This is a genomic window from Rhodococcus sp. USK10, assembly GCF_019378875.1.
Taxonomy (GTDB): Bacteria; Actinomycetota; Actinomycetes; order Mycobacteriales; family Mycobacteriaceae; genus Rhodococcus_F; species Rhodococcus_F pseudokoreensis.
Genome location: NZ_CP076048.1, coordinates 4,609,137 through 4,666,807, shown reverse-complemented (window position 1 = coordinate 4,666,807; position 57,671 = coordinate 4,609,137). Strand labels below are relative to the sequence as shown.

General features: G+C 67.3%; 52 protein-coding genes. 27 read left to right on the top strand and 25 right to left on the bottom strand.

Features of this window, described 5'->3' with window-relative positions:
• Positions 1–33: 33 nt before the first annotated feature.
• From I1A62_RS28455 to I1A62_RS28440, 4 genes are read left to right on the top strand one after another with little or no spacing between them, the layout of a single operon-like run.
• Complete coding sequence (locus tag I1A62_RS28455) at positions 34–1,476, top strand: sugar porter family MFS transporter (protein WP_219455602.1); 1,443 nt, start codon at positions 34–36, stop codon at positions 1,474–1,476.
• A gap of 36 nt (positions 1,477–1,512) precedes the next feature.
• Entirely contained in the window at positions 1,513–1,872 is a 360-nt protein-coding gene (locus I1A62_RS28450) for a universal stress protein (RefSeq protein ID WP_124391936.1), read from the top strand.
• Between the two features lie 8 nt (positions 1,873–1,880).
• Positions 1,881–3,065 carry a Gfo/Idh/MocA family protein gene (locus I1A62_RS28445; protein ID WP_219455600.1) on the top strand — a complete coding sequence of 395 codons (1,185 nt, stop codon included), beginning with the start codon at positions 1,881–1,883 and terminating at the stop codon, positions 3,063–3,065.
• Position 3,066: 1 nt separating this feature from the next.
• Positions 3,067–4,068, top strand: a complete 1,002-nt coding sequence (locus I1A62_RS28440) for a Gfo/Idh/MocA family oxidoreductase (protein ID WP_219455598.1) — start codon at positions 3,067–3,069, stop codon at positions 4,066–4,068.
• 26 nt (positions 4,069–4,094) lie between these two features.
• Here I1A62_RS28440 and I1A62_RS28435 read toward each other — a convergent pair whose 3' ends face one another.
• From I1A62_RS28435 to I1A62_RS28420, 4 genes are all read right to left on the bottom strand, one after another.
• Positions 4,095–4,718, bottom strand: coding sequence for a nucleoside/nucleotide kinase family protein (locus I1A62_RS28435; protein ID WP_219455597.1), 624 nt, complete (start codon positions 4,716–4,718; stop codon positions 4,095–4,097).
• A gap of 5 nt (positions 4,719–4,723) precedes the next feature.
• Positions 4,724–5,131: a hypothetical protein gene (locus I1A62_RS28430; protein ID WP_225858094.1), complete on the bottom strand. Its 408-nt coding sequence runs from the start codon at positions 5,129–5,131 to the stop codon at positions 4,724–4,726.
• Between the two features lie 77 nt (positions 5,132–5,208).
• Positions 5,209–6,795, bottom strand: coding sequence for a GMC oxidoreductase (locus tag I1A62_RS28425; RefSeq protein WP_219455595.1), 1,587 nt, complete (start codon positions 6,793–6,795; stop codon positions 5,209–5,211).
• Between the two features lie 128 nt (positions 6,796–6,923).
• Entirely contained in the window at positions 6,924–7,469 is a 546-nt protein-coding gene (locus tag I1A62_RS28420) for a TetR/AcrR family transcriptional regulator (protein ID WP_124391931.1), read from the bottom strand.
• A 341-nt stretch (positions 7,470–7,810) separates the two neighbouring features.
• Between I1A62_RS28420 and I1A62_RS28415 the strand changes: the two genes are divergently transcribed.
• A complete protein-coding gene (locus I1A62_RS28415; RefSeq protein ID WP_219455593.1) occupies positions 7,811–8,299 on the top strand; it encodes a hypothetical protein in 489 nt (162 codons plus the stop codon).
• Between the two features lie 164 nt (positions 8,300–8,463).
• Here I1A62_RS28415 and I1A62_RS28410 read toward each other — a convergent pair whose 3' ends face one another.
• The 3 genes from I1A62_RS28410 to I1A62_RS28400 all read right to left on the bottom strand — a co-directional run bounded on the left by I1A62_RS28410 (position 8,464) and on the right by I1A62_RS28400 (position 11,426).
• Positions 8,464–9,279: an IS5 family transposase gene (locus I1A62_RS28410; protein WP_219461493.1), complete on the bottom strand. Its 816-nt coding sequence runs from the start codon at positions 9,277–9,279 to the stop codon at positions 8,464–8,466.
• 189 nt (positions 9,280–9,468) lie between these two features.
• Positions 9,469–10,284 (bottom strand): IS5 family transposase, encoded by an 816-nt coding sequence (locus I1A62_RS28405; RefSeq protein WP_219461493.1) that lies wholly within the window; start codon positions 10,282–10,284, stop codon positions 9,469–9,471.
• A gap of 512 nt (positions 10,285–10,796) precedes the next feature.
• Positions 10,797–11,426: a hypothetical protein gene (locus tag I1A62_RS28400; RefSeq protein WP_124391928.1), complete on the bottom strand. Its 630-nt coding sequence runs from the start codon at positions 11,424–11,426 to the stop codon at positions 10,797–10,799.
• A 391-nt stretch (positions 11,427–11,817) separates the two neighbouring features.
• Here I1A62_RS28400 and I1A62_RS28395 point away from each other — a divergent pair, with 391 nt between their 5' ends.
• Complete coding sequence (locus I1A62_RS28395) at positions 11,818–12,531, top strand: GntR family transcriptional regulator (RefSeq protein WP_124391927.1); 714 nt, start codon at positions 11,818–11,820, stop codon at positions 12,529–12,531.
• A 10-nt stretch (positions 12,532–12,541) separates the two neighbouring features.
• Positions 12,542–13,993 carry a rifampin monooxygenase gene (rox, locus tag I1A62_RS28390; protein ID WP_219455592.1) on the top strand — a complete coding sequence of 484 codons (1,452 nt, stop codon included), beginning with the start codon at positions 12,542–12,544 and terminating at the stop codon, positions 13,991–13,993.
• Between the two features lie 87 nt (positions 13,994–14,080).
• Here the strand turns inward: rox and I1A62_RS28385 are convergent, their stop codons facing one another.
• From I1A62_RS28385 to I1A62_RS28365, 5 genes are all read right to left on the bottom strand, one after another.
• The gene (locus tag I1A62_RS28385) at positions 14,081–15,229 is read right to left on the bottom strand and encodes an ABC transporter ATP-binding protein (protein ID WP_225858093.1); all 1,149 of its coding nucleotides are present in this window, start codon (positions 15,227–15,229) and stop codon (positions 14,081–14,083) included.
• A gap of 12 nt (positions 15,230–15,241) precedes the next feature.
• Positions 15,242–17,014: an iron ABC transporter permease gene (locus tag I1A62_RS28380; RefSeq protein WP_124391924.1), complete on the bottom strand. Its 1,773-nt coding sequence runs from the start codon at positions 17,012–17,014 to the stop codon at positions 15,242–15,244.
• 72 nt (positions 17,015–17,086) lie between these two features.
• Complete coding sequence (locus I1A62_RS28375; protein WP_257890567.1) at positions 17,087–17,878, bottom strand: ABC transporter substrate-binding protein; 792 nt, start codon at positions 17,876–17,878, stop codon at positions 17,087–17,089.
• A 273-nt stretch (positions 17,879–18,151) separates the two neighbouring features.
• Complete coding sequence (locus tag I1A62_RS28370) at positions 18,152–19,036, bottom strand: amidohydrolase (RefSeq protein WP_124391922.1); 885 nt, start codon at positions 19,034–19,036, stop codon at positions 18,152–18,154.
• Positions 19,037–19,090: 54 nt separating this feature from the next.
• A complete protein-coding gene (locus I1A62_RS28365; RefSeq protein WP_124391921.1) occupies positions 19,091–19,996 on the bottom strand; it encodes a hypothetical protein in 906 nt (301 codons plus the stop codon).
• Between the two features lie 217 nt (positions 19,997–20,213).
• Between I1A62_RS28365 and I1A62_RS46590 the strand changes: the two genes are divergently transcribed.
• From I1A62_RS46590 to I1A62_RS28325, 8 genes are all read left to right on the top strand, one after another.
• The gene (locus tag I1A62_RS46590) at positions 20,214–21,155 is read left to right on the top strand and encodes an SRPBCC family protein (RefSeq protein WP_257890566.1); all 942 of its coding nucleotides are present in this window, start codon (positions 20,214–20,216) and stop codon (positions 21,153–21,155) included.
• Positions 21,139–21,993, top strand: coding sequence for an HpcH/HpaI aldolase/citrate lyase family protein (locus I1A62_RS28355; protein WP_219455590.1), 855 nt, complete (start codon positions 21,139–21,141; stop codon positions 21,991–21,993). Before I1A62_RS46590 ends, I1A62_RS28355 begins: the two co-directional genes overlap by 17 nt.
• 30 nt (positions 21,994–22,023) lie before the next feature.
• On the top strand, positions 22,024–23,082 hold the full coding sequence (locus I1A62_RS28350; RefSeq protein WP_124391918.1) for an amidohydrolase family protein: 1,059 nt from the start codon (positions 22,024–22,026) through the stop codon (positions 23,080–23,082).
• Entirely contained in the window at positions 23,079–24,731 is a 1,653-nt protein-coding gene (locus I1A62_RS28345; RefSeq protein WP_219455588.1) for a thiamine pyrophosphate-binding protein, read from the top strand. The genes I1A62_RS28350 and I1A62_RS28345 overlap by 4 nt, the downstream gene beginning before the upstream one ends.
• 43 nt (positions 24,732–24,774) lie before the next feature.
• Positions 24,775–25,656: a hypothetical protein gene (locus I1A62_RS28340; protein WP_219455586.1), complete on the top strand. Its 882-nt coding sequence runs from the start codon at positions 24,775–24,777 to the stop codon at positions 25,654–25,656.
• A 35-nt stretch (positions 25,657–25,691) separates the two neighbouring features.
• Positions 25,692–26,672: a 4,5-dihydroxyphthalate decarboxylase gene (locus tag I1A62_RS28335; protein WP_219455584.1), complete on the top strand. Its 981-nt coding sequence runs from the start codon at positions 25,692–25,694 to the stop codon at positions 26,670–26,672.
• A gap of 31 nt (positions 26,673–26,703) precedes the next feature.
• Positions 26,704–27,555, top strand: coding sequence for an amidohydrolase (locus tag I1A62_RS28330; RefSeq protein ID WP_219455582.1), 852 nt, complete (start codon positions 26,704–26,706; stop codon positions 27,553–27,555).
• A gap of 103 nt (positions 27,556–27,658) precedes the next feature.
• On the top strand, positions 27,659–28,885 hold the full coding sequence (locus I1A62_RS28325) for an MFS transporter (protein WP_219455581.1): 1,227 nt from the start codon (positions 27,659–27,661) through the stop codon (positions 28,883–28,885).
• Here the strand turns inward: I1A62_RS28325 and I1A62_RS28320 are convergent.
• Both I1A62_RS28320 and I1A62_RS28315 read right to left on the bottom strand, forming a co-directional pair.
• A complete protein-coding gene (locus I1A62_RS28320; RefSeq protein WP_219455579.1) occupies positions 28,882–32,136 on the bottom strand; it encodes a protein kinase in 3,255 nt (1,084 codons plus the stop codon). The genes I1A62_RS28325 and I1A62_RS28320 overlap by 4 nt on opposite strands.
• A gap of 131 nt (positions 32,137–32,267) precedes the next feature.
• On the bottom strand, positions 32,268–33,293 hold the full coding sequence (locus I1A62_RS28315; protein ID WP_219455577.1) for a LacI family DNA-binding transcriptional regulator: 1,026 nt from the start codon (positions 33,291–33,293) through the stop codon (positions 32,268–32,270).
• A gap of 163 nt (positions 33,294–33,456) precedes the next feature.
• Here I1A62_RS28315 and I1A62_RS28310 point away from each other — a divergent pair, with 163 nt between their 5' ends.
• The 4 genes from I1A62_RS28310 to I1A62_RS28295 all read left to right on the top strand — a co-directional run bounded on the left by I1A62_RS28310 (position 33,457) and on the right by I1A62_RS28295 (position 37,925).
• Positions 33,457–34,884 (top strand): cytosine permease, encoded by a 1,428-nt coding sequence (locus tag I1A62_RS28310; RefSeq protein ID WP_219455575.1) that lies wholly within the window; start codon positions 33,457–33,459, stop codon positions 34,882–34,884.
• 59 nt (positions 34,885–34,943) lie between these two features.
• Positions 34,944–36,053 carry a C45 family peptidase gene (locus tag I1A62_RS28305; RefSeq protein ID WP_124391909.1) on the top strand — a complete coding sequence of 370 codons (1,110 nt, stop codon included), beginning with the start codon at positions 34,944–34,946 and terminating at the stop codon, positions 36,051–36,053.
• Positions 36,054–36,201: 148 nt separating this feature from the next.
• Positions 36,202–36,624: a YciI family protein gene (locus tag I1A62_RS28300; protein WP_072943599.1), complete on the top strand. Its 423-nt coding sequence runs from the start codon at positions 36,202–36,204 to the stop codon at positions 36,622–36,624.
• Positions 36,597–37,925, top strand: a complete 1,329-nt coding sequence (locus I1A62_RS28295) for an RNA polymerase sigma factor (protein WP_219455574.1) — start codon at positions 36,597–36,599, stop codon at positions 37,923–37,925. Before I1A62_RS28300 ends, I1A62_RS28295 begins: the two co-directional genes overlap by 28 nt.
• On the opposite strand, the gene I1A62_RS28290 is transcribed toward I1A62_RS28295, so the two are convergent.
• From I1A62_RS28290 to I1A62_RS28270, 5 genes are all read right to left on the bottom strand, one after another.
• Entirely contained in the window at positions 37,905–39,107 is a 1,203-nt protein-coding gene (locus tag I1A62_RS28290; protein WP_219455571.1) for a serine hydrolase, read from the bottom strand. The two genes, I1A62_RS28295 and I1A62_RS28290, sit on opposite strands and share 21 nt — an antisense overlap.
• Before the next feature lie 192 nt (positions 39,108–39,299).
• Positions 39,300–41,717, bottom strand: a complete 2,418-nt coding sequence (locus I1A62_RS28285; protein WP_219455570.1) for an excinuclease ABC subunit UvrA — start codon at positions 41,715–41,717, stop codon at positions 39,300–39,302.
• A 63-nt stretch (positions 41,718–41,780) separates the two neighbouring features.
• The gene (locus I1A62_RS28280; protein WP_087562220.1) at positions 41,781–42,191 is read right to left on the bottom strand and encodes a VOC family protein; all 411 of its coding nucleotides are present in this window, start codon (positions 42,189–42,191) and stop codon (positions 41,781–41,783) included.
• A 5-nt stretch (positions 42,192–42,196) separates the two neighbouring features.
• Positions 42,197–42,646 (bottom strand): helix-turn-helix transcriptional regulator, encoded by a 450-nt coding sequence (locus I1A62_RS28275; RefSeq protein WP_072943606.1) that lies wholly within the window; start codon positions 42,644–42,646, stop codon positions 42,197–42,199.
• Between the two features lie 33 nt (positions 42,647–42,679).
• On the bottom strand, positions 42,680–42,841 hold the full coding sequence (locus I1A62_RS28270) for a hypothetical protein (RefSeq protein ID WP_192581847.1): 162 nt from the start codon (positions 42,839–42,841) through the stop codon (positions 42,680–42,682).
• Positions 42,842–43,045: 204 nt separating this feature from the next.
• Here I1A62_RS28270 and I1A62_RS28265 point away from each other — a divergent pair, with 204 nt between their 5' ends.
• The 3 genes from I1A62_RS28265 to I1A62_RS28255 all read left to right on the top strand — a co-directional run bounded on the left by I1A62_RS28265 (position 43,046) and on the right by I1A62_RS28255 (position 44,389).
• Positions 43,046–43,747: an RNA polymerase sigma factor gene (locus tag I1A62_RS28265; RefSeq protein ID WP_124391905.1), complete on the top strand. Its 702-nt coding sequence runs from the start codon at positions 43,046–43,048 to the stop codon at positions 43,745–43,747.
• Positions 43,748–43,750: 3 nt separating this feature from the next.
• Complete coding sequence (locus tag I1A62_RS28260; protein ID WP_072943609.1) at positions 43,751–43,975, top strand: anti-sigma factor; 225 nt, start codon at positions 43,751–43,753, stop codon at positions 43,973–43,975.
• 120 nt (positions 43,976–44,095) lie between these two features.
• The gene (locus tag I1A62_RS28255) at positions 44,096–44,389 is read left to right on the top strand and encodes a hypothetical protein (protein ID WP_219455568.1); all 294 of its coding nucleotides are present in this window, start codon (positions 44,096–44,098) and stop codon (positions 44,387–44,389) included.
• 82 nt (positions 44,390–44,471) lie between these two features.
• Here the strand turns inward: I1A62_RS28255 and I1A62_RS28250 are convergent, their stop codons facing one another.
• Positions 44,472–45,488 carry an Lrp/AsnC family transcriptional regulator gene (locus tag I1A62_RS28250; RefSeq protein WP_124391902.1) on the bottom strand — a complete coding sequence of 339 codons (1,017 nt, stop codon included), beginning with the start codon at positions 45,486–45,488 and terminating at the stop codon, positions 44,472–44,474.
• Positions 45,489–45,573: 85 nt separating this feature from the next.
• Between I1A62_RS28250 and I1A62_RS28245 the strand changes: the two genes are divergently transcribed.
• The 4 genes from I1A62_RS28245 (at position 45,574) to I1A62_RS28230 (ending at position 50,516) form a co-directional block, all read left to right on the top strand.
• The gene (locus tag I1A62_RS28245; RefSeq protein ID WP_219455566.1) at positions 45,574–47,052 is read left to right on the top strand and encodes an MFS transporter; all 1,479 of its coding nucleotides are present in this window, start codon (positions 45,574–45,576) and stop codon (positions 47,050–47,052) included.
• Positions 47,053–47,086: 34 nt separating this feature from the next.
• Positions 47,087–48,481 carry an amidase gene (locus I1A62_RS28240; protein ID WP_219455564.1) on the top strand — a complete coding sequence of 465 codons (1,395 nt, stop codon included), beginning with the start codon at positions 47,087–47,089 and terminating at the stop codon, positions 48,479–48,481.
• 38 nt (positions 48,482–48,519) lie between these two features.
• Positions 48,520–49,926 carry a M20 family metallopeptidase gene (locus I1A62_RS28235; protein ID WP_124391899.1) on the top strand — a complete coding sequence of 469 codons (1,407 nt, stop codon included), beginning with the start codon at positions 48,520–48,522 and terminating at the stop codon, positions 49,924–49,926.
• 125 nt (positions 49,927–50,051) lie between these two features.
• On the top strand, positions 50,052–50,516 hold the full coding sequence (locus tag I1A62_RS28230; protein ID WP_124391898.1) for a nitroreductase family deazaflavin-dependent oxidoreductase: 465 nt from the start codon (positions 50,052–50,054) through the stop codon (positions 50,514–50,516).
• A 52-nt stretch (positions 50,517–50,568) separates the two neighbouring features.
• On the opposite strand, the gene I1A62_RS28225 is transcribed toward I1A62_RS28230, so the two are convergent.
• Both I1A62_RS28225 and I1A62_RS28220 read right to left on the bottom strand, forming a co-directional pair.
• On the bottom strand, positions 50,569–51,348 hold the full coding sequence (locus I1A62_RS28225; RefSeq protein WP_219455562.1) for an NAD(P)-binding domain-containing protein: 780 nt from the start codon (positions 51,346–51,348) through the stop codon (positions 50,569–50,571).
• A gap of 51 nt (positions 51,349–51,399) precedes the next feature.
• Complete coding sequence (locus I1A62_RS28220) at positions 51,400–51,801, bottom strand: carboxymuconolactone decarboxylase family protein (RefSeq protein ID WP_219455560.1); 402 nt, start codon at positions 51,799–51,801, stop codon at positions 51,400–51,402.
• A gap of 76 nt (positions 51,802–51,877) precedes the next feature.
• On the opposite strand from I1A62_RS28220, the gene I1A62_RS28215 reads away from it, so the two are divergent.
• Positions 51,878–52,543, top strand: a complete 666-nt coding sequence (locus tag I1A62_RS28215; RefSeq protein ID WP_257890565.1) for a TetR/AcrR family transcriptional regulator — start codon at positions 51,878–51,880, stop codon at positions 52,541–52,543.
• A gap of 27 nt (positions 52,544–52,570) precedes the next feature.
• Here I1A62_RS28215 and I1A62_RS28210 read toward each other — a convergent pair whose 3' ends face one another.
• From I1A62_RS28210 to I1A62_RS28200, 3 genes are all read right to left on the bottom strand, one after another.
• Positions 52,571–53,947, bottom strand: a complete 1,377-nt coding sequence (locus tag I1A62_RS28210) for an NAD-dependent succinate-semialdehyde dehydrogenase (RefSeq protein WP_219455559.1) — start codon at positions 53,945–53,947, stop codon at positions 52,571–52,573.
• Between the two features lie 28 nt (positions 53,948–53,975).
• Positions 53,976–55,601 carry an NAD(P)/FAD-dependent oxidoreductase gene (locus I1A62_RS28205; protein ID WP_219455557.1) on the bottom strand — a complete coding sequence of 542 codons (1,626 nt, stop codon included), beginning with the start codon at positions 55,599–55,601 and terminating at the stop codon, positions 53,976–53,978.
• A gap of 387 nt (positions 55,602–55,988) precedes the next feature.
• Positions 55,989–57,371: an MFS transporter gene (locus I1A62_RS28200; protein WP_257890564.1), complete on the bottom strand. Its 1,383-nt coding sequence runs from the start codon at positions 57,369–57,371 to the stop codon at positions 55,989–55,991.
• Positions 57,372–57,671 lie beyond the last annotated feature (300 nt).

The following is a 57,671-nucleotide window of genomic DNA, read 5'->3' as shown; positions in this document are numbered from 1 at the left end:
TGTCCGGACATAAACACATTACGTGTTCTGCACATGGAATACGTCGAGGAGATGTTCATGGCCAGCGATCTCACCCGAACTACCGCCCAGCACCTGCCCGCCGACGCGCCTGGACGGCACTCGCACAGGCTCGGCGTCATCGCCGTCGTCGCCACCTTCGGCGGCCTGCTCTTCGGATACGACACCGGAGTCATCAACGGCGCACTCGCACCGCTCAAGGAAGACCTCCAGCTCACCTCGTTCACCGAGGGCCTGGTGGTGAGCATCCTGATCTTCGGCGCCGCGATCGGCGCCCTCATCGGCGGCCGGATGTCCGACCGGTACGGACGCCGGCACAACATCCTGGTGCTCGCCATCATCTTCATGATCGGCACCATCGGCTGCGTGCTGTCCCCGACGTGGGAGATACTCGCACTGTTCCGCTTCGTCCTCGGCCTCGCCGTCGGCGGCGCATCCGCGACGGTGCCCGTCTACCTCGCCGAGATCTCCCCCGCCGAACGGCGCGGCAGCGTGGTCTCCCGCAACGAAGTCATGATCGTGTGCGGGCAGTTCGCCGCATTCGTGATCAACGCCGTCATCTTCAACATCTGGGGTGAGCACGAGAGCGTCTGGCGCTTCATGCTCCTGATCGCCGTCGCTCCGGCCATCGTCCTGTTCGCCGGAATGCTGAGGATGCCGGAGAGTCCGCGCTGGCTGATGTCGCAGGATCGGCACGACGAAGCACTTGCCGTGCTTCTCCAGGTCCGGTCCCCGGAGCGGGCACGCGCCGAACTGGAGGAAGTCCAGGCGCTCGCGGAGGAAGAGAAACTCGCGCAGACCGGCGGGCCCGCGGACCTGTCGGTGAAATGGATCCGCCGCCTCATCTTCATCGGCGTCGGACTCGGCGTGTTCCAGCAGGCCACCGGCATCAACTCGGTGATGTACTACGGCACCCAGCTGCTCGGCGACGCCGGATTCTCCTCCAACGCAGCCATTGTCGCGAACACCCTCAACGGACTGTTCAGCGTGCTCGGCGTCCTCACCGGCATCGCCCTGATCAACCGGATCGACCGTCGCAAGATGCTCATCGGCGGGTTCGTGCTCACCACCACGTTCCACCTCCTCGTCGGCCTGTCGGCTTTCCTGCTGCCCGACGGCACCGCGAAGGCCTACTTCATCCTCGTGTTCGTGGTTCTGTTCGTCTTCTCGATGCAGGGCACGATCGGCCCCCTGGTGTGGCTGATGCTGTCGGAGATCTTCCCGCTGAAGATCCGCAGCTTCGCCATCGGCGTCTGCATCTTCATGCTGTGGATCGCGAATGCGATTGTCGCGCTCGTCTTCCCGCCGCTCGTGGCGGCACTGGGAATCGCGGCCACCTTCTTCATCTTCGCGGGCCTCGGCGTGCTGGCTCTCGTCTTCATCACCACCCAGGTCCCGGAAACCCGCGGCCGCTCCCTCGAGGAACTCGAAGAGCAGTTCCGGCGCGAGTATTCGTGACCGGCGACGCACCGAGTCTCCTGAAAGGTTGATCCCATGACAGTGCTCGTAGCAGTGACCGATACCTCCGAAGGATCACACGCCCTCCTCGCCGGCAAGAAGGAAGCCGCGATGCTGGACACCGATCTGCTGGTGGTGAACCTCTCCCTCACCGAACCCGAAGAGGTGCACACCCTCGCGGACGACGGAGTGACCGTCCTCGACCGGATCGGCCGCGGCGACCGCGATCCCGCGACCGCCGTGCTCGATCTGATCGACGACCGGCCCGACATCGAACGCCTCGTGATCGGCGTCAAGCGCCGCAGCGCGGTCGGCAAGGCGCTCCTCGGCAGCGTGAGCCAGCGCCTCATCCTGCAATCCCCGATCCCGGTTCTCGCCGTCAAAACCCCTCAGTAGGAGCCGAGTTGAGCAAGCACGGAAGCCTGCGGTTGTCCGCGGGTATGGTCGGCGGCGGGCAGGGTGCCGACATCGGCAAGACCCACCGCTACGCCATGCGCCTGGACGACCGATACGACCTGCAGGCTGGGGTCTTCGGGCGGGACGCCGCGTCGTCGGCGCAGATCGCAGAGAGCCTCGGTGTACCGGCCGAGCGCACCTACCGCGACTACCGGGAGATGGCCGAACGGGAATCCGCCCGCGAGGACGGCGTCGACGTGGTGGCCGTGACAACCCCGAACGACAGCCACTTCGACGTCGCGCGCGCGTTCCTGGAGGCCGGCATCTCGGTGGTGTGCGAGAAGCCCCTCACCCGCGACTCGGAGTCGGCCGCGGAACTCGTCGCGATCGCCGAGTCGTCCGGCGCCATCCTGGCCGTTCCGCACTGCTATTCGGCGTACGCCATGGTGCGGCACGCGGCCCGGATGGTGCGCGACGGAGACCTCGGACGCATCCGGTTCGTGGCAGTGGAACACGCGTCCGGGTGGGCGGCGACACCCCTGGAACTCGGCGAACACCGGCAGGCGCGGTGGCGCACCGACCCCGACGTCGCGGGATTCCCGAGCGTCGTCGGCGATCTCGGCACCCACGCCTTCCAGCTGTTGCGTTTCGTCACCGGTCTCGAGGCGACCCGGGTGTCGGCTGAACTGGACACCCTCGTCCCCGGACGGCGGGTGTTCGACAACGCCACCGTGCGCCTCACCCTGTCCAACGGGGCACCCGCGACGCTGTGGGCGAGCATGGCCGCCACCGGCAACGAGCACGGCCTGCGCATCCGGGTCTTCGGCGACACCGCGAGCATCGAATGGCGGCACGAGGATCCGCACCACCTGACGGTCCGCGACCTCGACGGCGCCACCACGATCCTCGCGCAGGGAATGCGCACACTGTCCGAGGACGCCGCCCGGCTCACCCGCCCCGGTCTGGGACACCCCGAGGGATTCCTCGAGGCGTTCGCGAACTTCTACCGCGACCTCGCGGACGAACTCCGCGCCCGCCGCGACGGCGAGCCCACCACCGTCCGCGATCTCTCCTTCCCCACCGGACGCGACGGGCTGATCGGCGTCCAGTTCGTCGAGGCGACGGCCACGTCCGACGCCGCCGACTCGGCCTGGGTCGTCCCCGCTTTCGCACACGAAAAGGTCGGTATCTGACATGCAGCGTTTCGCCCTCATCGGAGCCGGGTTCATCGGCGGAGTCCACGGCGCCAACCTCGCCGCGCACCCCGACGTCGACCTGGCCCTGGTCTTCGACATCGATCTCGCGCGCGCGACGGACCTCGCCAAGCGGCACGGCAGCCGCGCGACCACCGATCTCGCGGAAGTCTTCGATCCCACGACGATCGACGCCGTCTTCATCGCGTCGTCCACCGACACCCACGCCGAGCACCTCCGCACCGCGGCGACGGCGGGAATCCCGGCCCTGTGTGAGAAGCCCATCGATCTCGACCTCGCGCACGCCGTCGACGTCGTGCGCTTCGCCGACTCCCGGGAACTGCGGGCGATGGTCGATTTCAACCGCCGCTTCGACCGCGACTACGCCGAACTGCAGCGGGTGGTCGCGTCCGGCGAGATCGGCTCGGTCGAGCTGATCCAGATGACCAGCCGCGGCCCGGCGATGCCGCCCCTCGACTACATCGCCGTCTCGGGCGGGCAGATGCGCGACCAGACCGTCCACTTCTTCGACTTGGCGCGGTGGATCTCCGGGCTCGACCCCGAGTCGGTGTTCGCGACCGGTTCCACGCTGGCCGAACCGCGACTCGCCGAGTACGGCGACGTCGACACGTCGGCGGTGACGCTGCGTCTGCCCGGCGGCGCACTCGTCCAGATCGACTGCACCCGGCGGATCGGCTACGGCTACGACGAACGCATCGAGGTGCTCGGTTCCACGGGCATGGTCGAGGCGCGGCGTCAGCGCGCCGGATCCGTCTCCCGGTACAGCGCGGGCCGCGTCGTCGACGACGGGATGCACGCGGGATGGTTCGAGAGGATCCGGGCCAGCTACCGCACCGCGCTCGACCATTTCGTCGACGCGCTGGAGAACGGCGCCCCCATCGGACCCACGCTGTCGGAGGCGTTGAAGGCGCAGGCGATCGCCGAGGCCGCGACCCGCTCGCTCACCAGCGGTCGCATGGAGTCGATCGAGTACCCGGCCTGAACCGGGTCACACCGGGTCACACCGGGTCACACCGGGTCTCCGAGGACGACGACGTCGGCCCGGGCGCGGCCGGGCGCGACCAGCGCGGTGTTGCGTTCGTCGCTGCGCCGCACCCACTCTCGCGCCTCATCGGGTGACTTGCCGAACCGGACGTGCCGCTCGACGAGTCGGGCGACGCGTTCGTCCCCGTCCGGGGCGAGGAACCACGCCTCGTCGAGCAGGCCACGCACCGCCGACCACGGTCCCTCGTCGAGGAGGAGGTAATTGCCCTCGGTGATCACCAGCGGAACGTCCGGCGGGACGGCGATCGACCCGGCGTACGACTCCTCGACCTCACGGTGGAACTGCGGGGCGTACACCGTCTCGCCGCCGGGGTCCCGCAGCCTGCGCAGCAGCGCCACGTACCCGGCGGCGTCGAAGGTGTCCGGTGCGCCCTTGCGTCCGGACCGGCCGAGGCGGGCCAGTTCCGCACCCGCCAGGTGGAATCCGTCCATCGGCACGACCACCGCAGACGACCCCAACCCCGCCAGCACCGCCGCGGCCACCGTGCTCTTCCCCGAGCCCGGCGGTCCCGCGATGCCGAGAACGCGGCGCGTGCCCGGCGCCGCGAGCGCGCGGGCGCGCGCGACGAGTTCCTCGAGTCGGCCCACGCCTTCTACGGTGTCACGTAGAACGTGCCGACGCTCGGTGTGCCGTACACGTCGTAGAGGCCCGGGAGATGAGCGGTCACGGTGACGAGGATCTGGCCGGGTCCGGTGGTGACAGCGTCCCGGCCGGGGGCCAGGTCGGTAATGACCCCGGAGGCCCCGGTCGACAGGTTGATCCACTGGAATTCGTATCCGTAGCCGTCCGGGGTCGGATAGATCTGCCCGTGCCCGTGGTGGACGACGATGTTGTAGAACGCGCCGCCGCGGGTCAACGGCCAGCCGACCACCGTTCCGGGAACTTGGAGGGTGGTCACGCCGTCGAACTGTGGCGGCTCGGCGAACGCCGGCCCCGCGCCCCCGATCCATGCGCTCACCGCGAGCACCCCGATCATCAACCGTCGCACTACTCGACCCACGTCGATCCCTCCCCTGGTTCGGATTCCGCTGATATGTCCGATTCCGGGGACGATTCGTTACGGATCGAAATCGTCGATCAGAAAACCGTTCCGACGTCCCGGGCGACCAGATGGTCCATCGCGCGTTCGGCCACCGCGGCGATGGTCATCGACGGGTTGCACGCGGCGGTGTTGCCGGGCATCAGGGCGCCGTCGAGCACGTACAGCCCGCGCTGGCCGAGCACCCGGCCTTCCAGATCGCAGACCGAGCCCATCGACGCCCCGCCGAGCGGGTGCCAGGTGGAAGGGAAGAGCGCGTTGGTGTCCGTGAGGATGCCTGCCGGACCGGCGATCTGCCGCACCATCGGATCGATGGTGCCGTTCTGGATGACGGCGTCGCCCTCCTTGGGCCAGCGCAGCACCGCGTCGTCGGTGGCCGGGTCGTACGCGAAACTCCCGCGCCCGTCGCTGACGCCGTAGCCGACCAGCATGGTGCTGCGTGCGTCGAAGGACAGCGGGGGTATCGACGCCTGGATGACCGTGGCCGCGGAGGCGGGGTCGTCCCAGTTCAGACTGCCGTAGACCACCGGACCGCCCTGCGGAGCACCGAATTGTTGTTCAAGGCTCGTCCAGACGTAGATCCGGTCGGCGTTGGTGCCCCAGCCGGACCCGAGTCCGTCGGGCAGGTCCGGAATCCGGCCCGTCGCCGCCGCGCGCACCAGCAGTTTGGTGGTGTTCAGGCTGCCTGCGGCCATCACCAAGGCATTCGTGGTGAGGATCTTGTTCTCGAGCACGGTGCCGGACGTGTCGATCCGGTCGACGTACACCGTCCAGCGGCCGTCCGCGGCCCGCTCGACGTCGGTGACCTGGTGCAGGGTTTCCACCGTCACGCGGCCGGTTGCCTCCGCGGCGGCGATGTACGTGACGTCGACCGAGTGCTTGCCGCCGTTGTTGACCCCGAGCGCACCGTCGCCGTTGGTGTACGAGGGCTTCATCCGGCCGCGGAGTTCGTCGAGCGCGAAGTTCCAGTCGATCGGCACCGGGATCTTCGACACCGGAAGCCCCGCGCGCTGCGCGTTCTGCGCAAACACCCTCGCCGCCTGATAATTCGGGCTGTCGATCAACTCGTCGGGGGCGACGCTGAGCTGCAACATGCGCGCGACCCGCGGGTAGTGCACCCGGTCCATCGTGGCCCAGTCGAGCGCCTCGGGCAGATGCGTGTCAAAGACGGCCTCGGCCGGTTGCAACGTCATCCCCTGGTAGACAAGGGAACCGCCGCCGACGCCCGCGGCGCACAGTGCGGTCATGTTGTCGCCGGGCACCGCCTCGAGAAGGCCGGTGTACGGCTCCAGCGCCACCGGCCTGCCGAACAGTTGCGGACTGGACCGGTACCAGAGGATCCGCTTGTCCGGGGCGGTCGCACGGGGGAAGGTCTCCGCGTCCGGCCCTGTCGGCCAGCGCATTCCGCGTTCGAGTACCAGAACGGGCACGCCCGCCTCCGCGAGCCGAAGCGCGGCGACGCCGCCACCGAATCCCGACCCGACGACGATGACCCGGTGGTCTTCGCGCGTGAGCGGAACGGTCGTGCGGCGGCCGGCCCCGGCCCCCGCGACAGTCGGACTAGCCAGCGCGAGGCCCGCGGCGGCAGCCCCGGCGAGAAAGGAACGGCGGTTGAGTGCAGGCACAGATTTCCCCCAGATCACAGACGGACTCACTCGGCGAGATGTCGATCGATCAGCGTGGAGCACTTCACTTGGGCGTGCTCAAACTAGACACCTCAAGCCAGATGTGTCAAGAAATACTGGGTCTGCGGTTACGCCGGCATCGCGGGCAGCAGCCAGCGGGTGAGAAACCGGCGCAGGTCGTCGTCGGCGTGGACGGCGTCGTCGTCGAAGAGGACCACCGACAACGCCAGCCGCAGCGCGATCTCCACGATGTCGTCCAGACTCGACTCCACACCGGGGTCGCGCTCGGCGAGCGGCGCGAGCAGTTCGCGCGCCACGGGTTTCGCGCGAGACATCATGCCCGTGTCGAACACCGGGTTGCCCCGTTCCGCCTGGAGCAGGGCGGCCAGCACCGGATGCGTGCGCACCGCTTCCCGGCCCGCGACGATGAGTTCGACGACGTACTCGCAGGTGGTGTCGGTGGCGTCCAGCCGGGAGCGGATCCCGCCCAGCACCTCGACGGCGAGACCGGAGATCGCCTGCGAGACCAGTTCCTCGCGTGAGCCGAAGTTGGAGTACACGGTCTGGCGCGTGACGCCGGCACCGCCGGCCGCCGCCGCGATGGTGACCCCGTCGAAGCCGTCGCTCGCGATCAATCCGAGCGTGGCGTCCAATATCTTCCTCCGCGACCGCATGCGCCCATTATCGAGCACGATTCCGATCGGCCCGGTCGCGACTGCTCGGCGCCTCGGCCGGGACCGCGGGTTCGGCGTCCACGTCGGCGGTGTGTTCCGACGGTGTTCTGCAACCAGCCAATCACGATGGTCGAGACCGGCGGTATCACCGTCACCCGCCGCGACAATCTGACCGCCCACCCTGACGGCGACTTCACCCGAGGCGAGACCTCCCGCGCCCGCTACGACCTCACTGAACTCGAGGCCGACGTCAACGCCCGAGAGGACAGTGAGACTCGTCGCGGGCTCGCCAAGGCCGGGTTCAATGGCCATGGCGGCGCGAAAGAGGTCGACACCTGGATTTGGGACGCACGTCTGACATCACTACCCGCATCATCGTCGAGGCGTTGGCGGACTCCACCGCGTCCATGGTCGCGATCTACCCGCAGTTCACGTCGGGCAGTCATCGGGTCGACACGTTCAAACTGCAGGCTTGGGACGTTACGTCACGTGCGTGGGTGATCAAGTCGTTCGAACTTCCGGTCGCCGACGGTAGCCCGCTGCTCCTTGTCCCGAGCGGCTGGGCGGGGTCGACGCTGCTGATGTCGGCGGGTAGGTACTACGAGACCAAGGTGCTTGGCTACGCCCAGCTCGAACGGGCAGTGCGGTCAAGCACTGGAAAGCTGGTCAAGACCCCGAAGGATCAGCTGATGAACGAACCGGGTCTCGGTCGTGGTCGTGTCACCAACCTCAACGTCACTCGGCGCGCGCACGAGAACGATGAGGATCTCATCGCCAAGTTCAAGCAGTTCGTCGACATGAAGTGGGTGCGCCCTACCGACGTGGCGTAGGTACCTGAGCTGAGGTTGGTAGGCGGATGGCAATCGCTTCCACCCCTCGACCTGCACATACCCGGGGCCGGCCGCGCAGCGGGCACGCTAAAAGGGCTCTCCACCTGCGTTGGCGAGCCCTTAGTGCAGCATTCTTAGAGCGCGTCTGAGAACTCTGGTTCGTGTCACGCAGTGCGGGCGAGTCGGCGTGACATGGTCGCGATCATGGCGATGTAGACGATGGCTTCGTGGTGGTCGAGTCTGGTCTCGTAGTCGCGGACGCATCGGCGATGTTTGCAGATCCAGGCGAAGGTCCGCTCGACCACCCACCGCCGGGGCAGAACCTTGAATCCTTTGACATCGTCGGTGCGTTTGACAACCTGAACCGTGAGGGACAGAACATGTTTCGCCCAATCGATTAGCCTGCCCGCATAGCCGCCGTCGGCCCAGACCAAAGAAATCGTCGAGCACTGGGCGCGCATCGCAGCCAGCAGCCGGACCGCGCCGTCCCGGTCCTGGATCCCGGCCATCGTCACCACGACCGCCAACAACAGCCCGCTCGAATCCACAGCGATGTGCCGTTTGCGCCCATTCGTTTTCTTGCCCGCATCGTATCCACGACTCGACCCGGGCACGGTGTCGGAACCCTGCACCGATTGGGAGTCGACGATCGCCGCGGACGGCAGCGGGTGGCGGCCGCCCTGGACCCGCACCCGATCGCGTAGCGCGTCGTGAATCCGCTGCCACACTCCTGCCCGGACCCAGCGGACGAAGATCGCGTACACCGTGGTCGCGGGCGGGAACTCCGTCGGCAACTGCCGCCAGGCGATCCCACCTCGAACGACATAGAAGATCGCATCAAGTACCAGACGGCGGCAGTGCTTTTCGGGACGACCACCACTGCCCGTGGTGTTGCCGGGTGGAGGCAGCAGTGGTTCAAGAATCGCCCATTGAGCGTCGGTCACCGACGATGACGAGTACACCGCGCACCGATGCCCGATCCCAGAATCCGGGGTAGGGCATGACGGACACAGTGCGATGAGCGATGATGGCAAGTGAACTCCTGGTCGGGTCGTGGCGTAAGCACCTACTGACCTACCAGGAGTTCACCCATTCCTCACCAGTCACACGCCGATCACCCCGAGTTTTCAGATGCGCTCTTAGAGCGCGTCTGAGAACTCTGGTTCGTGTCACGCAGTGCGGGCGAGTCGGCGTGACATGGTCGCGATCATGGCGATGTAGACGATGGCTTCGTGGTGGTCGAGTCTGGTCTCGTAGTCGCGGACGCATCGGCGATGTTTGCAGATCCAGGCGAAGGTCCGCTCGACCACCCACCGCCGGGGCAGAACCTTGAATCCTTTGACATCGTCGGTGCGTTTGACAACCTGAACCGTGAGGGACAGAACATGTTTCGCCCAATCGATTAGCCTGCCCGCATAGCCGCCGTCGGCCCAGACCAAAGAAATCGTCGAGCACTGGGCGCGCATCGCAGCCAGCAGCCGGACCGCGCCGTCCCGGTCCTGGATCCCGGCCATCGTCACCACGACCGCCAACAACAGCCCGCTCGAATCCACAGCGATGTGCCGTTTGCGCCCATTCGTTTTCTTGCCCGCATCGTATCCACGACTCGACCCGGGCACGGTGTCGGAACCCTGCACCGATTGGGAGTCGACGATCGCCGCGGACGGCAGCGGGTGGCGGCCGCCCTGGACCCGCACCCGATCGCGTAGCGCGTCGTGAATCCGCTGCCACACTCCTGCCCGGACCCAGCGGACGAAGATCGCGTACACCGTGGTCGCGGGCGGGAACTCCGTCGGCAACTGCCGCCAGGCGATCCCACCTCGAACGACATAGAAGATCGCATCAAGTACCAGACGGCGGCAGTGCTTTTCGGGACGACCACCACTGCCCGTGGTGTTGCCGGGTGGAGGCAGCAGTGGTTCAAGAATCGCCCATTGAGCGTCGGTCACCGACGATGACGAGTACACCGCGCACCGATGCCCGATCCCAGAATCCGGGGTAGGGCATGACGGACACAGTGCGATGAGCGATGATGGCAAGTGAACTCCTGGTCGGGTCGTGGCGTAAGCACCTACTGACCTACCAGGAGTTCACCCATTCCTCACCAGTCACACGCCGATCACCCCGAGTTTTCAGATGCGCTCTTAGAGGTCGCGAGCCTCGGTCGCCTTGTCGACCTTGTTTTGCATGGTTTCTTGCTTCAGGCGAGGATCCGACGATGCTTTCACCCGGGGTGCCCTGGCCTTCGGCTGCGGATCAGTGGCGGTGGGCTGGGCTGGCTCTGCCCCTCCCGGTGACGCTTCACTTTGATTCTTCGCCACGGCGCTCAGTCTCCTTCTGCTCGATGTACCGCTTAGCCCGCGCGACCGAGCCTTGGTCACCGTCGAGATTGCCGACCAGATTTGGGTCCGACCTCAGCCGCACCCTCGGTGCAGCCTTAGGCGCGCGTTCAACGTGGGTTGATTCACTCATTGCGCCTCCTCGGCTACGCGTCGATCTAGTAATTCAGAATAGCCCCGATGAAGAGGACCAATACCGCAAGAGGAAGCAAGAGGGTAGCGCCCTGCAACAGCTGGCCCTTCCGTCGAACTCGACCTTCCTCCTCTTTGAACAGATCCGCCAAAGTGGACAGTGTGTTGAATCTGGTCACCGCCGGGTCCTCCAACGCATACCCCTCGAGCAGTTCGACCGGGGAGAGCGTGTTGGCTGTGCCAGGAAAAATAACAGCCCCGGCCAATGCGCCGGCCAGGACAGCGAGAACGCCCCCGACAATCCCCCAGCCATGCAGATGGTCGATGTCCCGGAATACAAGCCCGACAATGACACCGGCAAAACCGAGTAGCACCCCTCCTCGTTGGTCCATGCTCGTGACACGTCGTTCCTGTGAATCGACCGTTCTTTCAATGTATCCCTCGATAAGCTCGAGCGAGGGGTAGCTTCCAGGGTCAATGTAATCCTCGGTGGGAGGCACCTCGGTGTATACCGCGAGAGCGCTAGCTCGTGGGAATAAGCGTGTCCAGACCATCCAGATGGCCGCTACAACTCCACCGGTGACTACGACGACCGCCATGATGTCTATCAAGGCTGCTTGCTCGAGTAGATGCGCGAGGAGTCGCAGCGGATCCATCTAGCGATCATCACCTACGGAAGTCCATTGGTGGCCATTGTCGGCGCGTGTCGTGCCCGCACTTGGGCCCGAGCGCTTCCGTCAGCTGCTTGCGCAGCACAGTTTTGCGCCTCATCGAGCACCGCCACCTGAGGCGTCTGCAGGCGATCACCGGAAGTCCCTTGTGGTCGGTTGATGCAACCATGCAGACATCGGACGGGGGTTGAAATTGTGCAACAATAGTGCACGTCAGTACGGACCTGATCACCTCAGGAAGGGAAGATTTTCATGCCCCCGAACCGCGTTCGCAACGAGCGCTCGACACGATACATTCGATGTTGTTGTACAACATGACGGGTGAGGCTCCGATGATGACGATGCTCACTCCTCCCGGCGAGTCAGGTGACACACGATGGTGCTAGCTGCGGGCGCAGACCCGGACAACGAGGGCGGCCCCGATGCGGGCGCCAACCGGACGTTGCAGGCGTATCACGATCTGCGCGCCCTGATCCTCTCCGGTCACTACGAACCGGACTCCCGCCTCACCGAGTCGGGACTCACCACCCAACTCCAGGTCTCGCGCGGGACGATTCGCTCGGTGCTGGCGCGCCTCGCACAGGAAGGCTATGTCACCACCGAGGCGAACCGGAGCGCGCGCACCCGGTCGTTCTCGGTGGACGAGGCGATCGAAATTCTCGAGACCCGCGCTGTCCTGGAGTCGGCGCTGGCGGCGAAGGCGGCCGAACGCGCCACCGAGGCGGACATCGCCGCGATGACCGAGACCTGTAAGCGCATGTGGGACTTGCAGGTACCCGGTGGGCGCGAGGAATACTGGAATCTCAACCGCAAGTTTCACGAACAGGTCAAGCAGGCGGCACGGCAGGCCACGCTCACCAGGTTCGTCGACAGCCTGCTCTATCCGCTCGTCGTGCAGCAGTACCGCGACGCGGACCGCCGCGCGAACCCGCGCACCGACTCCGTCAGGGAGCACGAGGCCATCCTCGCGGCGATCGTCACGCACAACCCGGAGTCCGCCGCCGCGGCGATGCGGCATCACCTGTCGTCGGCCCGGCGAGCACTTCAGCTGAACTTCCCGACGTCGGACGACCAGCTGCGGAAAGGATGAACGGGGTTTCATGACTGATGTGATCATCGCCGGCGGCGGACCGACCGGCATGATGCTGGCCGCCGAATTGCGGTTGCACGGTGTGGACGTGCTGGTGCTGGAGAAGGAGACCCAGCCGAACGAACAGGTCCGTTCGCTCGGTCTGCACGTGCGGAGCATCGAGATCCTCGACCAGCGCGGGCTGCTCGAACGGTTCCTCGAGTACGGCAAGCAGTACCCGGGTGGCGGTCGCTTCGCCGGCATCGACACACCGTGGCCCGAACATCTGGACACCGCGCACGCCTACATTCTCGGCATCCCCCAGCCGGTCACCGACCGGCTGCTGGCCGAGCACGCCGCCGAACTCGGAGCCGACATCCGGCGCGGCAGCGAACTGGTCGGCCTGAGCCAGGACGCCGACGGGGTGACCGTCGACCTGGCCGAAGCCGGGTCGAAGACAGGGTCGCTCGGCAAGCAGGTGCGTGCGCGCTATCTCGTCGGCTGCGACGGCGGCCGCAGCACGGTCCGCAAGCTGCTCGGCGACGGATTCCCCGGCGAACCCGCAAAGGTCGAGTGGCTACGGGGTGAGATGGAGGTGACCACTCCGCCGGAGGAACTGGCCGCCATCGTGGCCGAGGTCCGCAAGACCCACAAGGGGTTCGGCGTCGGTCCCGCCGGGAACGGCCTGTACGGGGTCGTCGTCCCCGCCGAGAAGGTCACCGAGGACAGTACGGTCCCCCCGACGCTCGACGAGGTGAAGCGGCAGCTGCGCGCGTTCGCCGGCACCGACTTCGGTGTCCACTCACCACGCTGGCTCTCCCGCTTCGGCGACGCCACCCGTCAGGCCGAGCGCTACCGGGTCGGACGAGTGTTCCTGGCAGGCGACGCCGCGCACGTGCACCCGCCGCTGGGAGGTCAGGGCCTCAACCTCGGGATCCAGGACGCCTTCAACCTCGGGTGGAAACTGGCTGCCGAGATCAACGGCTGGGCACCGGTCGATCTGCTGGACAGCTACCACTCCGAACGGCACCCGGTGGGCGCCGACGTACTGAACAACACGCGCGCGCAGAGCGAGCTCATGTCCACCGAGCCGGGCTCCCAGGCCGTGCGCCGTCTGGTGACGGAGCTGATGGACTTCGAGGTCGTGAGCCGGTACCTGATGGAAAAGGTCACCGCCATCGGGATCCGCTACGACTTCGGCGACGGTCACGAACTGCTCGGCAAACGGCTCCGGGACGTCGGTCTCGGGAGCGGGCGCCTGTACGAGCAGATGCACCGCGGCCGCGGACTTCTGCTCGACCGGACCGGTGGGCTCTCGGTCGGCGGCTGGGCGGATCGGGTCGACTCCGTCGACGATGCCGACGCCGAGTTGGGCGCGCCGGCCGTGTTACTCCGACCGGACGGCCACGTGGCCTGGGCCGGCGACGACCAGGCGGGACTCGACACGCAACTGTCGCGGTGGTTCGGCGCTCCCGTCGGCTGAACACTGGCGGTGAGGACCTCCTCGATTCGTGAGGAGGTCCTCGGCCGACTCAGGACAACACGCCGGCCGCACGTTCCCACGCGCCGGTTACGACCACAGCGCGACCGTCCATGCCGGGTCCAGGACGACGGTCACGTCGTCGCCCGGGTGAGCACGGAGATGCGCGTCGGCGTGAGCACGGAGCGACACATCCCCGACGGTGACGACCATCTCCTGGCGGTCGCCGAGATACTCCGTGGTCACGATGCGTCCCGGGAACCGATTGGGGCCGTGGGTTTCCCCACCCTCGGGGATGATGCGGATGTTTTCGGGCCGGATGCACACGAAGATTTCCTGGCCGGGTGTCGGCGGGGTGGGTGGCGTGGTGAAACGCTCACACCGCACCACCCCGACGGTCGTCTTGGCGTCGACGACGCGGTCGCCGGAGCCCGCCGGCCGGTCGAGCACGCCGGGGATGAGGTTGGCGCTGCCGACGAAGTCGGCCACGAACCGCGTCGCCGGCGAGTCGTAGATCTCGCTCGGTGACCCGATCTGTTCGACCCGGCCACGGTTCATGACCACGATCGTGTCGGACATGGCCAGGGCCTCACCCTGGTCGTGCGTGACATAGATGGTGGTGACGCCGAACTTCTGCTGGAACGAGCGCAACTCGGCGCGCAACTGTGAGCGCAGCTTGGCGTCCAGGTTGGACAGCGGCTCGTCCAGCAGCAGCACCTCCGGCTCGCACAGCAGCGCACGGGCCAGTGCCAACCGCTGCTGCTGACCGCCGCTGAGCTGGGTGGACCATCGGTCGGCGTACTCCGACAGGCCCACCTGTTCGAGCATGGTTCGGACGCGACGCTCCCGCTCGGCGCGAGGGTACGTCTTCCGGCCGTATTGCAGGGGAAACGCGGCGTTGTCGAACACCTTCATGTGCGGCCAGATTCCGTAGGACTGCGGCACCATCGCGATCGGCCGGACGTCGGGAGAAACGTCGCGCCCCGCCGCTGCGGAGAAGACGGCCTGACCGTTCATCCAGATCTCGCCGCTGTCGGCGGTCTCCAGCCCGGCGAGGCAGCGGAGGGTGGTCGTCTTGCCGCACCCACTGGGCCCCAGCAGGGTGAAGAAGCTGTTCTGCGGCACGGAGAAGCTGACATCGTCGATGACGCGGGTCACCTCGCCGCTGTGTGGGCGGGTGAAATGCTTCTGCAGGCCGGAGATCTGCACGGAATGGTCGGAACCAACGAGGGTTTTCATGTTCACGGCACCTCAGATGTGTTGTTGGAAGCCACGGCGGTTGACCCACCAGACGGAGACGGCGGACAGGGCGAGCAGGAGGACCGCGAGGGCACTGGCCTCGGGATAGTTCGCGCTTTCACCGATCATGTCCCACAGCAGCACCACGACGGTGCGGTTGTCGGAACTGGACAGCAGCAGCGCGATCGGAAGTTCGCCCAGCGAGTTGGCGAACACCCACAGCCACGTGCTCGACACCGCGGGAGCGACGAGCGGGAAGACCACCCGGCGCAGCACGACGGTGTTGGACGCACCGCTCACGCGGCCCACCTCTTCGAGTCCCTTGTCGAGCTGCAACAGTGCCGTCTGAATCATGCGTGATCCGCGCGGGATGTAGCGGGTGGTGAACGCGATGATGATGATCCAGATCGTGCCGTAGATCGGGATGGGCAGGTACAGGTAGAGGAACAGCACCGCCATGCCGAGCACGACGCTGGGGATGGCGAAGACCAGGAAGGACAGATCGAACAGGCCCCTGCCGAGGCGCCCGGCGCGGGTCGAGGCCAGCGCCAGCCACAGGGCGAACCCGGCCGTCAGCGTCGCCGTGATCAGGCTGATCACCAGGGTGTTGACGACCGCGTGCGTCAGATTCGGGTTGGTGAAGATCGCGCCGTAGTTGGCGAGGCTGAGCGCACCAAGGTTGTCGAAGTTGATCGGCTGCAGGTACGGGGTCAGGCTCGTCCACACCAGGGTCAGGATGGGCACGATGATCGCGACGAGAACGTAGAACGAGACGATGCCGGCGACCGGGATGCGCCACGGCCCCAACCGCACCGGTGTGGACCGGTACCCCTTGCCGCCCACCACCTGGAATCGGTGGGACTCGCGGGTCTGACGCCGGTAGACGGCGATCATCACGAGGGACAGCAGGACGAGCATGATGCCGTAGGCACTGGCCTGGCCGTAGTTGGCCAGACCCGACGGCGGCTGCAGGGACGCCTGGATGAGACTGCTGAACACGAAGATCTGGTCCGGCATTCCGAGGATGGCCGGGATCGCGAACTCCTCGAGCGCGATGACGACGAGCAGCATGCTGGCCGCGGAAATCCCCGGCATCGTCAGCGGCAGAACCACTTTGCGGGTTCGCGTCCACCAGCCGGCACCCGACGTGGCCGCGGCCTCCTCGAATTCGAGGTTGAGCCGGGCGAACGTCGGCGCGAGCATGATGTACATGCCCGGGACACCGAAGATGCCGGCCACCAGGATCATGCCCGGCAGCGAGTAGATGTCGATCGAGAGCCCGAAAACTCGCTCGATGACGATGGCGATCGGGCCGTTGGTGGGGTTGGCGGCCAAGACCCAGGCCACCGCCATGACCGTGGCAGGCACGGCCATGGGGGCCAGCGTGCTCGGTGCGAGGAAACGGCGACCGGGGATGTCGGTCCGCTCGAACAGGTAGGCCAGGCTGACGCTGACGACCAGTGCCAGTGACACGGTGCCGACCACGAAGACGAACGAATTGAGCGCAACGTCGACCAGGCGCTTCGAGGAGAAGACCGCGGCGAAGTTGGCGAGCGTGAACCCGGAAACCTGGAAGGGCAGCTTGGTCTCGCTGTCCTTGAGGCTGCTGAACAACAGCATGCCCAGGGGGAAGAGCATGAGATAGGCGACGATCGCGCCGATGGCGATGTTGACGCCGACCAGGACGCGGTCCCGGCGCTTGGGGTGGTGTACGTCGTCGGGCTGAGGGCGTACGTCGTCGGGTCGAGGGCGTACGCCGGTGGAGAGCTGGGTGCCGGACTGCATCGCTGAAGTCTCCAAGGGTGAGGGGATAGAGTTTGCCGCCCGTCACGGGCAGCGGTGCGGCGGTGGGAGCCGTCAGTTGACGTTGGTGCCCAAGGCCTCTTCGACCTCGGGGAAGAAATCTGAGAACTGTTCGTACTGCGCGATGTCGGTTTCGCTGAACCATTCGACGCCGGCGTCACACAGGGCGCCGATGACACGGTTCGTGGCGGCGTCGGTGCAGTCCGTGTTGGTGGGAATGACCGAGTTGTACGTGTCGACCAGTGCGGACTGGCCCTCTTCGGAGGCGAGGAAGGCGGTGAGCAGGCGACCCGCCGCCGGGTGCGGTGCGCCGTCGGCCACGAACAGGTAGGACTTGTTGGCGTTCGTGGGGCCCACCGGTGCGACGGCGACCGGCGCGCCCTTCGACTCGTCCTCGAGCACGAGGTTGATGAGGTCGGTGCCGACCGGTGTCTGACCGGACACGACGAGTGTGTGGGCCTGCGTCGTGTTTTCGGTGTAATGGGGATTCAGCTCAGCCAGCCGGGACGCGTAGTCGAGACCGGCGTCGGCACCGAGGGCCGGGTCCTGGGCCCACACGGTCATGAAGGACCCGCGCGACTCGACGCTGAGTTTTCCGCCGTTCCATCGCGGGTCGAGCAGGTCGTCCCAGCTCGCGGGCACATCGTTCGGGGCCAGGGCGTCGGTGTTGTAGGCCCAGACCTTCGGTACCGCCCACACGTAGACGAAGTCGTCGGCGAAGATCTGGTCGCTGGGCACCTCGTAGGATGCCCAGTCGACCTTCGCCGCCATGGACTGCGACGGCAGGACCGTGAGTCCACCTGCGTTGGACACGTCGAACGTCACCCGGTCGGCGGCCTGCTCCACGTTGAGCTGGGTGACCAGATCCGGTGCCTTCTTGTGTGTACCGGACCTCGATCCCCGGGTATTTCTTCTCGAACGCGTCGATCGCCGGCTTCATCTGAGCCTCCGGCTTCGGCGCGAACCAGACGACCTCCCCTTCGGCCTTGGCCGCCTGGTACAGCTCGTCGAGGTTCTTGGTGTCCGGAACGGGCGGCGGACCGCCGCAGGCGGTCAGGACGACGGCGACTGCCATGACCGAGGCCATGCAGAGCCTGCGCCGAAAGCGCTTCATAGCGATCAACATTCCTTCGCGGCGGTGGTGACGGAGCTGCCCTGGGAGAGCCCGTACAGCCGGCCGGCGGTGCCGCCCGCGATCAACTCCAGGTCGGATGTGTCGAGTGACGGCAGCTGCTCCCTGATGAGGTCGGCCAGCTCCGCCAGCGATCCGGCCGAGGCGGGGAAGTTCGAACCCCACATGACGTGGGCCGCGCCGAACTCCTCGATCAGCGTGCGGACCAGCGGTGCCGCGGATCCGCTCTCGCGCTGCGCGCGGAGTACGGCCGGCGGCGTGATCTTGATGAACACGCGGCCCGTCTCGCTGAGCTGGGGAACTCCGTCCGCGCTCGGGTACGGCGCGGAGTCCAGTTGCGGTCGGCCCGCGTGGTCGAGGATCGCGATGAGTCCCGGGTACTGCTGGAGGAGCCCGGCGAGGATCGGAGCGTGCTGGGCGTGCATCTGGATGCAGACCGGCACCCGGCGGTCGGACAGGAACTGCCAGACCGGCGCCATGCGCTCGTCGTCGAGTCCGCGGCCGGGTGTCGGGACGGCGGTCGTCCCATCCGCGGCCCGGATGCGGACCCCCGAGAAGCCGCGCTCGTCGATCCAGTGGTGGAGGTCGTCGACCACCTTCGGGGAGAGGAAATCCACCGAGCACACCCCGCTGAGGCGGTCGGGGTGCCGTGTGAGCTGGTCGGCTACGTAACTGTTGTCGAATCCATACACCGTGGAGGCCTGGACGACGACCAGGTGGTCGACGTCGGCGGCGTCGGCGGCGCGAAGCAGACCGTCGATGTCGGTGGGCCGTTCCTGCGACCAGGTGGACCGGTGGCCGCCGAGCGGGTCTGCGGGGTAGGCATCGGTGTCGGGCGAAATGATGTGGGTGTGTGTGTCGACTGTGAACATCAGTACCTCACGACTGGTTGGTGGTAGCGGGCGGAAAGTGGCGAGCGAGCGCGCTCAGACGAGGTCGCCGAGGTGCCGGGTGAAGTCGTCGAGGAGTTCGGCCACCGTCACGGGTGTGCGGATGACGTTCTGCTGCAACGCGTAGTCGATCGCGATCTGCAGACCTGCGACGAGCTCGTCGGTCACTCCGAAGCGGAGGGCGCGCACGCGGGGACCGGGCTCGGTTTCGGCGGCCTTGCGCGCCTCGATCCGGTCTCCGAAAGCCTGGTAGAGCGCCGCTACCGTACGAGGTTCGGCCTCGAGGAGGTCCCGCCGGACGGTGAGCACGTGGTTGATCGGCACCGTCTTGTGCCGGGCGCCCCATGCCTCCTCTGCCTCCCGCCAGTTCGGGATGATCGGCACCAGCGGCCCCTGCGCCCCGTCGAGCGCCGGCGGACCGAGGACCGCGGCCACGACGTCGCCGCGCCCCAGCACGTCGAGCACCTTGCCCGTCGTGCGCTCGACGTTCGGCGGCTCGACGTAGCTGGCGACGTGCGGCTCCTCGGTGGTCACCCAGGTGACCTCCTTGGCGTCGACGCCGAACTCCTCGTGCAGGATGCCGCGCACCCACAGGCCGGTCGTCTGGCTGTAGGCCCGGACCGCGACCCGCCGGCCTGCCAGATCCGCCGGGCTGATCTCGGCCGAACCGGGCCAGCGGGTCAGGGAGTGGTGGTGGAAGTCGCCGCTGAGTACCACCGGCAGAAGCGCGATCGGGGCGCCGGCCTCGCGGGCCTGCAGATAGGTGGCGATGGCCAATTCGCTGAAGTCGTACCGGAGCTCACGCACCATGGGAGCGAACGCCTTGTAGATCGGATCCGCTGCCGCGAGCTCGACGGGATGCCCCTCGACGCTGAAGCCGGGTTCCGCGAGGAACGCCGTGTGCGGGTAGGACTTCGCCGCGATGGACAAGGTTGTGGACATGAATACAACTCCTCTGTTGCGTCCGAACCCGGGGAGTGCATGTGGTGTGCCTCCGAACCCGGGGAGTGCACTGGTGACAGTGCGCCGATGCCGTCATTCGACCGATGGGTGATCATCGGTTTTGTCTTACGGTTTCGCTCAATTTACGCGGGAGTGACGCCCATTACAAGCCTTTGAGGCTCAGATCGTCTAACAATTTTGCGGAAGCCGGGTCGAAGTGGGCGACGAAGGCACCGGGTTCGCGTCCGGCGGCGCGATCACGCTGGGAAGATCCACCCTCGGCTCACGATTGTTCTACAAGATGAATCCGATCGAGCTGGGATTGATGGGCAATCCGGTGTCGGCAAAACAAGTTCTTGCTGTTCGCTGTGATCCGCTGCTAGTCTGGCGACAGAAAGTTGTTAAACAATCTGAGAGCCGACCGGGGAGACTCGGATGCCGCCAGAGCCATCTGGTGACCGGCCTGCTCGCTGCCGGCGAGGGCACGCCCTCCGACACCAGCTCGCTGATCGAGTCTCGCGAGTTTCCCCGAAGCGCCACAGTGGTCTGTGGTGGCTGTTCACGATCGCCAAGCGAGGACACAGTTGTGATAAAGATCGACGAAGCAATCGCCGTACCCGCACCACCGGGGCGGGTGTGGGAAGTCATTTCCGACCCCACCGAGGTGGTGTCGTGCATCAACGGTGCCGAACTCGGACAATTCCACGACGACGGCTCGTTCGACGGCACGCTGGTCGTGAAATTCAGCGCGATACGGGTGCGATTCGGCGCCCGGATGTCGCTGGAGCTGGACGAGCCCGCCTGGGAGGGAAGACTTTCGGCGCGTGGACGGGACGGGCAGGGCGCGACGCGGTTCACCGCGCACGCGAACTTCCGGATCACCGAGGACCACGCGGGCGGCGCACGGGTGCAGGTGACCGGCGAGGTGGCCCTCGCGGGCAAGCTCGCGTCGGTGATCGAAGCTGGCGCCGGCGCCGTGGTGTCCCGGATGACCAACGACTTCACGGACGAACTGGTGCGCCGGTGCGCCGGGGACACCGCGGTCGTGCCGGCGCCGAGCCGGCCGACCGTGTGGGCCCGCGTGCGCGCCTGGTGGCTCAGGACCATTCACAAGCGACAGAGCGAGCAGAGCGGAGTGGCAAGTGGCAAGACTCAATAGTGTGATCGGTGCGCTGGAATCGGGGCAGCACGCCTTCGCGGCGTTCGCTGCTCCCGAGCCGGCGGCAGCGCTCGACTTCGCGACCAGCGACTACGACGGTCTGGTGTTCGAGGCCGAGCACAAACCTTGGGACGCAACGACGTTGCGGGACAGCCTGCAGTATCTGCTCAACCGGCGACGGATATTCGAATCGGGCACGCTCGCCCCGTCGCCCACTCCGCTGATCCGGGTTCCCGTCAACGGTGCCGAACAGGGCCAGTGGCACGCGAAGCAGGCTCTGGACCTCGGGGCGTACGGAATCGTGTGGCCGCACATCAGCCGGGTCGAGGAAGCGCGCAATGCGGTCGCGGCGTGCCGGTACCCCCGTCTGCCGGGCGAGGGGCGGTACGACCCGCCGGGCCTGCGCGGCGACGCGCCTGCGGCCGCCGCACGGTACTGGGGCCTGTCGAACGACGAGTACTACGCGAAGGCCGACGTGTGGCCGCTCGCCCCGGAAGGCGAGATCCTCGTCGTGATCCAGATCGAGGACCAACTCGGCATCGAGAACCTCCCGGCCATTCTCGAACAGGTGCCCGGAATCGGTCTCATCCTCATCGGTGAAGGCGATCTCAGCCAGGAACTGGGCGTGCCCCGTCAACTCGACCACCCGCTGATGGTCGAGGCCAGGAGCCGGATCGTGAAGATCTGTCACGAACACGAAGTCGTGGTCGGCCACCCGCACGTGACGACGAGCAACGTCGAGCAGGTGCTCGACGAGGGCTACCGCTTCCTCATGTCCGCGCCGGTGCGCAGCTATCCCGGCCTGGAACTGGGCCGCAAACTCACCGGTCGCTCCTGACCCCGAACACTCACCTGGAGAAAAACCTTCATGATCATCGACTGTCACGGCCACTTCACCACCGCGCCACCGGCGCTCGGACAGTGGCGCGAGCGCCAGATCAAGGCGTTCGAGGATTCGGGCGCGCGCGTCTCACCCGAGACGCTGCACATCAGCGACGACGAGATCAAGACCGCAATCGAACAGGGGCAGCTGAAGCTCCAGATCGAACGCGGCACCGACCTCACGGTCTTCTCCCCCGGCGCGGGAAAGATGGCCCACCACTACGGCGACGAGCAGACCAGCCTGGTCTGGTCGCAGGTCAGCAACGACCTCATCGCCCGGGTGTGCGGCCTGTTCCCCGATCGTTTCGCCGCGGTGTGCCAGCTCCCGCAGTCGCCCGGCGACGCGCTGGCCTCGTCCATCCGGAACTCTGCCGCGGAACTCGAGCGCTGCGTCGAAGAACTCGGATTCGTCGGCTGCCTCCTCAACCCGGACCCCTCCGACGGGTACTGGCAGGCGCCGCCGCTGACCGACCGGATCTACTACCCGCTCTACGAGAAGATGGTGGAACTGGACGTGCCCGCGATGATTCACGTCGCGATGTCGCGTAACCCCGCGATCCAGGGCACCTGCGCGCACTACCTCAACGGCGACACCGCCGCCTTCATGCAGCTGTGCCAGTCGGACCTGTTCACCGACTTCCCGACGCTGCGGCTGATCCTGCCGCACGGCGGCGGCGCGGTGCCCTACCACTGGGGCCGCTACCGCGGGATGATGCAGGACCAGGGCAGGCCCCCTCTGGAGGAATCGTTGCTGCGCAACGTCTTCTTCGACACCTGCGTCTACCACAAGCGGGGCCTCGAACTGCTCACGGACATCATCCCCGCCGAGAACGTGCTCTTCGCCTCCGAGATGATCGGCGCCGTTCGCAGCGTCGACCCGGAGACCGGGCGCCGCTTCGACGACACCAAGGCGCTGCTGGACTCCATCGACTCCATCAGCGACGCCGACCGGCACGCGATCTACGGCGGCAACGCGCTGAAGGTGTTCCCGCGCCTCGCGAGTCACGTCCGGAACCACCACAAGCAAGAAGAGGTTGCGCAGTGAAGGTCTACGAAGCGCTCGCAGCAGCGTTCGCCGCCGAGGGCACCACGGATGTGTTCGGGATGATGGGCGACGCCAACATGCACTGGATGAATGCCCTGGCCACCCGCGGGACGCGCCTGTACGAGGTGCGTCACGAGGGTGCGGGTCTGAGCATGGCGCACGGGTACGCCCGCGCATCCGGCCGGCCCGGTGTCGTGACGACGACGAGCGGGCCCGGTACCGCGCAGCTGGCCACGTCGATGATCGTGGCGAGCCGTGCGCGCATCCCACTGGTCGCGTTCTGCGGGGAGACGCCGCTGGGTGACGAGGGCGCCGTGCAGTACCTCGACCAGCGCCGGTTCGCCGCCGCGATCGAGTGCGAGTTCCTTCAGGTGACCAAGGCCGAGTCGGCCGCAGAAGTGGTGCAGCGAGCCTTCTACCTGGCCCGCACCCAGTCCCGTCCGGTGATGATCAGCGCCCCGTTCGACGTGCAGCTGCAGGAGTTCGAGGACGACATGCCGTACGTCCCGTCCACCGAGTTGCTCCGGGCCCCGAAGCTGCTCCCACACCCGGACCGGATCCAGCAGGCGTGCGAAATCATCGGGGCGAGCAAACGAGTGGTGATCGTCGCCGGCCGGGGCGCCCGCAACGCGGACGCAGGCGAGCAGATCCTCGCGCTTCAGCGTCGAACCGGCGCCCTGCTCGCCACCACGCTGCAGGCCAAGAACTGGCTCAGCGGCGATACCGAGTATCACGTGGGGATCGCGGGACTGTTCGGGAGCAGGCTCGCGATGGAGCTGCTGCAGGAGGCCGACTGCGTGGTGTCGGTGGGCGCGAGCCTCAACCACTACACCATCGAGAGCGGATACCTTTTCCCCGAAGCCCGGTTCATCCAGATCGACACGGCGCCGCACCTGGTGATGGGAAACGGTCAGGTCGCCGACTGCTACATGCAGGCCGACGCGGTCACCGCCCTCGATGCTCTGTCGGGCGCGCTGGGTGTTCGCGGTATCGAGATGGAGGGCTTCCACACCCCCGAGGTGCACGGCCGGCTCACGGCCCCGCTGATCGACCCCGCCGAGTTCCGCAGTCAGCCGGGCCTGCTCGACCCGCGCGAGGCGATCTCGGTGCTCGACGCCGAACTTCCCGGCGAGATCGGGCTGGTGCTCGGCAGCGGACACCAGACTGATTTCGGCACCATGCTCTTCCAGCGGTCCCGCGAGATCACCTCGAACTACGGCATGTTCGGCGCCATCGGCCAGGCCCCGCTGTTGACCATCGGCACCGTCGTCGCGAACGGCGGCAAGCCGACGTTCGTGGTCGAAGGCGACGCGAGCTTCCTGATGCACCTGTCGGAGTTCGAGACCGCGTGCCGCTACGGGCTTCCGGTGCTCGTGGTCGTCATGAACGACGAAGGCCTCGGCGCGGAGTACCACAAGGCGAAGGCGAAGGGTCTCGACCCCGAGCTCGCCGTCATCCCCACCCCAGAACTGGGCACGGTCGGGAAGGCACTCGGCGGCGGCGGCGCCACCGTCCGCACGACCGACGAACTGCGCGCCGCGCTGGCCGAGTACGTCCGGAACCCCCGGCCCACCGTGATCGACGTGCGCATCACCCGCGACGTGCTCAGCGTGCCCTACCGGCGCATGCAGTACGGCGAGGACGTATGACCGCGCGGGGACTGTTCACGACCAACGAAACGAGGACTCGTCAATGAAAATCGTATTGGGCAGAGACGATCTCGCTGCCGTGGCCGTCGAGGGGGCCGCGGCCGCCGGTGCCACGCCCGAGCGTCTCGACATCCGGCCCGTGCACAAGGCATCGCGCGGTTTCGTGAACGATGCGTCGGCGGACGTGTGTGAGCTGGCCGTGGTGACGCTGCTGCAGGCGGCCGCGTACGACAAGCCGGTGGCGCTGCTGCCGATCACCATGCTCGGCCGGTACCAGCATCAGACCCTGGTGACTCTGGGCGAAATGGGCGTCGACGGTGTGCGGGGCCGGAGCGTCGGCGTGCGCTCGTGGAGCCAGACCACCGGGGTGTGGCTGCGCGGGTTCCTCAGCGAGCAGTACGGCCTCGATCTGTCCGAAGTGGACTGGCACACGTACGAGGGCGGGCACGTCGACGGGGCCACCGACCCGGCGTGGGTCACGCGCGCCCCCGAGGGCGCCAGACTGCAGGCCGACTTCCTCGAAGGCCGGCTCGACTACGGGATCATGGGCAACGAACTGCCCTCCGACGACCGGATCCGCACCGCCATTCCCCACGCGCTCGCGGTCGCCGCCGAATGGGCTGCACGCAAGGGTTTCGCTCCGATCAACCACGTGGTGGGGTTCAGCGCGGCGGCCGCCGACGAGGACCCGAAGGCCGTACTCGCGGTGTACGACGCGCCGGCCGAGGCCGCCGCGACTACCGCTCCCGCGGCGGGTCCGGTGAACCTGAGCCCCGTCGGGTTCGACGGTCTGCGCGGGCCTGTCACCGACGCGGCCCGCTACGCCTACGAGCAGGGGGTGCTGCCGCGCCGCGTCGAATTCGACGAACTGGTCGATCGCACCTGCGCCGCGCTCGGGGTGACCGCGTCCCGGCTCGGCGGCTGAACCACTCGCTCCTTCTGGAATACGAAAGGCTGAACATGAACACGCTCTCGGTCGCACTCGGCGACTACCAGCACGTGCAGGCCCTGCTGGGCGGCGACGTCACGGTGAACGGCTACGACGTGAAACCGGTCGAGGTCAGCCCGATCATCGGCGCATACCGCCGGATGATCCGCGATCTCGAGTTCGACGTGTGCGAACTCGCGCCGACCTCCTACCTGATGGCATTGCAGGCCGGCGTTCCGCTCACCGGTATCCCGGTCTTCCTCAACCGCCGCTTCCACCACGCCGACGTGCAGTGCGGTTCGGCGTCGGGAATCCGCTTCCCCGCCGACCTCCAAGGCAAGCGGATCGGTGTCCGCGCGTACACGGTGACCACCGGGGTGTGGATGCGCGGCATCCTGCGCGACGAGTACGGCCTCGACATCGACACCGTGAAGTGGGTCGTGGACGACGACGACCACATCGAAGGCCGTGCTCCCTCGAACGTCGAGCGCGTCACCGACGGCCGCTCGCTCGGCGAGTTGCTGCGGGCCGGCGAGATCGACGCCGCATTCAGCGGCAACGCCGGCACCGGACGTGCGGGGGCACCGCGGGCCGGGTGGTCGGCGGCGGCCGAGCAACCCGCGGTCGAGGACGGGCCGTACCCGCTGTTCCCCGACCACGAGGTGCTCGCCACCGACTGGTACCTGCGCACCGGGATCTATCCGCTGCACTCGGTGATCGCGATCCGCAGCGAACTCGTCGACCGCGACCCGGCGTTGCCCACCGCCCTGTATGCCGCATTCGCCGAGAGCAAGCGCCGTCAGATCGAGGCTGATCCGCAGTGGTCGGCGCTGCCGCGACTGGGCAAGCAGGCCAAGCAGATCCAGGGCGATCCGATCCCCTACGGTCTCGACGCCAACGACGCGAGTGTGCGCGCGCTCGTGAAGTACTCCCGGGACCAGGGTCTCCTCGACCCGGACTTCTCCACCGATCCCCACCAGGTGTTCGCCAAGGGCGAGTACCCGGACGCCTGAGCCAGCCCACCGAACGAGAAAGGTGTAGACCTTGGACATCGTCGACACCCACTGCCACATCATCTCCGACGACGTGACCCGCTACCCCCGGGCCCCGATCGGCGGAACCCAGTCCGGTTGGGCGACCACCCGCCCCGTCACCGCCGACGACATGGTCGAGCGCATGGACGAGGCCGGGATCGGGCAGGCCGTACTGGTACAGGCGACAACCGCCTACGGCTACGACAACTCCTACGTCCTCGACAGCCGCGCGCAGCGGCCGGACCGGTTCATCGTGGTCGGCACCGTGGATCCATTGCGGCCGGACGCCGCCGACAACCTGGAGGCGGCGGTCGGCGAAACCGGCCTCGCCGGAGTCCGGCTGTTCACCAGCGGCAGCACGGTACCCACCCAGGGCGAGTGGTTCGCCGCGCCGGAGACGTATCCCTTCTGGGACAAGGCCACCGAACTCGGAGTCACCGTCTGCCTGCAGATGCGGCTCGGACCGGCAACCGAACAACTGCATCTTCTGCTGCGCCGGTTCCCGAAGGTCCGCGTGCTGCTCGACCACATGGGGTACCCCGACATTGCCGCCTCACCCACCGATGCCGGTGAGACGGTGGCGGAGTTGGCTGTTCACCCCGCCCTGCACTTCAAGCTGACCCACCGCAACCTCGAACGCCTGCACGACGCCGGCACGAAGGCTGCAGGTTTCCTGGATCCGGTGCTCGAAAGCTTCGGAGCGAACCGGATCGCGTGGGGCTCCAACCTTCCCGCCGCGGAACAGTCGCTGCCCGAACTCGTCGCCCTCGCGCAGGAGGTGCTGGCCGACGTGCCCGAGCCCGAACGCCGCGAGATCTTCGCGGGCACGGCGCGACGGCTGTACCCCGGCCTGGCCGGATAGGTACTACTCGCGAGAAACCGCGGGTCTCGCCGGGTGTTCGGTTCCTTCGAGCCGAACACCCGGCCTGTTCAGGATCGCCAATGGAAGGGAGCACACGACGCCGATGACCGTCCTCTCCGGCCTCCGCGGGCAGACCTTCGCGTCGCTGCGCACCAACAACTTCCGCCGGTACATCACCGGACAGACGATCTCGCAGGCCGGCAAGTGGATGCAGACCATCGCCCAATCATGGCTCGTCCTCGAACTTTCCGGCGCCGCCACCGCAATCGGTGCGGTGATGGCGTTGCAGACCGTGCCGATGCTCCTCGTCGCCCCGTATGGCGGGGTCGTTGCCGATCGGGTCGACAAGCGGCGCCTGATGATCGCCCTGCAAACCCTGATGGGGGTGCAGGCACTGGTCCTCGGAATACTCACCGTCATCGGGACAGTCCACCTCTGGCACGTCTACGTCCTCGCACTCGCGCTCGGCCTGCACCAGTGCTTCGAAACTCCGACGCGCCAATCGTTTCTCCTCGAGATGGTCGGGGCCGACCAACTTCGCAACGCCGTCAGCCTGCAATCGGTGCTCACCTCCACGGCCCGGATGGTCGGCCCTGGCGTCGCCGGGATCGTCATCGCCGCCGGCGGTGTCGGTCTGTGTTTCCTTCTCAACGCCGCAAGTTTCGTCGCGGTCGTGATCTCCCTGCTCACTCTCGATGTCTCGCAGCTCAATCCGTCACCACCGACGGTCCGGGCTCGCGGTCAGCTCCGCGAAGGGCTTGCGTACGTCCGGCAGTCCTCGGAACTGACCGTACCGCTGACCATGATGGCGCTGGTCGGCTGTTTCGCCCTCGAATTCCCCGTCGTCCTGCCGGTGATCGCCGACCAGACCCTCGACGCCGGGCCGGGCGCCTACGGCCTCCTCACCGCCGCGATGGGAGCGGGATCGGTCGTGAGCGGGCTCGCTGTCGCAACCTGGGGCCGTACCGGAACCGGGCCGCTCGTCATCACCGCGACGGCGTTCGGAGCCGTTCTCCTCCTCGCCGCCGTCGCCCCCACTCTGTGGGTCATGCTGGTCGTCATGGTCTGCGTCGGAGCATGCAGTGTCGCGTTCAACTCGACGACGAACAGCACACTGCAACTCGCCGCCGCACCGGACAAACGCGGACGGGTCATGGCCCTGTTCGGCATGGCATTCATCGGATCCACCGCGGTCGGCGGGCCCATCACCGGATGGGTGTGTGAGCAGTGGGGCGGACGCGCAGGACTGCTTCTCGGGGCCGTCGCCTGCCTGATCGCCGCGGCAATCGGCGCACTGCGTCCGAGAGACCGAACTCGGCCACCGACCTAGCCGTGCGCCTGCTCCACGACCCAGGCCGCGACCTGGGTGCGGGACGTGAATCCCAGCTTGGCCAGGATGTGCTCCACGTGGCCCTGGGCGGTGCGTGGTGAGATCACGAGGCGGTCGGCGATGGCCTGATTGGTCAGGCCTTCGGCGATGAGGTCGGCGACCTGGCGTTCCCTCTTGGTCAGTCGCGTCGGTGCATCGGTGGCCGGTGTGGAGGTGCCGGGCTGCGCTTCGTGGAGGGCGTAGGCGATGGCCGCGTCGAAGCCGAACCCTTCACCTTTGCGCTGGGCCGCCGCGAATGCTGTGCCCCCGAGTTCCTGCCGGGCCTTCGCGGCGAATTCCGTCTGGTAGACGATCAGATTGGAATGGATGACCGCGGCACTGCCCACCGACCTCGCCAGCCATTGCGCGGCTCCCATCAGCACTGCGCCCCGAGTCGGGTCTCGTCTCTCGCACGCGATCCAGGCCAGCGCTTCGACGGCCGCGGCGGCGAAGCGGGGGCTGTGCACCTGCCGCGACAGCTCCAGCGATTCCTCCAGATATCGCACTGCGCGATCGGCAGAGCCCTGTCGCCACACCGCAATTCCCAAGGCCCACAGCGAATGCGATCGGTACATCTTCTCGCCGTACTTTTCCGTGATCGCGAGGACCCGCTCGTGATATTCGACGGCTCGCTCGGTCTGGCCGGACAGTCCGTAGGCCAACCCGAGAAGATAGAGCACGTTCGTCTCGAGTGTGCGATCCCCGCGCGTGCTGAACTCCGCGAGTGCAGTTTCGAGGTGCGTGCATGCATCTGAAAGGTCCCCGCTGTAGAGGGCCAGCGTTCCGTCGGCGAAGGAGACGAACGCGCGCATCATGGGATCGCTCGTGTGCCCGGTGAGGTTCCGCGCCTCCGCCACGAGTCCGGCCCCCGCCTCGAGATCGCTCTGCACGTTGGCCATCACGCTGGCGCAGTAGAGCGCCCTGATCCGGTCGACCGTCGGTTCTCCGGGGTAGCGGGCCAGCAGGTCGGAGAACCAGCGCCGCCCCTCGCTGTACAGCCCCTGGGAGGTCCAGAACCAGCGGAGTGCGGCGGCGGTGCGCAGGCCGGCGGTGGGATCGTCGTCGACGCAGAACTCCAGTGCCTCACGGAGGTTCGGTTGCTCCCGCTTGAGGCGGGCGATCCAGTCCAGTTGCCGTGCGCTGATCCACTCGGCCTCCGCGGTGAGTGCCAGCGCCTCGTACCAATCCCGGTGCCGGCGACGCAAAGTCACGGTCTCGCCGGTCTGCTCGAGTTTCTCGTAGCCGTACGCGCGGAGGGTCTCGAGCATCCGGAACCGCACCACCGACCCGCGCCCCTCCCGGATCAGGATCGACTTCTCCACCAGGGAGGTCAGTGTGTCGAGCAATTCGTCCGGGCCCAGTCCGTCGCCGCAGACCTGCTCGGCGGCATCGAGTTCGACGCTGCCGGCGAAGACCGCCAACCGTCCCCACATCAGTTGCTCACCGGCGGTGCACAGTTCGAAACTCCAGTCGATGGACAACCGCAGGGTCTGCTGCCGCGTCGGCGCACCGCGGCTGCCGCGGGTCAGCAGGGTGTAGCGGTCGGTCAGACGCCCCAGGATCTGCTCGGGCGACATCGCCCGCAATCGGGCGGCGGCCAGTTCGATCGGCAACGGCAATCCGTCGAGGCGGTGGCAGATCCCCGCCACCGCCGCCGCGTTGTCCTCGGTGAGCGCGAAACCGGGAACCGCGGCGGCGGCGCGTTCGGCGAACAGGTGCACCGCATCGTATTTCGGTAATCCCCGCAACGACGGCCTGCGATCGGGATCCGGCACGGCCAGCGGCGGCACCTGCAGCACCGCTTCCCCGCCGATGCCGAGGGATTCGCGGCTGGTCGCCAGAATCCGCAGCGCCGGGCACACCCGCAACAGCGTCTCGGTCAGCTCCGCCACCGCGCCCACCAGGTGCTCGCAATTGTCGAGGACCAGCAGCAGTTCCCTGGAGGCGAGGAACTCGATCAGCACCTCGCGCAGCGGCCGCGCCGAATGGTCCCGCACCCCCACTGCCGCGGCCACCGCGTCCACCAGCGAAGACCCGTCGCGTAGTTCACCCAACTCGACCAGCCGCGCACCGTCGTCGTAGTCGCGTTGCACCGCCGCGGCGACGCGCATCGCCAGCCGGGTCTTGCCGACTCCGCCGATTCCGGTCAGCGTCACCAGCCGCGACCCGGCGAGCAGGTTCCTCGCCTCGGTGAGCTCGTGCCGGCGGCCGACGAAACTCGTCAGCTCCAACGGGAGGTGTCCCGCCACACCGCTCGCTGGTGCGGTGCCGCGCGGTCCGTGCCCTCGGTCGTGAACCTGGGCGTCGGGTTCCGTGCGGAGGGCCATATCGTCGACGGAAAGACCGCGATCGAGTTGGATCTGCCGCAGTTCCTCCCCGAAGTCGGCGGCCGTCGCCGGACGTTCACCGGGAGTACGGGACATCGCCCGGGCGATCACGTCGGCCACGTCGCCGGGGATCCCGTGCTCCCGCAGATCCGGCACCGGCTGGGTAGTGATCCGCAGGAACTGCGCGACCACCTGCTCCCCGCTGCGGCGTTCGAACGCGGCATGACCGGTCAGGGCACTGAACAGCGTGGCCCCGAGACCGTAGACGTCCGCGGCCGGGCTCGGCGGGTCACCCTGGAGGACCTCCGGCGCCGTATAGGCCGGCGACCCGGTGACTGTGCCGGTCGCGGTCTCGAAACCGCCGCTGATGTGGGCGATGCCGAAATCGGTCAACTCCGGTTCGCCGTAATCGGTGAGCAGGATGTTCGCGGGTTTGATATCCCGGTGCAGGATCCCGAGCCGATGCGCCGTCTCCACCGCGCCGGCGACCTTCACCCCCAGCCGCAGCACCTCGTCCAGTTCGAGGGGACCGTCCTTGCGGACCCGGGCCTCCAGCGACCCGTGCGGGTGGTACGGCATCACGATGTACGGAACTCCGCTGTCGGTGGCCCCGACCTGCAGGACGCCGACGATGTTCGGGTGACCGGTCAGCCGGCCCATCGCTCGCTGCTCCCGGAAGAACCGGGCCCGGTTCTCCTCGTCGAGATCGACGGTGAGCACCTTCACCGCCACCGTCCGCTCCAGGTCCGCCTCGGTGCAGCGGTAGACCACCCCGAAGCCGCCGCGCCCGATCTCCTCGGCGTCGTCGAAACCGGCCGTACTCAGCTCCGACGCCACCACGGGGACGACGTACCGCTGCGTGTCGAGCGGATCACCTTCACCCATCGGACGGACCACTCACCCCGTCGGCTCGTGCCGCCGCGCGCTGGTTCCGACGGCACGACCAGCGCACAGATACAACCGTGGACTCACCTCTCGATGGCGTGCCCACAAGGATATCGCTGCCATCGCTCGAATCATGACGTCCGGGTGGAGTTCCGCACGATGAGGCGTCCGTGGAGTTTCCCCGGCGGCACGGACCGGTCGAGGTTGTCGAGGCGGTTGACGAGTTGTGTGACGGCAACGCGGGCAAGGAGTTCGGGCTGCAGGTCCACGCAGGTAATGGGGGGCGTCGCGGATCGGGTGTGCTCCGAGTCGGAGCCGCCGACGATCTGGACGTCGCCGGGAACGTCGAGTCCGCGTTCCCGGACTCGTGCGAGCACTCCGGCCGCGTGCCTGCCGGTGAGGCAGTACACCGCGTCGGGCGGGTCGTCGCGGTCGAACAGTTCGTCGGCGGCGTCGCGGCCGCCCGACTCCCCGGTGGTCTCGGGCCGGTGAGCCACCAGCGGGTCCTGATCGCGCGCCTCCGCCCAGGCGCGGTAGGCGGCCTCGGCGCCGAGGTTCCACGAGTTGGGGTCGGTCCCGGCAACGAGGGCCACTCGCGTGGCGCCCGCGTCGTCGAGGTGCTGCAGCACGAGGTCGGTCATAAGTTCGGTGTCGGTGTCGATCCAGTTGTCGTACGCGGCCCGCGCCGGATCCTTGCCGACGGACAGGAACGGCACGCCTTCGCCGAGGAGCATCTCGATGAGGGGATCGTCGGTGACGGGTTCGGTGATCAGGAACCCGTCGCAGGCGAGGGCGGCGGCCGGTGACTCTTCGCGCGTCGGGTCCGACACCAGCATGAGCCCGTAACCGAAGTCCATCGCGGCCAGCGCCGCCGAACCCGCGAACCGCAGGAAGTAGTCGACGCCCTCGGGGAGCGAAGAATCCAGCGTCTCGAGGGGCCGGAGCACGAGGGCGAGGATGCCGAGACGGTTGCTGCGCAGGCCCCTCGCCACGACGTCGGGCCGGTAGCCCAGGGACTTCGCGGTCGCGCGGACCCGCTCCCGCGTCGCGGCGGCGACGACCCCTTTGCCGCTGAACGTGTGCGACACCGTGGTGGTCGACACCCCCGCGTGCCGTGCCACGTCGGCGATGGTGGGCCGCGATCGTTTCTCCGTCACCGGATCAGGCTACCAATTGTCCGACCTGCACCAAATCGATTTGTAAACCGCCTTCTCACGCTCTTGCCCAAATCGATTTGGTTCCGTACGGTGACCCGGGTCACGCCAGATCGGCGATTGCGCCACCAGCCGCACATCCGTGCTCGTCTACCCGGAGGACCCCATGGCATCGACTCGAGCAGACTCCCGCGTGGTGAAACCCGGCACGACGCCGCCGGCCGACCGTGCCGGGCAGGTGGAGACGCACGGCATCGACTTCATCCCGGACAGTGAGCGACACGGCCGCGCTCGGGACCTGTTCGCGGTGTGGGCGGCGCCCAACGTGAGCTACCTGGCCCTCGTCGTCGGCGGCGCCCTGATCCTGATGGGCCTGTCGTTCTGGCAGGCGCTCGCGGTGATCATCGTCGGCAACCTGTTCTCGATCCTCACCGGGATCGTCGCCGCCAGCGGACCGGCGTCGGGCACACCCAGCGAAGTGATCACCCGGGCGATCTTCGGCATCCGCGGCAACCGGGTGAACATCCTCGTGACCAGCTGGTTCATCAGCGTCTGCTACCTGGCGCTGAACTGGGCGGCCGCGTCGTACACGGCGTTCCGGCTCCTCGAACGGTTCGGCATCCAATCGACCACCCCGGTGAAGGTCGTCGTCATCCTGGCGATCGCCGCCGCCACGCTGGCAATCGGTGTGTACGGGCACGCGACGATCGTGCGGCTCTACCAGCCGCTGGCCGTCGTGCTGATCCTGATCTTCGCGGTGATGGCCGGCTACGTCGTCGGAAATGCCGACTGGGGTTACCAGCCGGCGGAGGCGCTCCACGGGATCGGACTGTGGGCGACGGTGGCCGCGGGTGTGTCCATCGTGGCGTCGGCTCCGCTGTCGTACACCAACAGCGCGGACTTCGCCCGGTACCTGCCGGCGACCACGTCGCCGGTGTCGGTCACCGTCTGGACGGCGCTCGGCGCGTTCGTCCCCAGCGTGTTGTTCACCGCGCTCGGCGCACTCGCCGGCACCGGGCTCGACATGGCCGACCCGCAGAGCGCGCTCGAGGCCGTCCTCCCGTCCTGGTTCACGCCGATCTTCCTACTCGCCGTCATCGTTGGCACCATCGCCAACAACGCGATGACCGCCTACAGTTCCGGGCTCGCACTGCAGTCGGTCGGGCTGCGCCTGCGACGCTCGCGCAGCGTCCTCCTCGACGGCTCGATGGGTGTCGCCATGACGCTGTTCGCCCTGCTCGTCTCCAACTTCCTCGACACCGTCAGCAACATGATGCAGCTCGTCGTGACCGTGATGGGTCCCGTGATGGCCGTCTACGTCGCCGACGTCCTGTGGCGCCGCAACCGCTACGACGGCCTCGGGCTCGGCGACGAAACCAGCAGCAGCCCCTACTGGTACACCGGTGGGATCAACTGGGCGGGAACGGTCGCCGTCTTCACCGGCATCGCCGCGGCCGCGCTCTGCGTCGCCGCCCCGGTCTACACCGGACCCGTCGCGAACGCGGTCGGCGGCGTCGACCTGTCGTTGCCGGTCGGTTTGCTCGTGTCCGCGGCGCTGTACGTCGTGCTGATGCGCTCGTACCGAACCCGCTGACCCTCTGTGATCAATTGCTCCACAGCTTTATTCACACCATCTGGATAACGAGGACGATCATGACCGAATCCACCACTGCCCGCCCTCACGTCTGCGTCGACGACACCCGGCCGCGCGAACGCGGTGTCGCCCGCGGCACGCAGCTGCGCACCGACCTGCCCGCGTCCGTGGAACTGTATCTGCGCCTGTTCGATACGGTCGGCGTGAGCGAGAACCGCACCCGCGACAGCGCGCACCGACTCGCGGATGTCCTGGGGGCGTGGGGTCCCCGGTATCTCGAGGAGATCGAGGGCATCGCTGCCGGCGCCGGGCTCGAACCCTGGCACGTCATGGCACTGAACGGTCGCACGGAGATCCTGTCCCAGGCCACCGCGGCCCGCCCCGGCGAGTGCTCCACCATCGCCTACGCACCCGCGGATCGCGCGTCGGCGCCGTTCGGGATTCAAACCTGGGACTGGCATCAGGAACTCGACCCGTACTGGCACACCCATCAGGTGCGCGGAACCCGCCACGCCTACGTCGGGCTGACCGAGCACGGCATCCTCGGCAAGATCGGGATGAACAGCGCAGGCCTCGGCGTGTTCTTCAACATCCTCGGCCACCGCGACGACGCACCGGCCGGGGTGCCCGTGCACATCCTGTCGGCGGCGGTCCTCGGTGAAGCCGGAACCGTCGGCGAGGCCCTCGATCTGCTGCGCTCGGCACCGATCGCAACCTCGGGCGCGCTGACGCTGATCGACCCCGACACCGTCGCGTGCGCCGAGGTCAGCCCCGTCGGTGTCGCCACCCTGCACCCGACAGACGGATTCCTGACGCACACCAACCACTTTCTCGACCCGGCAAACGCCGCCCGTGAGAAGGCCGGCCTGTACGAGCCCGACTCCCAGGACCGCTTCGGGCTGATCGCCTCCCGGCAGCAGCGGTACCCGGCGCCCGCCGTCGCCGATCACCTGGTCGAGTACCTGTACTCCGATCCGGAGCAGCCCCTGCTGTGCTGCGTCCCCGCCCCGGACGCGGTCTTCGGTCAGCGCTGGGCCACCCTGTCGACGGTGCTGCTCGAACCCGAGCACCGGCGTGCCCGCATCCTCGGCGGGACGCCGATCGACGCCCGCCGACGGTCGTGGACGACCCTCGACGCAACCACCGCGCCCGCCCCCGCCACCGCGTGACCCGGGCACGTGAGTGGCAAAGCGTGCCGGAACACTCTTTGCCACTCACGTGAAGATTTATTTTCCAGGCGTGTCGATCCATGCCACCCCCCGTTCGACCTGAGGATGAGAAGGTCCAAGAGGGCCCCGACATCCAAGGAGACGAACCATGAAGTACATGCTGATCATGCGCGCCACGGACGAGACCTTCGCGGCATTCCAGGACGCCGACTTCGGCGAGATCATGGACGCGATGGGCAAGTTCAACGACGAGATGATCCGGGCGGGCGTGCTGCTCGCCGCCGAGGGCCTGGACCCCGACCCCGAATCGGGTGTCGTGGTCGACTACTCCTCCGAGACTCCGGTCGTGACCGACGGCCCCTACGGTGAGACGAAGGAGTTGTTCGGCGGCTTCTGGATGCTCAACGTGGCGTCGAAGGAGGAGGCCGTGGAGTGGGCGAAGCGTGCCCCGATGGCCGGTCCCGGTTCGAAGGCGGAGATCCGCCGGGTCACCACGATCGACGAGTTCCCGCAGGACAACGAGTGGATTCAGAAGGAGCGGGCGTGGCGCGAAGAGACCGGCCAGCTCTGAGCGGGTCGGCGGGCGGCGGCCACACCGGGCGTGAGGCCGTCGCCGCCGTCTGGCGGATCGAGTCGGCGCGGATCGTCGGCGCGCTCGCCCGGTACACGGGCGATTTCGCATTGGCCGAGGACCTCGGCCAGGAGGCGCTGGCGGAGGCACTGGTGAGCTGGCCACGCGACGGCATTCCCCACAACCCGGCGGGATGGTTGCTCACCGTCGGCCGCCGCCGCGCGATCGACACGTTCCGTCGGCGCGCCGCCCTCGACGAGCGGTACGCCGTCCTCGCCCACGAACTGGGCGAGGGCGGCGCCGTCTCGGGTCCCGCGCCCGCCGATCCGGCCCGCGGCACCGGCGACGTGCTGTGGGATCCGGACCAGATCGACGACGACATCCTCGCGTTGATGTTCATCTCCTGCCACCCCGTGTTGTCGCGGGAGGCGAGGGTGGCGCTCACGCTGCGGGTGGTCGGCGGTCTGACGAGCGACGAGATCGCGAAAGCGTTCCTCGTCCCGACCGCGACGGTGCAGGCCCGGATCACCCGGGCGAAGAAGACGCTCGGCGCGGCCCGGGTGCCGTTCGAGGTGCCGCCCGCCGGGGAGCGGGCCGAACGGCTCGGCTCGGTGCTGAGCGTCGTCTACCTGATCTTCACGGAAGGGTCGTCGGCCAGCTCCGGCGGTGACCTGATCCGCCTCGACCTGGCGGGCGAGGCGCAGCGCCTCGCCCGGGTGCTGACCCGGCTCGTACCCGACGAGCCCGAGGTCCACGGCCTGCTCGCGCTGCTCGAGCTGACCGCGGCACGGTTCCCGGCCCGCACCGGGCCGGACGGTGAACCGGTGCTGCTCGAGCAGCAGGACCGCCGCCGATGGGACCGTTCCGCGATCCGGCGGGGACGAGCCGCCCTCGCCCGCGCCGAACAGGTCGGCCGGGGCCTGGGCGCTTACGGCCTGCAGGCGGTGATCGCCGAATGCCATGCCGTCGCGCCGTCGGTCGACGCGACGAACTGGGAGCGGATCGTCCTCGTCTACGAGGCACTCGGCCGGCTCGCGCCGTCACCGGTGGTCGACCTCAACCGGGCGGTGGCGGTGTCCATGGCCCAGGGACCGGCCGCGGCGCTGCCGATCGTGGACGAGTTGGTGGCCGCGAAGGCGCTGTCGAACTCGCACCTGCTGCCGAGCGTTCGCGGCGAACTGCTCACCCGCCTGGGACGCACCGGTGAGGCGCGGACCGAACTCGAGCTCGCTGTGACGCTGTGCGGCAACGAGCGCGAGCGGACCGTGCTCGAACGGAAACTATCCGACCTGGACGGGTGACGCGAGCGGGGCGTGCCGGTAGGCCGCCGTCTCGAAGTCCAGGTATCCGCCGAACGAGACGGGGTCGGCGAACGGCAGGATCTGCGTCGCCCAGTACCCGGCGATTCCGGTGCGACGATCGATCCAGTAGTACGAGTTGGCGAGCCCCGCCCACCCGAGCGACCCCCGGGGACGGCCGGTCGGTGCGTCCTCCTCGTTCACCATGAACGTGTACGCCCACGACTTACGCTGTCCGGGAAAGAATTCGGCGTCGTTCGTGAGGGACGGAATCACGGCCGGCAGCATCCCGACCTCCTGACCCTCCAGACCGTTGCACACGGCCGCCTGCACGGTGTCGGCCCGCAGTACTCGTCCACCGGGCGCGTCGCCGTCGTTCAGCCACATCCGCAGGAACTTCAGGTAGTCGCCGACCGTCGAGTACAGGCCGTGCCCGCCCATGTGAATTTCCGGATCCTGCGGGAGCACCAGATCCAGTGGGGTCAGCCGGCCGTCCTCCTCCCGCTGGTGGATCGTCGCGCGCCGGGCCGCCATCGACCCGGTCAGGGTGAACGACGTGTCGCGCATGCCGAGTGGCGCGAAGACCCGCTCGGCCATCACCTCACCGAGTCGCTTGCCGCGGATCGCCTCGACCACCTGACCGGCCCAGTCGATGTTCGTCCCGTACTGCCACTTGGTGCCCGGATCGAACAGCAACGGCGTCTTCAGCGACGCCCTGCTTGCCGTGATCACGCTGGGCTGGTCGTGTTCCACCCCCAGCCGGTTGTAGGTCTCGTCGAAGAAGTCGTATCCGAACCCGGCGGTGTGCAGCAACAGCATCCGGGTGGTGATGTCGCGTTTCGGGGCCCGCAGCACCGGGTCGCCGTGGTCGTCGAAACCCTCGATGACCTGGATGTCGCCGAGTTCGGGAACGTACTCGCGGGCGGGCGCGTCGAGGTCGAGCAGCCCCTCTTCGGCGCACTGCAGCACCGTGGTCCCGGTGATCGCCTTGGTGGTGGAGAAGATCGCGAAGATGGTGTCGGTGGTCATCGGTTCGCCGTCGGCGACGGACCGCACGCCGGCCGCACCCTCGAACACCGTCCGGTCGCGGTCGGTCAGCATCGCGACCACTCCGGGTACCCGTGGCGCATCGTCCGCGGTGACGTCGTCGAGAACCTTGCCGAGCGCGGCATCGAGATCGGACATTCCACTCTCCTGTCGTGTCTGTGGTCACTGGCGGAAAGTGACGCTAGGACCGGCCGGAGGGTAATGACGTCTCTGTTCGGCAGGGCACGTCTCGGTTCGGCACTATCCGGTGGCGGGCGTCACAGTCGCGGCGCGACCGGCACACGGAAAGGCCCCCGGCTGCCGTGGGCACACCGGGGGCCGCCGCCGTGGTCAGGAGCCGACGTACGCCGCGAGGTGCTCGCCGGTGAGGGTGGAGCCTGCGGCCACCAGATCTTCCGGCCTGCCCTCGAAGACGATCCGGCCGCCGTCGTGGCCGGCGCCGGGGCCGAGGTCGATGATCCAGTCGGCGTGCGCCATGACCGCCTGGTGGTGCTCGATGACGATGACCGACTTGCCGGAGTCGACGAGCCGGTCGAGCAGCCCGAGCAACTGTTCGACGTCGGCGAGGTGGAGGCCGGTGGTCGGCTCGTCGAGGACGTAGATCTCGCCCTTGTCGGCCATGGCGGTGGCCAGCTTGAGCCGCTGCCGTTCGCCGCCGGACAGCGTGGTGAGCGGCTGCCCGAGGCTGAGGTAGCCGAGTCCGACGTCGGCGAGTCGCTGCAGAATCTTGTGCGCCGCCGGGATCCGTGCCTCGCCGGCGCCGAAGAATTCCTCGGCCTCGGCCACCGGCATCGCGAGCACTTCGGCGATGTTCCGGCCGCCGAGTTTGTACTCCAGCACCTCGGCCTGGAACCGCTTCCCCTCGCACTCCTCGCAGGGGGATTCGACGGTGGCCATCACGCCGAGGTCGGTGTAGATGACGCCGGCGCCGTTGCAGGTGGGGCAGGCGCCCTCGGAGTTGGAGCTGAAGAGCGCCGGCTTCACACCGTTGGCCTTCGCGAATGCCTTGCGGATCGGTTCGAGCAGTCCGGTGTAGGTGGCGGGGTTGCTGCGCCGGGAACCCTTGATCGCGCCCTGATCGATCGCGACCACGCCGTCCCGGTCGGACACCGAACCGTGGATCAGCGAACTCTTGCCCGAGCCCGCCACCCCGGTCACGACCACCAGCATGCCGAGCGGGATGTCGACGTCGACGCCGCACAGGTTATGGGTCTCTGCGCCGCGCACCTCCAGCGCCCCCGACGATTCGCGGACGGACGATTTCAGCGTGGCGCGGTCGTCCAGGTGCCGTCCGGTGATCGTGTCACTGGCCCGCAGACCCTCGACGGTGCCCTCGAACACCACCTCGCCGCCCTCGGTTCCTGCGCGCGGGCCGAGATCGACGACGTGGTCGGCGATCACGATCGCCTCCGGCTTGTGCTCCACGACCAGCACCGTGTTGCCCTTGTCGCGCAACTGCAGCAGCAGGCCGTTCATCCGCTGGATGTCGTGCGGGTGCAGGCCGATGGTCGGCTCGTCGAAGACGTACGTGACATCGGTGAGCGAAGAGCCGAGATGACGGATCATCTTCGTGCGCTGTGCCTCTCCGCCGGACAGCGTGCCGGACGGCCGGTCGAGCGACAGGTAGCCCAGGCCGATTTCCGTGAACGAGTCGAGGAGGTGCTGCAGCCCGGTGAGCAGCGGCGCCACCGACGGTTCCTTCAGGCCCCGCACCCAGTCGGCGAGGTCGCTGATCTGCATCGAGCAGACGTCGGCGATGTTCTTACCCTTGATCTTCGACGATCGCGCGCCCTCGCTGAGCCGGGTGCCGTCGCAGTCGGGGCAGATCGCGAACGTGATCGCCCGCTCCACGAACGCGCGGATGTGCGGCTGCATCGCGTCGACGTCCTTGGCCAGGAACGACTTCTGGATCTTCGGGATCAGGCCCTCGAACGTGATGTTGACGCCCTCGACCTTGATCTTGGTCGGCTCCTTGTACAGCAGGTCCTGCAACTGCTTCTTGGTGAACTTCGCGATCGGCTTGTCCGGGTCGAAGAAGCCGCAGCCGCGGTAGATGCGGCCGTACCAGCCCTCCATGCTGTAGCCGGGAATCGTCAGCGCGCCCTCGTTCAGCGACTTGCTGTCGTCGTACAGCGCGGTCAGGTCGAAATCGGTGACCGATCCCCGGCCCTCACACCGCGGACACATGCCGCCGGTGATGCTGAAACTCCGCCGCTCCTTCGTCTGCTGGCCCCCGCGCTCGATGGTGACCGCGCCCGCGCCGGAGATCGACGCGACGTTGAAGGAGAACGCCTGAGGCGAACCGATGTGCGGCTTCCCGAGGCGGCTGAAGAGGATCCGCAGCATCGCGTTGGCGTCGGTGGCGGTGCCGACGGTCGAGCGGGGGTTCGAGCCCATCCGCTCCTGGTCGACGATGATCGCCGTCGTCAGCCCGTCGAGCACGTCGACGTCGGGTCGCGCCAGCGTCGGCATGAACCCCTGCACGAACGCGCTGTAAGTTTCGTTGATCATCCGCTGCGACTCCGCGGCGATCGTGGCGAACACCAGCGAACTCTTGCCCGACCCGGACACACCGGTGAACACCGTCAACCGGCGCTTCGGCAACTCGACGCTGATGTCCTTGAGGTTGTTCTCGCGCGCACCGTGCACGCGAATCAGGTCGTGACTGTCGGCAAGATGCAGCTCAGGCGACTCCGACATTTCCCGTCGCTTCGCTCGCCCCGACTCCGATTTCGTGGCCATGCTCATCGTCTCTCCATCTGTTCGGGCGGAGCCGCGTTCACGGTCTCCGTCGGGTCGACTTGCTCGAACTCAGCGCAACTCTTGGATGCGGACCATGTTGCCCGCGGGGTCGCGGAATGCGCAGTCGCGAACCCCGTACGGCTGGTCGGTCGGCTCCTGCACCACTTCGACGTCGCCGGCTTGCAGCTTCTCGAAGGTGCTGTCGAGGTCCTTGGTCGCCAGGTTGATGGCGGCGTAGGTGCCCTTCGCCATCATCTCGACGATGGTCCGGCGTTCCTCGTCGGTGACCCCGGGGTCGGCGGCAGGCGGGTGCAGGACGATGGAGGTGCCGGGCTGGCCGACGGGGCCGACGGTGATCCACCGCAGTCCGTTGTATCCGACGTCGTTGCGGACCTCGAATCCGAGGATGTCGCGATAGAAGCCCAGCGCGGCGTCCGGATCGTCCTGCGGGAGGTAGGTCTGGTGAATGGTGATGTCCATGACCATCACGATAAGTGCGGCTCGGCGACCGGCGCTTCTCTATTCCTGATCGGTCTGGTGACCTGTTTGGCGACGCACGACGGTATGCCCGCCGTCGCCTGCTCCGCGTCGCGCTTGTAGGTGCTGGGCGGCACGCCGACCAACTCGGTGAAGCGCGTGCTGAACGTGCCCAGCGACGCGCAGCCGACCGCGAAACAGACCTCGGTGACGCTGAGGTCGCCGCGGCGCAGCAGCGCCATCGCACGCTCGATGCGCCGCGTCATCAGGTACGAGTACGGGGACTCCCCGTAGGCGAGCCGGAACTGGCGGCTGAGGTGCCCGGACGACATGTTCACGCCGCGGGCGAGCGCGTCCACGTCCAGCGGTTGTGCGTACTCCCGGTCGATCCGATCGCGGACGCGGCGCAGGCGCGCGAGGTCGCGCAGGTAGTGCGCCGGGGCAGGGCTGCTGGACACCTACGAAATCGTGCCACGCCGAGCGACAGTTGCCTACCCTCGCGGGTCGACTCGGCAGTGGTCGACGAGCGAGACGTGTTCGTGCGCCGCCGGGAGCCGGTCCCGCTCGGCGCCGCCGACGTGACGGGCCTCCGTCGAACCGAGTTCCTCCCAGTAGCTTTCCGAACGCGCCTGCGGAGTTCGCCGAACGTTCATGCGCCGCCCTTTCGGGATTGCCGGGTCGGGTGGTCCCTGGGGACCCGGGCCGCGGCGACCGTTGCCGATCGCCGCGGACCGCCACCACCCCTCCGAATCGAGTCTTCCCCGCACCGTGCGGTCAAGACAGGGCCGTTCGGCCCTAGCCACCACAGGATCGGGCGCGGACCGATCGACGGCTGCGGCCGAGGTCAGTAAGGTTGTATGTCATCCGGCCGTCTCACGCGGCCACGCTTCCGGAGCACCTCGATCACCGAGGAGGAGCGGATGACGGAGATCGACACCTCGCACGAGCAGCGCCTCGTCGATTCGTTGCGGGCGCGCGACGAGTCGGCTTTCGCCGAACTGGTCGACCGGCACACGCCGATGATGCTGCGTGTGGCGCGGGGTTATGTGGCCAGCGCCGAGGTCGCGGAGGACGTCGTCCAGGAAACCTGGATCGCCGTGCTGCAGGGCATCGACCGATTCGAGGGCCGCTCGACGCTCCGAACCTGGCTGTTCCGGATCCTCGTCAACATCGCCAAGAAGCGGGGTGTCCGGGACCGGCACGATTCCGACGCCGAACTGGCCGCCTTCACGGGCAGCCCCACCGTGGACCCGGGCCGGTTCCTGCCGAGGACGGCACCGGAGGATCCACACCACTGGGCGACTCCCCCGACCAGCTGGCCGGAGTCTCCCGAGGGTTCGGTCCTCGGGGCGGAGGTCCTCGACGTCGCGAGCCGCGAACTCGAACACCTCCCCGACCGCCAGCGCATCGTGGTCGTCCTGCGCGACGTCCTCGGCTACGACGCCGCGGAAGTGTCCGCGATGCTGTCGATCACCGCGGCGAATCAGCGGGTGCTGCTGCACCGGGGTCGCGCACACGTGCGTCAGGCCCTCGAGGACTATCTCGGAACGGGAGCGTGAGAAATGGACTGCCAGGACCTCGTCGAACTGGTCACGGCGTACCTCGAGGACGACATGGATCCCGACGCCCGGGCCCGATTCGAGACCCATCTCGGCGAGTGCTCGGGTTGCGCCACTTATCTGGAGCAGATCGAGCAGACGGTGCACACCCTCGGCACGCTGCCCCCGGAGGAGCTCGATCCGGCGCTGCGCGACCGTCTGCTCGACGCGTTCCGGGAGTGGCGCTAGCGGCGGGAGAGTTCCCGCAAAAAATAATGTCCGGCGGAGCGTAACGTTTCGCGCCCTCGCGGACACCGTTCGAGTAGCCGTGAACGCTGGGTTTGCGGCACTCGGACAGGAATTCAGACCATGAACGCCACACATTCGCACCAGGACGCCCGACGCACCCACCGCGGTTCGCTGCGGAAGCGGATCGTCACCGTGGTGGTGGCCGCGGCTGCTCTCGGCGTCCTTCCCATCGGCGCCGCGGGTGCGATCACCCCGGTCGCCGACCACACGGTCGTAGCAGTGGCCGCCCCCGACACCGGCCGCGACATCCCCGGCGGCAACGACGACCGGACCCGCGACCGTCAGCGTGAACAGCGGCAGGAGCGCAGGGCCGAGGACATGCCCGCGATCATCTGGACCATCCCGCTCACCTGACGTTCAGCCGTTGCCGGACAACTAGTTTCGCAGCAGTCGCGGGTGCGACTGCTGCGAACGGCGTGCAAGGTCGGGCGAATTTCTAGGCCGGGTCGTCGTGCAGTGTGGACAGCCCGGTGACGAATCCCCGGGCATCCAAGAGGCGCCCCGAGTGCACCGCGGGGCGGATGACGACGGCGCGGTCGGCGATGCGGGCGCCGGCGAGGACCTTCTCGAGTAGGGCTTCGAAACGGTTGACGTCGGCCAGGTCTCGCACCCACAGCGTCATGAGGAGGTTGTACCGGCTCGCGGTGGTCACCGCGAGCCGGACTTCCGCGAGCCGGGACAGCGTCGACCGGAGCCGGTCGATGGACGACGCAGGCACCTGCACGAAGTACCAGGCGTTGATCGGCCACCCGGTGTAGCTGCGCGCGACGTCCGTCCGGAGGACGAGGTCACCCGAGTGGCGCATTGTGGCGATGGCGTCGGCAACTCGCTGGGTGCTGACGCCGGCCTTCGCGGCGATGTCACCGGCCGGGGTCCGGCCGTCGCGGTACAACGCGCGGATGACGACCTCCTGAAGGTCGGCGGGAACCTGCCGGGCGGCACGCGGCCGCGGTGCTTTGGCCGCGGGGACCCGCCGCGCTTCTTCGTCGGAGAGTGCGTTCAACCTCCAGATACTGCCCTCCACGAGGATCTCGGTGACGAGGTGCGTGCGGGCGTGGGTGATCAGGCGCTGATCCCCCAGCCGGTCGATGACGAACGCCGACAAGGACTCCAGGTCCGGTCCCGCGACCACGGCGACGAGATCGCGCCCACCGGACGTGTGATCGATGGTGCGCACGATTTCTTCGTCGGCGAGCAGAAATGCGGTCTCGGCGGCCTTTCCCTGCACGCATTCGATCTCGACGACGGCCACGGCGGGAAAGTGACGACGCTGCCCGCTGATCCACGCGAGCCCCTCTTCGGTGATCCTGGCCCAGCGCCGGGCGAGCGCGACCGGATCGGTCGCGAGAGCCCTGCCCAGTTCGGTCCACGACGCCCGCGGCTCGAGTTGCAGTGCGTGAATCAGCCGTAGATCGGCGTCTCTCCGCAGAGAATCCTGATTTGGTGAAGTCACTTTGCATCGATTCCTGACATTTTACCTATCGGATTTCAATCCAGCTGAGGATACGGCCACCACACGGTTTCTGCTGGAGGAACATATGAGCACTGCGCCACACACCGGCACGAGGCGGACCACCGGAACGTCCGCGGCCGTCGGTTTTCTGATCGTCATGGAGTTCGGCAGCGGTCTGCTGCAGGGGTGGTATCCCCCGCTCCTCACGAGCATCGGACAAGAACACGGGACCTCGGCGGCAGCGCTGAACTGGGTGAATGCGATCTTCCTGCTCGCATCGGTGGCCTGCGTTCCGATCATCGCCAAGCTCGGTGACATGTACGGCCACCGCAGGATGCTCGTGGCGTCCGCTGCGGCGGTGGCCGTGGGATCCTTCGTCGTCGCGTTCGCTCCCTCGTTCGCCGTGCTTCTCGCGGGCCGCGCCCTGCAGGCCCCGCTGATCGCTTTCCTGCCTTTGGAATTCGCCATCGTCCGGCACCGCGCTCCCGATCGGGCGGGACGCAACATCGGCCACCTGATCGGGGCACTCACCGGCGGTGTGATCGTCGGCGGTTTCGTCGCCGGCTGGTTCATGACCCGAATCGACAACCTGACGGTGGTGCTGCTGGTTCCCGGAATCATGCTGGCGCTCTGCGTTCCCGTCGCCCATTTCCTGGTGCGGGAGACGACCGTTCGCAGTGCGGGGCGGATCGACTGGGCCGGGGCGGCACTGCTGTCCGCCGGTCTGCTCATGGTCCTGGGAGGGGTGTCCAACGGCAACGCCATCGGGTGGGAAAGCCCACTGATCGTCGTCCTCGTCGCCGGGGGTGCGGCCACCCTGGCCGCGTTCGCTGTCGTCGAGAATCGAACAATCAATCCCCTCATCGACTTTCGTGTCCTGACGAAGGGCCGGCTGGTTCTCCCGATGCTCATCGCCGCACTGCTCGGAGCCCAGTCGTTCGGTTCCCAGGCGCCCATCTCGCTGTTCTCGAGGGCCGACCCGAATGCGTACGGATACGGCCTGGGCGTGTCGGCCACGATCGCGGGTCTCCTGCTGTCGATCACCGCCACCGGCGCCTTCATCGCCTCGACGATCAGCGACCGGATCGCTGGCGCACTGACACCCCGTTACGCGGTCGCATTCGGCGCCCTCGTCAGCGCCGCCGCGTATGTGGCGATGATCGTCTCCCACGACGGCGTGCTCGCCTTCTCGATCTGGTTGTTCCTGTTGGGATTCGGCGTCGGAACCCTCACAGGTGTCGTACCTGCGATCATCGTCAGCCGCGCTCCCGAAGACTCGGTCGGAATCGCCTCCGGCATCTACAACAGCTCCCGAACGGGTGCGGGATCGATTGCAGGCGCGATGTTCGCCCTGCTGATGTCATCACTGGTCACGTCGGTGACCGTCGGTGAGAAGACGAGTTCGATCTCGTCGTTCACCTCGTACGCCACCGTCTGGGCGATCTGCGCCGCCCTCTGCATCGTCATCGCCGTCCTGTCCCCGTTCCTCGATTCGCGCCGCCCGCGGGCCGCCTCCGAGACCCCCGCACCGCCTGCCGGCGAGACCGAGCCGGCACCCGCCTGATCACGTCACGTCATCCGAACGAGAGGAAATACCCATGCCCGACCAGACAATCGCCGGACGCAGCGTCGCCGAACTGAACGACGCCTTCGCCGGCGGATCGTTGACACCGCTCGACGCACTGGAGTCGACCATCGCGCGCATCGCCGCCAGGGACGACACGCACCGCGCGGTCTATGTGATCGACGCCGACGAGGCCCGCGAATCCGCCAGGCGCAGCGGTGAGCGGTGGCGCAGCGGCGCCGCACTGGGCCCACTGGACGGAATCCCGGTGACGATCAAGGAGAACACCGCGAAAGCCGGTCTGCCGCAGTCGTACGGAACCGCCGCGCGGGAACCGGTGATCGCTACGGAGAACTCGCCCGTCGTCGATCGCCTGCAGGAGGCAGGCGCGGTGGTGGTCGCCAGCACCAGCATGCCCGATTTCAGCGGGCTCGGCTCCGGGGTGTCGTCCCGGCACGGCATCGCGCGCAACGCCTGGAATCCGGCCTGGAACACGGGCGGCTCGTCCTCCGGTGCGGCCGTCGCCGCCGCACTCGGCTACGCGCCGGTCAACATCGGCACCGACATCGGCGGGTCGATCCGCATACCCGCGGCGATGAACGCCGCGTTCGGTTTCAAACCGTCCTACGGGCGCGTCCCGATCAACGACACCTATCTCGGTCGCTGCGCGGGCCCGATCACCCGCACCGTTCGCGACGCAGCCCACACGATGGCGCTCATCGCCCGCCCCGATTCCCGCGACCACACCTCGCTCCCCGACGAATCGATCGGCTGGACCGACCTGGACGTCGACATCCGCGGGCTCCGCCTCGGCGTCAATTTCGGCCCGGTGGAGGGCAAGACCGCCGACCCCGAGATCGTCGCCGCGATACGCCGGGCCGTCGCCGTGTTCGAGGCAGCGGGCGCACAGGTGGAGACCGTCGAGCCGTATCTGTCCCGCGACTACCTGAGCACCGGATTCATCCCGTTCTTCACCGCGCATCTGTGGGCTCAGATGAACGACAAGAACATCGTCGACGATCTGGGCCGGGCTGATCAGGAGATGGTCGCTGCGGTTTCGAGCATCGACTCGCTGTCCTCCCTCGAACTCATCCAGGCGTACGACTCGATCGGGCCGTTCGTACAGGAGACCGTGAACATGCTCGGACGCTACGACGCCGTGCTGTCGCCCACCCCCGGCATCCTCGCCGGACCCGCGGAGAGCCGAATGATGACCGAGTTCGCCGGCCCGGCGAACTTCACGTCCGCGTTCAACGCCGCGGGCACCCCCGCCGCGTCGATCAACTGCGGCTTCTCGAAGGACGGGCGGCCGATCGGCCTGCAGATCGCCGCCGATCGACGGCAGGACCTGACCGTTCTTCAGGTCGCCGCGTGGTACGAGGCACACCGCGGTCCCGAGGCGACACCGCAGTGGAATTCCCTCGACTGATCACCCATCGATCTCTCGCTTCGACTGATAGGACGGACATGAGCACCACACACGACCTCGCCCGACTGATCGACGAACTCGCACCCCGCTACACCGCACTCAGCGATGCCATCTGGGACGACCCCGAACTACGTTGGGAAGAAACAGCATCAGCAGAACGGCACATCGAGCTGGCACGCGCGGAAGGATTCCGCATCACCCCGGCGATCGGCGGTGTGCCGACCGCGTTCAGCGCGGAAGCCGGTTCCGGTGAACCCGTCATCGCCGTCCTCGGCGAATACGACGCGCTCGCCGGCCTCAGCCAGGAGTCCGGCAATCCGGAACGCACCCCGGACCCGGCCAACACCTCGGGCAACGGTCAGGGCTGCGGTCACCACCTCCTCGGCGCCGGTTCCCTCCTCGCCGCCACCGCCGTCAAGCGCTACCTGGAGGAGAACGGACTGCCCGGAACCGTCCGCTACTACGGATGCCCGGCCGAGGAAGCCGCAGCCGGGAAGACCTTCATGGTCGCGGCAGGCGCCTTCGACGACGTCGACGCGTCGATCTGCTGGCACCCGGGCGACAGCACCCTCGTGCAGCGCGACCACAGTCTCGCGTACATGCAGTCGTACGTGCGTTTCACGGGCCTCGCCTCCCATGCCGGGGCGTCACCGGAACTCGGCCGCAGCGCGCTCGACGCACTCGAACTGATGAACGTGGGCGTCAATTTCCTGCGCGAGCACATGCTCTCCGACTGCCGCATCCACTACGCGATCCTCGATGGCGGCGGCCGCTCGGCGAATGTCGTCCAACCGTACGCCGAGGCGTACTACGTCGTGCGGGCACCGAATGTCCGGGAGATGCGTGCGTTGTTCGAGCGGGTTCGCAAGATCGCCGAGGGCGCCGCCCTGATGACCGAAACCACGGTGGAGATCGAAGTCGACGGGGGCTCCTCGAACCTCCTCGGCAACACGGTGCTGGAAACGTCGATGCAGGACACGCTCCTCGAACTCGGACCGGTGCCGTTCGACGAGCAGGACCTCACCACGGCGCGACAGTTTCTGACCGACAAGCCGCTCGACATGTTCGGCACCCGAATCGAAGAGGGTGACAGCCCACTGCACGACGGCGTGATCACGTTCGACGCCGGCGCGCCCCGGCGAGTGCTCACGGGGTCGACGGACGTCGGCGACGTCAGCTGGGTCACTCCCACCGTGCAGTGCACCACCGCGTGTGTCAGCCGCGGCACGCCCGCGCACTCGTGGCAACTGGTCGCGCAGGGGAAGCTCCCCGCCGCACACAAGGGCATGGTCCACGCCGCCAAGATCATGGCCGGATCGGCGATGAATCTCCTCACCGACGCGTCACTGCTGAAGCTCGCGAAGGAGGAGTTCCTCGAACGGACCACCAAGCAGCCCTACGATTCGCCGCTCGTCGACGGCGTGATCGCACCGCCGCTGCGGTAGACGGCGAGGCGGGCACTCGTCCGAGTGCCCGCCTCGGATCGATCAGGAATCGAGAAGCGCCGCTCACCGGACCGCCCGTAGCGTCATCATCAGAACACGATCGCTGGACCGATGGGAGAGAGCACATGACCACGAACAACCGAGCAGGCGAGCGCAAGCCGGGTACGCCGAGTGCATTTTCGCGGTGGATGCAGCGGAAGATGAACGCACGCATGAACCGCAAGATCCGACGCGGCCACGGCCAGTTCATGGGCATGGACGTGCTGATCCTCAACACGGTGGGCCGCCGGAGCGGTCAGCCACGGCAGTCACCCCTGGCCTGGTTCCCGGACGGTGACGACGCCCGGCTGGTCGTCGCGTCGGGCGGGGGGAGCCAGAATCCCGACTGGCACGCCAACCTGATGGCGCACCCCGGCGAGGTGTCGATCGAACTGCCCGGCACCGACGCCACCCCCGTGGTCCCGCAGCAACTCGAGGGCGCCGACCGTGAGCAGGCCTGGCAGCGCATCGCCGCCGCCCAGCCCCGCATCGCGAAGTATCAGAGCAAATCCGATCGGGTGTACCCGGTCATCCGGCTCACCTCACGATGACGGCGGACTTTCACACCGACGTCGGCAGCGCCGGATTCGGTGGGAGACGAACCTAGCGGGCGCCCAGCAGGGCACGCGCCCGCAGGATCGCCTGTTCGACGTTGTCGTCGAGATCTGCCGATGGGAGCGAACCGATTTCGCCGCGGAGCAGCTCGACGTCCTTGAGCAGCAAGTCGTATTGGACGTCGACGAGATTGTCGCTCATCCAGCTCTGGCCGGTCGATACCCCGATCACCTCGAGGAGGCCCGCGGCAGGTGTGCCGAGATTCTCCGCGAGATCGAGCATCCGTGCGGTGGCGGCCAGGTTGTAGGTGGCCAGCGCATTGTTGAGGAGTTTCACCAGGGCCGGCTGACCGTAGGATTCCATGCGGAACACGCGACCGGAGATGTCGCCCAGCAGTCGGTCCTCGGCGGGGGTGGCGTCGGGTCCGGCGAGGAAGATGGTCATCGAGCCTCGGCGCGCACCCTGGGGGCCGCCCGACACGGGGGCTTCGAAGACGCGCCAGTCGTCCGGGGCCGAGGGCATGATCTTCCGGGCGTCTTCCGGCGCCAGCGTGGTGTGGACGAAAACGGTCAGCGGCCGCGTGGTGCGCTCCCGGAGCGCCGCGAAGACGGACGACACCTGGTCCGCCAGCCGCACGGCGACGTGAACGCTGTCCACGGACGGCCAGTCCAGAGCTGCCAGGTCGCTGCCGGCCGGCGACCGGGTCTCCTCCGACCACTCGCGGACGCGCTCCGCGTCGAAGTCGTAGCCGTACACCTCCCGCCCGAGTTGGGCGAGATGTGCTCCGATGTTTCCACCGATGGGTCCGAGCCCAATTATCAAGTGCATGAACGTTCCTCGAGTGTGAGATGTATATGGGAAGCGCCGGGCGGCAACCTCTCAGCCCTCGGTGAGGCCGCGCTCCGCCATGACCTGCTTGACAAGAGTCAGGCCGTTGAGCACGCGCGGGAACCCGATATAGGGGATGCAGTGGATCAGGGCACCGACGATCTTCTCCTTGGTCAGCCCGACGTTGAAGCCGGTGTTGATGTGCAGCTTCAACTGGGGTTCGGTACCCAGGGCGACGAGCGTGGAGATCGTCACCATCGTCTGCTCCTGCTGGGTGAGGCCATCGCGGGAGTAGATGTCGCCGAAGGCGAAGGAGACGATGTAGTCGGACAGGTCCGCGTCCAGGCTCTTGTAGGACTCCACGAGCTTGACGTGGTCGAACGTGTTGACGTGGTCGGTGGAGACGAGCTCCATCATGCGGTCGAGGCCGCGCTGGTAGCGATCTGTAGCCATGAGTATTCCTCGTGAGCGGTTCTGAAGAAGTGAGTAATTTGCAAAACGATACGTCGCGTAGCGATAATAGCACTCGATGGTGAGCTACGGAAAGGCTGTCGACATGAAGGACTCGAGTGCGAGCGATGGTAGAACGCCCCGGACCGCAGGATCCGGTCACGAGAAGCGGCGCGCCCGGACGGAGCGGGTGGTCCTCGACGCCACACGGGAACTACTGGCGGATAACGGATTCGGAAGCCTGACCGTCGAGGGCGTAGCGGCACGGTCGGGAGTGGCGAAGACCACGATCTACCGCAGGTACCGGTCCAAGAACGATCTGGCCCTGGCCGTCCTGCTGGACATGGTCGACGAGGTGAGCACGCAACCGTATCGCGCGGATACCGCCACCGAGCTGACGGCGCTCGTCGACCGGACCGTCGAACTCATGTGCACCTCGCTGATGGGCCTGGTCATGAAGGGCCTGGTCTCGGAGGTCGCCGCGGACCCCGAGCTCGCACGTGTCTACCGGGAGCAGGTGGTGAGCCACCGATTGGCGGACGTGAGCGCGCTGGTGGAACGCGGTATCGCCAGAGGAGAGTTGAGGGCTGACCTCGACCCCGAAATGGTCACGGATCTCGTGCTCGGCCCCATCTACTACCGGTTCTTCCTGAGCGGCTCGCCCATGGACGACGGATTCGGAAAGCGGCTCGTCGCCACGCTGCTCCCCTCGTTCGCAACCCCGGGGGGAAGCGCCCCGGCATGATCGGAGCGCCTCCCATCCACGACTGAATTACTTCTGTCCCTGTGGGTTTCGCACGAGCTTCTTGTTGGCGAACTCGTTGAAACCGTACCGGGCCAGCTCGCGACCGACGCCGGACCCCTTGACGCCGCCGAACGGGAGGTCGGGCGAACTCTTGCTGGTGCTGTTGATCCACACCATGCCGGTCTCGAGTTCCGCGGCGACGCGGTCGGCCTTCTCCGGACTCGAGGTGAACACGCTCGACGAAAGCCCGAACGGGGAGTCGTTGGCCAGTTCGATCGCCTCCTCCAGGGAGCCGATGCGGTGGACTACCGCCACCGGACCGAACAGTTCTTCGTCGAAGGCGCGCATCTCGCGTGTGACGCCGGTCAGGACGGTGGGCGGGTAGTAGGCCCCCTCCGGCCGCCCACCACCCAACAGAACTTCAGCTCCGTGTGAGATCGCTTCCTGGACAAGCTCGTCCAGCTCCTCGGCTCCCGAGTTCGACGCCATCGGTCCGAGCTTGGTCTCGGGGCTGGTCGGGTCGCCGGGCTGCCAGCCGGACATCCCGTCGACGAATTTCCGCACGAACTCGTCGTACACACGTTCCTCCACGAGGAACCGTTTCGACGCGGTGCAGGCCTGCCCGCCGTTGCCGAGGCGGCCGACGACGGCGGCGGCCGCCGCGGCGTCGACATCGGCGTCGGCGAGCACGATGAACGGGTCCGAGCCGCCGAGTTCCAGCACGCACTTCTTCATGTGCCTGCCGGCGATCTCGCCGACGGCGGACCCGGCCTTCTCGGATCCGGTCAGCGACACGCCCTGGACGCGGGGATCCGCAACGGCGTCGGCAACCTGCGCCGAAGAGATGAAGGCGTTGAGGTAGACGCCCGCGGGCAGACCGGCCTCGGTCAGGACCCGTTCGATGGCGAGGGCGGACTGGGGGCAGTTCCGGGCGTGCTTGACGATGATCGTGTTGCCGAGAGCGATGTTCGGGGCAGCGAGGCGTGCCACCTGGTAGTAGGGGTAGTTCCACGGCATGATCCCGACGAGCGGGCCGATCGGCTCGGTGCGGACGACGGCCGTGCCGGATCCCGTGATGTCGAGGGGCTCGTCCGCCATGAAGTCGTCCACATGGTCGGCGTAGTACTGGTAGATCGAGGCCACCAGCTCCACCTCGCCTCTGGCCTGCGCGATCGGCTTGCCCATTTCCAGGGTGAGGAGCTTGGCCAGCTCGTCGGCCTGTTCCCGGTGGATCACGGCGGCCCGGGTGAGGACGGCGCGGCGCCGCTCCAGCGGAGCGGTCCGCCAGGAGCGATAGGCCGTGGTGCTCCGTCCCACGAGATCATCCAACTCGGCGTCCGTGATCTCCGGGTATTGCGCGTTCCGGTCCCCGGTGACCGGGTCGATGGTGGTGTACACACCCATGGGCGTTCTCCTGTGGTGGTGAGGGGTGTCAGGCCGCGACCGTGTCGGCGGAGGTCAGTTCGAAGCCGCGGTAGTCGTCGGCGGTGACGTCGGCGAGGACGCCGCGATAATTGCCCAGACCACCCAGATAGAACAGGACACTGGGCTTCTTACCCGGAATGTTCGCGCCGAAAATCCACGAATCGACCTTTGTGAACACCGTCATGTTCGCGATCTCGGTGCAGGTGTCGGTCCATTCCGCCTCCGCCTCCGGCGTCGGCTCGATCGCCCGCAACCCACTGCGCTCGGCATACGCGATCGTCTCGCTGATCCACTCGACCTGCGTCTCGATGCTCGGCGGCAGATTCGTGAACGGACCGTTGGGGCCCAGCACCATGAACCAGTTCGGGAAATTCGCCGTGGAAATCCCCAGATAACTGGTCGGCTGCCCGCCCCAGTGATCGTTGATGTTCACACCATCCCGGCCCCGGATCTGCATCCGCCGGTAATTACCGTCCACGGCATCGAACCCGGTCGCGAAAACCAGCACATCCAACTCGTGCAGAACACCGTCCTCGGTCACCACACCGTGGGCGGTGACCTCCCGGATCGGGTTCTCCTTGATGCCGACGGCCTCCACGTTCGCCCGGTTGAAAACCCGGTGATAGCCGTCATCGCACAGCGGACGCCGGGCGAACAGGCCCGTCGGGGTCAATGTGCGCGCCGTCTCCGGGTCCTCGATGACCTCGGCGATCTTGGCGCGGATGAACGACGCCGCCGCCTCGTTGGCTTCCTCGTCGGTGGCGATGTCACCGAAGGTCGCGAACATGAAACGGAAACCGCCGCCGTGCTGCCACGCCTCCTCGAAGACACGCCGGCGTTCCTCCTCCGAGACGCTCATCGCCGGCACCGTGGACTCCTCGAAACCGAACGCCACGGACGACCCCTTGACCTGCGACCAGATCCGGTCGTAATCGGCCTTGACCGCGTCGATCTGCTCAGTGGTGACGGGACGCTTGCCGACCGGCACGGAATACTGCGGCGTCCGGACGAACACCGTCAGGTGCTCGACCTCCGGCGCCAGCGCCGTGACGACCTGCTGGCCGGTGGAACCGGTACCGATCACCCCGACCCGGCGGCCCGCGAGGCTCTTGCCCTCGGGCCACGCGGCGGTGTGGATGGTCTCACCCTCGAACGTGTCCAGACCGGGCAGGTCCGGGAAGTTGATGGCCGAGAGCAGTCCGACGGCGTTGATCACGTACGTGGCCCGCAACACCTCACCGGTATCGGTGGTCACCTCCCACAAGGCCTCGTCCTCGAGGTAGACCGCGGAGGTGACCTCGGTGCCGAAACGGAAGTGGCGGCGCAGATCGAACCGGTCGACCACACCCTCGAGGTAGTCGAGGATCTCGGGCTGGGTGATGTACGTGTGCTCCCAGGTGCCGTCCTGCAGCAGATCCTCGTCGAAAGAAAACCGGTAGACATGACTCTCGGTGTCGGACAGAGCGCCCGGGTACCGGTTCCAATACCAGGTACCGCCCGGGCCGTCGGCCTTGTCGAAACCCACCGTGGTCAGGCCGAGTTCGTTGTGCAACTTGTGGACGGCGTAGATACCGCCGAATCCGGCGCCGATGACCACGGCGTCAACGATCCGGGGTGTGGTCTGTGCAGACATGACGAACTCCTGTGTCGTTCCGATGCAGAGAAGAAAAGGGTGAAAGAAGTTGGGGCGGAGCGGCACTGCACGATTGCTGGGTCAGGCGGTCGATTTCTTTTCCGCGTTCTGTGCCCTACCCGCCGGGGCAGTCGTAATGTGGGCAGTCGTAATGTGATAGCCGCCACCGCGTTTGGATCAAGGATAAAAGCAAGGTCCAGCACAACCGCGTTCCAATGTGAAACACCTTGTGGAAACTACTGCGCGCGATCGGGCGCGAGAGAATCGAGGGCGCGCTGTGGGAAGTATCCGGAAACAAGGCCCGTGCCGCGAAGATCCCGGGCCGAATGAACAGACCCCCGGACAGTGGATCGTCGGGGATCTGTTCATTCAGGAGTTCTCGGTGGGCTAGCTCATCGTTGCGTCTGCAGGGCGTGCTGCAGGAGTGGCAGGTTGGGGCGAGCTCAGTTGACCGATCAGCTCTTCAGCTCTCGGGCCGCCGAGGAATTCTGCCGGGGTCTTCGACGTCTCGCGCATTCCGATAACCGCGATCGCACCGATTCCGGTGGCGATCGCACCGAAGAATGCGACCGGAAGCCAGCCCGACGGGCCCGCGCCGAGGAGCACGGCGGCGATCAATGGAGCGAATCCTGCAAGAAGGTTCCCGAGCTGGTTGCTCACAGCCATGCCGGTGAATCGCACCGGTGCCGGGAACTGCTCGGCGAAGAACGACGTCCACACGCCGTTGTAGCAGCTGAAGAACAGCGACATGTTGACGAACGCGAAGATCGCGATCAGCATGGCATTCGCCGTCGAAATCGCCCACAGGTAGGGGAAGATGCTGAGCGCACCGCCGACAGCGCCGATCAGCATCGTTCGCTTCCGGCCGATGACGTCGGAGAGGTAGCCGGCTGTCGGGATGCCGATGATCGACAGGGCTATCGACCCGGAAATGATGGCGAGCATCGTGCCTCGATCCACCCCGACCGAGGTGGCGTACGAGAGGCTGAACACGGCGAACAGGGTTTGCATCGACGCCATCAGTGATGCTCCAGCGACCCGGATCACGTCGCGCCAATGGTGTGTGAGCACGTCGTTCAGCGGTCGCTTCCGGACCTGATCTTCCTGTCGCGCTTCGGTGAAGGCCGGAGTTTCGTCGAGATGGCTTCGCACGTAGTAGGTGATGACGACGACTACGGCACTGAGCCAGAAGGGAATTCGCCAGCCCCAGGTGTAGAGCGCGTCGTGGGGCAGCATCGCGATCGGGAGGAACACGACGGTGGCCAGTGAGCAGCCGACGGCGTAGCCGACCATGACGAAACTGGTGAAGAATCCCCGGCGCCCGACCGGGGAATGCTCGACGGTCAGCGTCGACGCACCCGCCGATTCGGCACCCGCGGAGAATCCTTGCACGACGCGGAGGGCGACCAGCAGCACCGGGGCGACCAGGCCCAGCTGGTCATACGTCGGAAGGCACCCGATGGCAAAGGACGCGACACCCATCATCACGACGGTGGCCAGCATGACGCGTTTGCGGCCGAGCCGGTCGCCGAAGTGACCCATCACCACAGCGCCGACCGGGCGGGCGACATACCCCACGGCGAAGGTGGCGAACGATGCGATGAGCGCGACGGTGGGATCGCCGGAGGGGAAGAACAGCACGTTGAAGACCAAGGCGGCTGCGGCGCCGTATACGAAGAAGTCGTAGTACTCCAGTGCGCTGCCGAGGAGCGCGGCCGTCGCCGCGCGACGGGGAGTCATCGCGGGCGGCGACGAGGTCGTGCTTGTCATGTGTTTCTCCTGAAGCAGGCTCAGTGGTAGCAGGGCGGGGGCCGAGGATGTTTGTGATCCTTGGCATCGGCGGGGCGACCTTGTGACGGTCGCCACGGCGTGTGGATCAAACGTAAGAGCATGTTCCAACCCACCTGTGTTCCGATGTGAAACACCTCTGCCCTACCAGGTCGATATTCGAAGGCCGCCGATCGGCGTCCCCGGTCGCTGCCCCCTGGTACCGGTCGCGGGGATACTCTGGGATCACCCGCCTGCCGACGACGGGATGACTCGAGCCTGGCACCGGTGTGGTGACGCCGA

Coding starts and splice junctions, on each gene's coding strand:
- I1A62_RS28395 (WP_124391927.1), top strand. CDS start 11,818: ATGGTGCTAGCTGCGGGCGCAGACCCGGACAACGAGGGCGGCCCCGAT.
- I1A62_RS28245 (WP_219455566.1), top strand. CDS start 45,574: ATGAGCACTGCGCCACACACCGGCACGAGGCGGACCACCGGAACGTCC.
- I1A62_RS28215 (WP_257890565.1), top strand. CDS start 51,878: ATGGTGAGCTACGGAAAGGCTGTCGACATGAAGGACTCGAGTGCGAGC.
- I1A62_RS28420 (WP_124391931.1), bottom strand. CDS start 7,469: ATGCGGTCGCGGAGGAAGATATTGGACGCCACGCTCGGATTGATCGCG.
- I1A62_RS28385 (WP_225858093.1), bottom strand. CDS start 15,229: ATGAAAACCCTCGTTGGTTCCGACCATTCCGTGCAGATCTCCGGCCTG.
- I1A62_RS28325 (WP_219455581.1), top strand. CDS start 27,659: ATGACCGTCCTCTCCGGCCTCCGCGGGCAGACCTTCGCGTCGCTGCGC.
- I1A62_RS28380 (WP_124391924.1), bottom strand. CDS start 17,014: ATGCAGTCCGGCACCCAGCTCTCCACCGGCGTACGCCCTCGACCCGAC.
- I1A62_RS28440 (WP_219455598.1), top strand. CDS start 3,067: ATGCAGCGTTTCGCCCTCATCGGAGCCGGGTTCATCGGCGGAGTCCAC.
- I1A62_RS28320 (WP_219455579.1), bottom strand. CDS start 32,136: ATGGGTGAAGGTGATCCGCTCGACACGCAGCGGTACGTCGTCCCCGTG.
- I1A62_RS28220 (WP_219455560.1), bottom strand. CDS start 51,801: ATGGCTACAGATCGCTACCAGCGCGGCCTCGACCGCATGATGGAGCTC.
- I1A62_RS28255 (WP_219455568.1), top strand. CDS start 44,096: ATGAACGCCACACATTCGCACCAGGACGCCCGACGCACCCACCGCGGT.
- I1A62_RS28350 (WP_124391918.1), top strand. CDS start 22,024: ATGATCATCGACTGTCACGGCCACTTCACCACCGCGCCACCGGCGCTC.
- I1A62_RS28450 (WP_124391936.1), top strand. CDS start 1,513: ATGACAGTGCTCGTAGCAGTGACCGATACCTCCGAAGGATCACACGCC.
- I1A62_RS28230 (WP_124391898.1), top strand. CDS start 50,052: ATGACCACGAACAACCGAGCAGGCGAGCGCAAGCCGGGTACGCCGAGT.
- I1A62_RS28455 (WP_219455602.1), top strand. CDS start 34: ATGGAATACGTCGAGGAGATGTTCATGGCCAGCGATCTCACCCGAACT.
- I1A62_RS28235 (WP_124391899.1), top strand. CDS start 48,520: ATGAGCACCACACACGACCTCGCCCGACTGATCGACGAACTCGCACCC.
- I1A62_RS28340 (WP_219455586.1), top strand. CDS start 24,775: ATGAAAATCGTATTGGGCAGAGACGATCTCGCTGCCGTGGCCGTCGAG.
- I1A62_RS28290 (WP_219455571.1), bottom strand. CDS start 39,107: ATGTCCGATCTCGATGCCGCGCTCGGCAAGGTTCTCGACGACGTCACC.
- I1A62_RS28260 (WP_072943609.1), top strand. CDS start 43,751: ATGGACTGCCAGGACCTCGTCGAACTGGTCACGGCGTACCTCGAGGAC.
- I1A62_RS28200 (WP_257890564.1), bottom strand. CDS start 57,371: ATGACAAGCACGACCTCGTCGCCGCCCGCGATGACTCCCCGTCGCGCG.
- I1A62_RS28210 (WP_219455559.1), bottom strand. CDS start 53,947: ATGGGTGTGTACACCACCATCGACCCGGTCACCGGGGACCGGAACGCG.
- rox (WP_219455592.1), top strand. CDS start 12,542: ATGACTGATGTGATCATCGCCGGCGGCGGACCGACCGGCATGATGCTG.
- I1A62_RS28270 (WP_192581847.1), bottom strand. CDS start 42,841: ATGAACGTTCGGCGAACTCCGCAGGCGCGTTCGGAAAGCTACTGGGAG.
- I1A62_RS28205 (WP_219455557.1), bottom strand. CDS start 55,601: ATGTCTGCACAGACCACACCCCGGATCGTTGACGCCGTGGTCATCGGC.
- I1A62_RS28300 (WP_072943599.1), top strand. CDS start 36,202: ATGAAGTACATGCTGATCATGCGCGCCACGGACGAGACCTTCGCGGCA.
- I1A62_RS28370 (WP_124391922.1), bottom strand. CDS start 19,036: ATGTTCACAGTCGACACACACACCCACATCATTTCGCCCGACACCGAT.
- I1A62_RS28240 (WP_219455564.1), top strand. CDS start 47,087: ATGCCCGACCAGACAATCGCCGGACGCAGCGTCGCCGAACTGAACGAC.
- I1A62_RS28305 (WP_124391909.1), top strand. CDS start 34,944: ATGACCGAATCCACCACTGCCCGCCCTCACGTCTGCGTCGACGACACC.
- I1A62_RS28280 (WP_087562220.1), bottom strand. CDS start 42,191: ATGGACATCACCATTCACCAGACCTACCTCCCGCAGGACGATCCGGAC.
- I1A62_RS28400 (WP_124391928.1), bottom strand. CDS start 11,426: ATGGATCCGCTGCGACTCCTCGCGCATCTACTCGAGCAAGCAGCCTTG.
- I1A62_RS28335 (WP_219455584.1), top strand. CDS start 25,692: ATGAACACGCTCTCGGTCGCACTCGGCGACTACCAGCACGTGCAGGCC.
- I1A62_RS28285 (WP_219455570.1), bottom strand. CDS start 41,717: ATGAGCATGGCCACGAAATCGGAGTCGGGGCGAGCGAAGCGACGGGAA.
- I1A62_RS28265 (WP_124391905.1), top strand. CDS start 43,046: ATGTCATCCGGCCGTCTCACGCGGCCACGCTTCCGGAGCACCTCGATC.
- I1A62_RS28225 (WP_219455562.1), bottom strand. CDS start 51,348: ATGCACTTGATAATTGGGCTCGGACCCATCGGTGGAAACATCGGAGCA.
- I1A62_RS28310 (WP_219455575.1), top strand. CDS start 33,457: ATGGCATCGACTCGAGCAGACTCCCGCGTGGTGAAACCCGGCACGACG.
- I1A62_RS28365 (WP_124391921.1), bottom strand. CDS start 19,996: ATGTCCACAACCTTGTCCATCGCGGCGAAGTCCTACCCGCACACGGCG.